43 protein-coding genes and 1 riboswitch are annotated in these 55,468 nt (G+C 45.9%); of the genes, 17 read left to right on the top strand and 26 right to left on the bottom strand.

Features of this window, described 5'->3' with window-relative positions; genetic code table 11:
* The first annotated feature begins 519 nt into the window (after positions 1 to 519).
* Positions 520 to 2,109, top strand: coding sequence for a bifunctional phosphoribosylaminoimidazolecarboxamide formyltransferase/IMP cyclohydrolase (gene purH / locus BM100_RS18430; RefSeq protein ID WP_092513635.1), 1,590 nt, complete (start codon positions 520 to 522; stop codon positions 2,107 to 2,109).
* 34 nt (positions 2,110 to 2,143) lie between these two features.
* Positions 2,144 to 3,427, top strand: a complete 1,284-nt coding sequence (gene purD, locus BM100_RS18425; protein WP_092513633.1) for a phosphoribosylamine--glycine ligase — start codon at positions 2,144 to 2,146, stop codon at positions 3,425 to 3,427.
* 51 nt (positions 3,428 to 3,478) lie between these two features.
* Here purD and BM100_RS18420 read toward each other — a convergent pair whose 3' ends face one another.
* From BM100_RS18420 to hemE, 5 genes are all read right to left on the bottom strand, one after another.
* Positions 3,479 to 4,150, bottom strand: a complete 672-nt coding sequence (locus BM100_RS18420; protein WP_244590682.1) for a DUF1481 domain-containing protein — start codon at positions 4,148 to 4,150, stop codon at positions 3,479 to 3,481.
* A gap of 50 nt (positions 4,151 to 4,200) precedes the next feature.
* Positions 4,201 to 4,473 carry a nucleoid-associated protein HU-alpha gene (hupA, locus tag BM100_RS18415; protein WP_086114022.1) on the bottom strand — a complete coding sequence of 91 codons (273 nt, stop codon included), beginning with the start codon at positions 4,471 to 4,473 and terminating at the stop codon, positions 4,201 to 4,203.
* A 185-nt stretch (positions 4,474 to 4,658) separates the two neighbouring features.
* Entirely contained in the window at positions 4,659 to 5,249 is a 591-nt protein-coding gene (locus tag BM100_RS18410; RefSeq protein WP_092513631.1) for a YjaG family protein, read from the bottom strand.
* A gap of 76 nt (positions 5,250 to 5,325) precedes the next feature.
* The gene (gene nfi, locus BM100_RS18405; protein ID WP_211284513.1) at positions 5,326 to 6,015 is read right to left on the bottom strand and encodes a deoxyribonuclease V; all 690 of its coding nucleotides are present in this window, start codon (positions 6,013 to 6,015) and stop codon (positions 5,326 to 5,328) included.
* Positions 6,016 to 6,019: 4 nt separating this feature from the next.
* A complete protein-coding gene (hemE, locus tag BM100_RS18400) occupies positions 6,020 to 7,084 on the bottom strand; it encodes a uroporphyrinogen decarboxylase (protein WP_092513627.1) in 1,065 nt (354 codons plus the stop codon).
* A 392-nt stretch (positions 7,085 to 7,476) separates the two neighbouring features.
* Here hemE and dcp point away from each other — a divergent pair, with 392 nt between their 5' ends.
* Entirely contained in the window at positions 7,477 to 9,657 is a 2,181-nt protein-coding gene (gene dcp / locus BM100_RS18395) for a peptidyl-dipeptidase Dcp (protein WP_092513625.1), read from the top strand.
* A gap of 171 nt (positions 9,658 to 9,828) precedes the next feature.
* Here the strand turns inward: dcp and nudC are convergent, their stop codons facing one another.
* Positions 9,829 to 10,596 (bottom strand): NAD(+) diphosphatase, encoded by a 768-nt coding sequence (nudC, locus tag BM100_RS18390; RefSeq protein WP_175494979.1) that lies wholly within the window; start codon positions 10,594 to 10,596, stop codon positions 9,829 to 9,831.
* Positions 10,597 to 10,738: 142 nt separating this feature from the next.
* Between nudC and BM100_RS18385 the strand changes: the two genes are divergently transcribed.
* The 9 genes from BM100_RS18385 (at position 10,739) to BM100_RS18345 (ending at position 19,403) form a co-directional block, all read left to right on the top strand.
* A complete protein-coding gene (locus BM100_RS18385) occupies positions 10,739 to 11,410 on the top strand; it encodes an HAD family hydrolase (RefSeq protein ID WP_092513623.1) in 672 nt (223 codons plus the stop codon).
* Positions 11,411 to 11,466: 56 nt separating this feature from the next.
* A riboswitch (TPP riboswitch) is annotated at positions 11,467 to 11,591 on the top strand.
* Between the two features lie 115 nt (positions 11,592 to 11,706).
* Entirely contained in the window at positions 11,707 to 13,743 is a 2,037-nt protein-coding gene (gene thiC / locus BM100_RS18380; RefSeq protein ID WP_420855328.1) for a phosphomethylpyrimidine synthase ThiC, read from the top strand.
* Positions 13,727 to 14,401: a thiamine phosphate synthase gene (gene thiE, locus BM100_RS18375; protein WP_092513639.1), complete on the top strand. Its 675-nt coding sequence runs from the start codon at positions 13,727 to 13,729 to the stop codon at positions 14,399 to 14,401. Before thiC ends, thiE begins: the two co-directional genes overlap by 17 nt.
* Positions 14,395 to 15,219, top strand: a complete 825-nt coding sequence (locus tag BM100_RS18370; protein ID WP_092513621.1) for a HesA/MoeB/ThiF family protein — start codon at positions 14,395 to 14,397, stop codon at positions 15,217 to 15,219. The genes thiE and BM100_RS18370 overlap by 7 nt, the downstream gene beginning before the upstream one ends.
* Positions 15,216 to 15,416 (top strand): sulfur carrier protein ThiS, encoded by a 201-nt coding sequence (gene thiS / locus BM100_RS18365; protein ID WP_092513619.1) that lies wholly within the window; start codon positions 15,216 to 15,218, stop codon positions 15,414 to 15,416. Before BM100_RS18370 ends, thiS begins: the two co-directional genes overlap by 4 nt.
* 18 nt (positions 15,417 to 15,434) lie before the next feature.
* Positions 15,435 to 16,202, top strand: coding sequence for a thiazole synthase (locus BM100_RS18360; RefSeq protein WP_092513617.1), 768 nt, complete (start codon positions 15,435 to 15,437; stop codon positions 16,200 to 16,202).
* Complete coding sequence (thiH, locus tag BM100_RS18355; protein WP_092513615.1) at positions 16,199 to 17,323, top strand: 2-iminoacetate synthase ThiH; 1,125 nt, start codon at positions 16,199 to 16,201, stop codon at positions 17,321 to 17,323. The genes BM100_RS18360 and thiH overlap by 4 nt, the downstream gene beginning before the upstream one ends.
* Positions 17,324 to 17,718: 395 nt before the next feature.
* Complete coding sequence (locus BM100_RS18350; protein ID WP_092513613.1) at positions 17,719 to 18,075, top strand: helix-turn-helix transcriptional regulator; 357 nt, start codon at positions 17,719 to 17,721, stop codon at positions 18,073 to 18,075.
* Positions 18,072 to 19,403 (top strand): type II toxin-antitoxin system HipA family toxin, encoded by a 1,332-nt coding sequence (locus BM100_RS18345; RefSeq protein ID WP_338066841.1) that lies wholly within the window; start codon positions 18,072 to 18,074, stop codon positions 19,401 to 19,403. The genes BM100_RS18350 and BM100_RS18345 overlap by 4 nt, the downstream gene beginning before the upstream one ends.
* A 27-nt stretch (positions 19,404 to 19,430) precedes the next feature.
* On the opposite strand, the gene BM100_RS18340 is transcribed toward BM100_RS18345, so the two are convergent.
* The 6 genes from BM100_RS18340 to malT form a co-directional block, all read right to left on the bottom strand.
* Positions 19,431 to 20,030: a DUF1349 domain-containing protein gene (locus BM100_RS18340; protein WP_092513609.1), complete on the bottom strand. Its 600-nt coding sequence runs from the start codon at positions 20,028 to 20,030 to the stop codon at positions 19,431 to 19,433.
* A gap of 14 nt (positions 20,031 to 20,044) precedes the next feature.
* A complete protein-coding gene (locus BM100_RS18335; RefSeq protein WP_092513607.1) occupies positions 20,045 to 21,196 on the bottom strand; it encodes an MFS transporter in 1,152 nt (383 codons plus the stop codon).
* 213 nt (positions 21,197 to 21,409) lie between these two features.
* A complete protein-coding gene (locus BM100_RS18330) occupies positions 21,410 to 22,072 on the bottom strand; it encodes an HAD family hydrolase (protein ID WP_092513637.1) in 663 nt (220 codons plus the stop codon).
* 80 nt (positions 22,073 to 22,152) lie between these two features.
* Positions 22,153 to 23,214 carry a zinc-dependent alcohol dehydrogenase gene (locus BM100_RS18325; RefSeq protein WP_092513605.1) on the bottom strand — a complete coding sequence of 354 codons (1,062 nt, stop codon included), beginning with the start codon at positions 23,212 to 23,214 and terminating at the stop codon, positions 22,153 to 22,155.
* Positions 23,214 to 24,476, bottom strand: coding sequence for a class-III pyridoxal-phosphate-dependent aminotransferase (locus tag BM100_RS18320; RefSeq protein ID WP_092513603.1), 1,263 nt, complete (start codon positions 24,474 to 24,476; stop codon positions 23,214 to 23,216). The genes BM100_RS18325 and BM100_RS18320 overlap by 1 nt, the downstream gene beginning before the upstream one ends.
* 295 nt (positions 24,477 to 24,771) lie before the next feature.
* On the bottom strand, positions 24,772 to 27,486 hold the full coding sequence (gene malT, locus BM100_RS18315; protein ID WP_092513601.1) for an HTH-type transcriptional regulator MalT: 2,715 nt from the start codon (positions 27,484 to 27,486) through the stop codon (positions 24,772 to 24,774).
* Between the two features lie 357 nt (positions 27,487 to 27,843).
* On the opposite strand from malT, the gene malP reads away from it, so the two are divergent.
* Together malP and malQ are read left to right on the top strand one after the other, a co-directional pair.
* Entirely contained in the window at positions 27,844 to 30,273 is a 2,430-nt protein-coding gene (gene malP / locus BM100_RS18310) for a maltodextrin phosphorylase (RefSeq protein WP_092513599.1), read from the top strand.
* Between the two features lie 25 nt (positions 30,274 to 30,298).
* Positions 30,299 to 32,515 (top strand): 4-alpha-glucanotransferase, encoded by a 2,217-nt coding sequence (gene malQ, locus BM100_RS18305; protein ID WP_092513597.1) that lies wholly within the window; start codon positions 30,299 to 30,301, stop codon positions 32,513 to 32,515.
* A 149-nt stretch (positions 32,516 to 32,664) separates the two neighbouring features.
* On the opposite strand, the gene malG is transcribed toward malQ, so the two are convergent.
* From malG to malE, 3 genes are all read right to left on the bottom strand, one after another.
* The gene (malG, locus tag BM100_RS18300; protein ID WP_092513595.1) at positions 32,665 to 33,555 is read right to left on the bottom strand and encodes a maltose ABC transporter permease MalG; all 891 of its coding nucleotides are present in this window, start codon (positions 33,553 to 33,555) and stop codon (positions 32,665 to 32,667) included.
* A gap of 13 nt (positions 33,556 to 33,568) precedes the next feature.
* A complete protein-coding gene (gene malF, locus BM100_RS18295) occupies positions 33,569 to 35,134 on the bottom strand; it encodes a maltose ABC transporter permease MalF (RefSeq protein WP_092513593.1) in 1,566 nt (521 codons plus the stop codon).
* 144 nt (positions 35,135 to 35,278) lie between these two features.
* Positions 35,279 to 36,478 (bottom strand): maltose/maltodextrin ABC transporter substrate-binding protein MalE, encoded by a 1,200-nt coding sequence (gene malE / locus BM100_RS18290; protein WP_092513591.1) that lies wholly within the window; start codon positions 36,476 to 36,478, stop codon positions 35,279 to 35,281.
* 549 nt (positions 36,479 to 37,027) lie between these two features.
* Between malE and malK the strand changes: the two genes are divergently transcribed.
* From malK to malM, 3 genes are read left to right on the top strand one after another with little or no spacing between them, the layout of a single operon-like run.
* Positions 37,028 to 38,137: a maltose/maltodextrin ABC transporter ATP-binding protein MalK gene (gene malK / locus BM100_RS18285; RefSeq protein ID WP_092513589.1), complete on the top strand. Its 1,110-nt coding sequence runs from the start codon at positions 37,028 to 37,030 to the stop codon at positions 38,135 to 38,137.
* A gap of 37 nt (positions 38,138 to 38,174) precedes the next feature.
* The gene (locus tag BM100_RS18280) at positions 38,175 to 39,431 is read left to right on the top strand and encodes a maltoporin (protein WP_092513587.1); all 1,257 of its coding nucleotides are present in this window, start codon (positions 38,175 to 38,177) and stop codon (positions 39,429 to 39,431) included.
* Positions 39,431 to 40,402, top strand: a complete 972-nt coding sequence (gene malM / locus BM100_RS18275; RefSeq protein ID WP_092513585.1) for a maltose operon protein MalM — start codon at positions 39,431 to 39,433, stop codon at positions 40,400 to 40,402. The genes BM100_RS18280 and malM overlap by 1 nt, the downstream gene beginning before the upstream one ends.
* A 114-nt stretch (positions 40,403 to 40,516) precedes the next feature.
* Here malM and BM100_RS18270 read toward each other — a convergent pair whose 3' ends face one another.
* From BM100_RS18270 to BM100_RS18215, 11 genes are all read right to left on the bottom strand, one after another.
* Positions 40,517 to 40,801: a hypothetical protein gene (locus BM100_RS18270; RefSeq protein ID WP_092513583.1), complete on the bottom strand. Its 285-nt coding sequence runs from the start codon at positions 40,799 to 40,801 to the stop codon at positions 40,517 to 40,519.
* 445 nt (positions 40,802 to 41,246) lie between these two features.
* Positions 41,247 to 42,521, bottom strand: a complete 1,275-nt coding sequence (locus BM100_RS18260) for a polysaccharide deacetylase family protein (RefSeq protein ID WP_092513579.1) — start codon at positions 42,519 to 42,521, stop codon at positions 41,247 to 41,249.
* Between the two features lie 91 nt (positions 42,522 to 42,612).
* Complete coding sequence (rpoC, locus tag BM100_RS18255) at positions 42,613 to 46,839, bottom strand: DNA-directed RNA polymerase subunit beta' (RefSeq protein ID WP_092513577.1); 4,227 nt, start codon at positions 46,837 to 46,839, stop codon at positions 42,613 to 42,615.
* 148 nt (positions 46,840 to 46,987) lie between these two features.
* Positions 46,988 to 51,016, bottom strand: coding sequence for a DNA-directed RNA polymerase subunit beta (rpoB, locus tag BM100_RS18250; RefSeq protein ID WP_092513575.1), 4,029 nt, complete (start codon positions 51,014 to 51,016; stop codon positions 46,988 to 46,990).
* 408 nt (positions 51,017 to 51,424) lie between these two features.
* A complete protein-coding gene (rplL, locus tag BM100_RS18245) occupies positions 51,425 to 51,790 on the bottom strand; it encodes a 50S ribosomal protein L7/L12 (RefSeq protein WP_045972989.1) in 366 nt (121 codons plus the stop codon).
* A gap of 63 nt (positions 51,791 to 51,853) precedes the next feature.
* On the bottom strand, positions 51,854 to 52,351 hold the full coding sequence (gene rplJ, locus BM100_RS18240; RefSeq protein WP_010848555.1) for a 50S ribosomal protein L10: 498 nt from the start codon (positions 52,349 to 52,351) through the stop codon (positions 51,854 to 51,856).
* A 344-nt stretch (positions 52,352 to 52,695) separates the two neighbouring features.
* Positions 52,696 to 53,397: a 50S ribosomal protein L1 gene (rplA, locus tag BM100_RS18235; protein WP_092513573.1), complete on the bottom strand. Its 702-nt coding sequence runs from the start codon at positions 53,395 to 53,397 to the stop codon at positions 52,696 to 52,698.
* Positions 53,398 to 53,400: 3 nt separating this feature from the next.
* Positions 53,401 to 53,829, bottom strand: coding sequence for a 50S ribosomal protein L11 (gene rplK / locus BM100_RS18230; protein WP_010848553.1), 429 nt, complete (start codon positions 53,827 to 53,829; stop codon positions 53,401 to 53,403).
* Between the two features lie 211 nt (positions 53,830 to 54,040).
* A complete protein-coding gene (gene nusG / locus BM100_RS18225; RefSeq protein WP_092513571.1) occupies positions 54,041 to 54,586 on the bottom strand; it encodes a transcription termination/antitermination protein NusG in 546 nt (181 codons plus the stop codon).
* Positions 54,587 to 54,589: 3 nt separating this feature from the next.
* Entirely contained in the window at positions 54,590 to 54,973 is a 384-nt protein-coding gene (gene secE / locus BM100_RS18220) for a preprotein translocase subunit SecE (protein ID WP_092513569.1), read from the bottom strand.
* Between the two features lie 390 nt (positions 54,974 to 55,363).
* The coding region (locus BM100_RS18215) for an EF-Tu C-terminal domain-related protein (protein WP_092514323.1) at positions 55,364 to 55,468 on the bottom strand (105 nt) is incomplete at its 5' end.

The following is a 55,468-nucleotide window of genomic DNA, read 5'->3' as shown; positions in this document are numbered from 1 at the left end:
TTTTAATCTTTTCGCCTTTCGGCGTGGATAGTGTCTTGCGAGTGCCCACACAGATTGTCTGATTCAGTTGTTAAAGAGCGTGGCAACCGGGAAGGCTCTTCCGGGTTGCGAGGCTGCGTATCTTACGCTTTTCGCCTCGAGAGTCAAGCGTTTATTTTCGCTTTTCTCTCACTGCCCTCAGCGGCTTGCTTCAGCTCAGCGTCGGTCAGTGGTGGCGCATTATAGGGAGTTTTACGGATGTGACAATAGTTTTTTTCAAAAAAAATTACCGTTTGCTGCATTACACAGCAAAACCCCTATTTATACCATGTTAAACACAGAGTTATTCACAATTTTATATTTCGGCAAAATTTGTCGAGCATCACGCAAACGTTTGCGCTACAATCGTCGAGGTAAAAATCACCACATGATTTTTTTAGATTGTTTTGAAATGTTATTGCAGAAGCTCTTTTTCCCTCTCAATGAGAGGTTTTTCTCAATAACACATACTTGTTTTATGAAATTCAAGGGATCACACCAATGCAACAGCTTCGTCCAATCCGTCGTGCCCTGCTGAGTGTTTCTGACAAAGCGGGGGTTGTTGAATTTGCCAAGGCCTTATCCAGTCGAGGTGTTGAACTACTTTCAACAGGCGGTACCGCTCGCCTGCTGTCTGAAGCCGGGCTAAACGTCACCGAAGTTTCAGACCATACAGGATTCCCTGAAATGATGGATGGACGGGTGAAAACGCTGCATCCCAAAATTCATGGTGGTATTTTGGGTCGTCGTGGGCTGGACGATGAAGTGATGACGCAACATCAAATTGCGCCGATAGATATGGTTGTCGTTAACCTTTATCCTTTTGCACAGACCGTCGCAAAACCGGGCTGCTCTCTGGAGGATGCCATCGAGAACATTGATATCGGTGGCCCGACAATGGTTCGCTCTGCGGCCAAAAACCACAAGGACGTCGCGATTGTTGTCAACAATCAGGATTACGGCAAAATTCTTGAAGAGATGGATAGCCACCAAAACTCACTGACACACGCTACTCGTTTCGACTTGGCCATCAAGGCATTTGAACATACCGCAGCTTACGACAGCATGATTGCCAATTACTTTGGTAAATTGGTCGCTCCTTATCATGGCGATACTGACCAACCATCCGGACGCTTCCCCCGCACCCTGAATTTGAACCTCATTAAAAAGCAAGATATGCGTTATGGCGAGAACAGCCATCAGGATGCTGCTTTCTATATAGAAGAACAAATTGCTGAAGCATCGATTGCTACAGCAACTCAGTTACAAGGCAAGGCACTCTCATATAATAATATTGCAGATACAGATGCCGCATTGGAATGTGTAAAAGCCTTTTCTGAGCCGGCGTGTGTGATTGTCAAACACGCCAACCCTTGCGGTGTTGCCGCCAGTGCTGATATTCATGCAGCTTATGATCTGGCGTTCAAAACCGATCCGACCTCTGCGTTCGGCGGCATCATTGCATTTAACCGTGCACTGGATGCAAATACTGCCAAGTCCATCATTGAGCGCCAATTTGTTGAAGTCATTATCGCACCTTCTATTGATGAAGCGGCCCTGCCCATTCTGGCAACCAAGCAAAATGTCCGTGTTCTGGCGTGTGGTGAATGGCATTCCCCTGTTGCAGGGCTCGATTTCAAACGTGTCAACGGTGGATTGCTGGTACAAGACCGTGATTTAGGTATGGTCGCCGAAAATGATCTGCGAGTCGTCACCAAACGTCAGCCAACAGCACAGGAAATGCAAGATGCGCTGTTTTGCTGGAAAGTGGCGAAGTTCGTTAAATCCAATGCCATTGTTTACGCCAAGAATAATATGACGATTGGTATCGGCGCTGGGCAAATGAGCCGCGTTTACTCCGCGAAGATAGCAGGCATTAAGGCAGCAGATGAAGGATTGGAAGTTCAAGGCTGCGCCATGGCCTCCGATGCTTTCTTCCCATTCCGGGACGGCATTGATGCCGCGGCCGCAGTGGGTGTGAGTTGCGTTATCCAGCCGGGTGGTTCCATTCGTGATGATGAAGTCATTGCGGCGGCTGATGAGCACGGGATTGCTATGATCTTCACAGGCATGCGCCATTTCCGTCATTAACACCTTCTGCTTTATCTTTATATAGGAGTCTTGGATGAACATATTGATTATTGGCAGTGGCGGGAGAGAGCATGCATTGGCATGGAAAGCGGCACAATCACCTTTGGCAGATAAGGTATATGTCGCACCGGGCAATGCAGGCACAGCGTTGGAAGCGAATTTGGAAAACGTGGAGATTGCTGCAACCGATATTGATGGATTGCTGAAGTTTGCCCAAAGCCACGATATCGGTCTGACCATTGTTGGGCCTGAAGCGCCCTTGGTGATAGGGATTGTTGATGCGTTCCAGCAAGCGGGGTTGACCATCTTTGGTCCGACACAAGCAGCGGCTCAGTTGGAAGGTTCCAAAGCTTTCACCAAGGATTTTCTGGCTCGCCATCATATTCCTACTGCGGCCTATCAAAATTTCACTGAAATCAACCCCGCGCTGGCTTATTTAGAAAAGGCAGGCGTTCCCATTGTCATTAAAGCGGATGGCTTGGCGGCGGGTAAAGGTGTTGTCGTTGCAATGACCATGGAAGAAGCCCAAAGCGCCATCAACGATATGCTGGCTGGTAATGCATTTGGTGATGCCGGGCATCGCATTGTCATCGAAGAATTTCTGGATGGCGAAGAAGCCAGTTTTATCGTCATGGTGGATGGCAAAAACGTGGTTCCTATGGCGACCAGCCAAGATCACAAACGTGTAGGCGATGGTGATACCGGCCCGAATACCGGAGGAATGGGGGCTTACTCACCGGCACCCGTCGTCACGGATGAAATCCACCAGCGCGTCATGGAGAAAATCATTTATCCCACGGTAGAAGGAATGGCGGCCGAAGGGCATACCTATGTTGGCTTCCTTTATGCAGGTTTGATGATTGACAAGCAAGGCGAGCCAAAAATCATCGAATTTAACTGCCGTTTTGGTGATCCCGAAACACAACCTATTATGATGCGTCTGCGCTCTGATTTGGTTGAGCTGTGTCTTGCTGGTGCCAAAGGGCAATTGGACGGAAAAATCTCTTCATGGGATCCCCGTCCTGCACTGGGCGTCGTACTGGCGGCTGGCGGCTATCCGGCCAGTTATGCCAAGGGAGATATTATCAATGGCTTAATTCAGGATGAAAGCGCCGATAAAAAAGTCTTCCACGCAGGAACTCATTTTGAGGAAGGAAATATTGTTACTGCTGGCGGGCGGGTTTTATGTGTCACCGCCTTAGGCAATGACATTAAAGATGCGCAAGGAAAAGCATACCAGAGAGCCGAGCACATCCACTGGGACGGGTGTTTTTACCGCAAAGACATCGGCTATCGGGCCATTGAACGTTTGAAATAGGCACGTTTGAAATAGGCACGTTCGCAATAAATCAGCCTGAACTGGCGAAAGTTAGAGTTTATCTTTCGTCGGTTCCCAACGGCAAAAATCATCATTGGCGACCAATAACAACTGATTTCCTTTGGCTGAATCCAGCCATGCGATGGTCAATGGGCCGGAGCTGTTGCCTTGTCTCTCCGCCAGCCATTTTTGGTCAGAAGGCCCGAATTCAACAGGTTCTTGTTTCCCTGAACAGGCGGTAACTTGACCATGCTGCCAATGCCCTTGCAGCAATTTAACATTGCCTGCAATCAAGGAATCGCTGGTGTCTTTTATTTGTTTGGCATCAAGCCGCAAACGCAAGAGATCATCGTCAGTAAGTATTTCATTGTGATCTTTTAATTGCCGCAACTTGAAAATGACTGAATTATTTTGGTCGATACGCAACGTTTCTGCTATCGGCGCATCTTCCATTGGAGAATTGCCAAGCACATTGCGGCGGATCTGCCATAAATTGCCGTGGCGGTATTCATAGAAAGTAACGGTGGTATCGTTATTAAGGTAGGGGCTGTAAACACTCATAATAACTTGAGGTTTGCCGTTTTGATCATTCAAGCGCCATAAACGAACAACGCCGCCGTCAGTTACAAAACCACTGGCACTGAAAAGTGGGATGTTGTTTGATTGAATCGAACAGGCGCTGAGCAAAGAGATGAACCCTAATGCTAACAGCCCCTGTAGAATCAACAAAAGGGGTTTTGATTTTCCCCCTCTTATTTTTTTTCGCAATGCAATTATTTAACTGCGTCTTTCAGGGCTTTACCAGCTGAGAAAGCAGGTACGTTTGCTGCCGCAATTTTAATTTCTTTACCGGTCTGTGGGTTACGGCCAGTACGCTCTGCACGGTGATTAACTTTGAAAGTACCAAAGCCAACCAACTGCACTGCATCACCACTTTTCAGAGATTCGGTGATTGCATTCAAAGTTGACTCCAGAGCAGCTTTAGCCTGAGTTTTAGTCAGATCTGCGCCTGCTGCAATTGCATCAACTAATTCGGTCTTATTCATAGATTATCCTTACAGTGTGTTTATCGTTTGCAAAGCATCGAGTGCGACGGATATGCCGATTTGACAGCACCCCTGCATACACGCACCGATAGCCACTTCTTTTCACCCCCCAATGTAAAACAGAGTGAGGGCAAATGTGAAGCCTTTAAATACGGCAAATCAAGCACTAAGTCACGTTTTATATGTTACTGCGCCAAATTTATGCCGATGTTGCTAACCCCCGCCTCGCGGAGATCAGCCTTTAATCCTTTAATCAATTCAATGTCCCGCTCTTCGCAATCAGCTAATAAGCGGAAAATCTCCCACTGAATATCCCACTCTTCCTCAATGGCAGGTAATACTTTTAATTCATCCTCGGTCATTTCCCTACCAGCCTGCGTCATTTCCAGCATGGCAACAGTACGGATGGATATTTCACTGACGGCTATTGCATGTTCTAGCGTCGAGCCACTCAGACGAGAATGAATTGCTTCACCCAATGCAATGCACGCATCAATCGCTGGATACACACCATAAATATCATAATTCTCTGATGAGGGGATGATGGTTTCCAATTTTTCCAGCTGATTATCAAAATTCACTTTTGCATCTTTGACGACCAAAATCTCCCACACCAAATCTAGAATTCGGCGATACAAGGCGGGATCTGTAAACTCGCTTTGGTGACAAAACACCTGATAATTTGGATACATCCGCTCACATAGACTAGCCATAAAAGTCAAATGTTGCCAACTTTCGAGTTTCTCCAATCTCAGGTGGATCGGGTTTCTTAACATTGGTCGTTACTCATGATGCCTAATTTGCGTCGAAGTTTACCTGAAAATCAAGAATATCCACACATTTCCGCCACAATTATAGATTTTTCTGTATTGTTTGCTTAAAAAACGGTCTATTTGAGGCGATCCCATCCGCCCAACGAGTCGGTTCTGGCAGCCTATAACCCCTCATGCACTGCTCAACCCAGTACGTGGCACTCTCAATACTTATCCGGTGGCCAATGGAAATATAGAGAGGATTGCATCTTTTTTTGCTACGTAATACGACGCCAATCTGCTCTCCGTGATCCATCAACGGCTGCCAGCTTCCCGGAGCCTCTCCCACAGGTTCATGTTCACCACACAAACGGCTTTTCGCCACTCCGATTGTCGGAGTATCCACCAACAACCCAAAATGGCTGGCGATCCCAAAACGCCGGGGATGGGCAATTCCCTGACCATCGACCATGAGCAAATCAGGCCGCTGCTTTAATGTCTTCCATGCAGCAATCAATGCAGGATATTCACGAAATGAGAGTAAGCCGGGAATATAAGGGAGTACCGTATCGACTTTGGCAATTTGATACTCAACCAGTTCAAGGGAGGGATAATGCAATATCGCGATGGCGGCGCGGGTTACCGCACCGCCATTTTCAAATCCGACATCAGCACCCGCGATAAACTTTGGGGTAAAATTCGGTGTCAATGTTGTAGAAAAGAGATCGTGGCGGATAACCAGCCGTGATTTTTCTATCTGTTCCTGACGTAGTGCCTTTGTATCAATCATAATTTTATTGATGATATTTTGCTGAAAGCCGATGAACGGCCTCAACAAACACACCAGCATGCTCTGGTGGAACATCCTGGTGAATGCCGTGCCCCAAATTGAAAACGTGCCCACTGCCAGCCCCGAAGTCCTGCAAGATAGTCGAAACTTCTTCTTCGATTCGTGCCGGTTGGGCATATAGCATGGAGGGATCCATATTCCCCTGCAACGCTACCTTATCCCCGACACGGCGACGCGCGTCAGCAATATTCGTTGTCCAATCCAACCCTAGCGCATCACACCCTGTTGCCGCCATCGCCTCAAGCCACTGGCCTCCCCCTTTGGTAAACAGGGTAACAGGCACACGGCGACCTTCATGCTCACGGATCAATCCATCCACGATTTTATGCATATATTGCAAAGAAAATTCCAGATAATCGCGATGGGACAACACACCACCCCAAGTATCGAAAATCATGACAGATTGAGCGCCCGCTTTTATCTGCGCGTTCAAATATAGAATAACGCTGTTTGCCAATTTATCCAGTAGCATATGCAATGTGGCAGGCTCTGCATACATCATGGCCTTAATTTTGGTGAAAGCTTTACTGCTTCCCCCTTCAACCATATACGTTGCCAGTGTCCACGGGCTGCCAGAAAAACCGATCAGGGGCACTTCCCCTGCCAGCGCCTTGCGGATGGCACGCACCGCATTCATGACATATCCCAGCTCTTGCTCTGGATCTGGCACAGGCAACTTTGCCACATCGGCATAATTCATAATCGGAGAATGGAAACGTGGCCCTTCTCCCGCTTCAAAATAGAGGCCCAGCCCCATAGCATCGGGAATAGTCAAGATATCGGAAAATAAGATAGCCGCATCCAGCGGGAAACGACGCAAAGGTTGAAGCGTGACTTCACAAGCCAGCTCAGTGTTTTTGCACAATGAGATGAAATCTCCCGCCTCCTGACGCGTAGCTTTATATTCAGGTAAATACCGACCGGCCTGACGCATCATCCATACAGGTGTAATATCAACAGGCTGACGCAATAAGGCACGCAGATAGCGGTCGTTTTTCAACTCATTCATGACAGGCTCCCTTGATTATCAACAAAAAGCGCCCGCATGATAACACGTCGGAAACCGAACTTCCGTCGTGACTACCAATAAATATCCCCCCGTGTTTCAAATCGCCTTTTAGATGAAAAAAATTTATGTACAGAATCACAAAATTCGTAACAAGGACTATGCACGCTGATCAATCGCGACCATGATGTTAACTCAATGTTATACAAGTGTTATACCGAAGCAGCATCGTTGCGCAATGCCATAACCCCTCATTAGTTCGCACCTTAGTTAATCGTTGGATAGATTGTTTACGTTAGTTAATTGACTGTGGTTAATCGACTGTATCAAAACGCTTATGACGTTATTTTCATTGATAAATAACCTATTAGATCCACATGGAGGAATTTCGACTAATGCGCTTATCTATTTTAGTACTGTCTATTGGCTTGGCACTGGGCACTCAGGCGCAGGCCGAAGAGAATAAACCGGGTTCTGGCCACTCAAACGCATCAAGTGCTCAGATAAAGGAACTGAATGTGACCAATGACGCGAACCAACAATACAAAAACCCTTTCCTCTCCCCGAGTGTACTGCCGTTTCAGGCACCTCCATTCGATAAAATAAAAGAGACAGACTATGCGCCAGCCATTGCGGTGGGTATTAAGCAAAAACTGGAGGAAATAGAGAAGATCGCCAACAATCCAGCCCCTCCTGATTTTGAAAATACATTTGCCGCACTGGAAAAATCGGGTGAAACACTGGCACGGGTGATGAACGTATTTTGGGCGATGTCCTCCTCTAACACCACGGATGGATTACAAAAGCTGAACGAAGAAGTTTCACCCAAAATGGCAGCGATGAATGATGAAATGATGTTGAACGACAAGCTGTTCAACCGCATCAAAACCATTTACCAACAGCTCGATACATTGAATCTGGATCCGGAATCACGTCGATTGGTAGAAGTGACATATAAGAATTTCGAGTTAGCAGGAGCCAACCTGTCTGATGCGGATAAAGCCAAATTAAAGGCGTTGAACCAAGAAGCCGCTTCACTCAGTACCCAGTTTAGCAACAAGCTGCTGGCGGCAACCAAAAATGGGGCGCTGACGATCAAAGACAAAAATTTGCTGGCCGGTCTGTCTGATGGAGAAATTGCCGCGGCTGCACACGCGGCCAGTGAACGCAAGCTGGACAAACAGTGGCTGCTGGCATTGCAAAACACCACTCTGCAACCCAGCCTGCAAGACCTGAAAAATCGCGATACGCGCAAGGCATTATTTGAAGCATCGTGGAACCGGGCTGAAAGAAGTGACAATACTGACACACGTCAGACCTTGGCCCGGTTAGCGAAAGTGCGTGCAGAAAAGGCCAAGCTGCTGGGTTTTGCTGACTTTGCATCGTGGAAACTCCAAAACCAGATGGCAAAAACGCCTGAAGCCGCCTTGAAATTTTTGCGAGATATCGTACCGGCGGCAACCGCACGCGCTAAAAATGAAGCCAAAGACATTCAGGCCGTAATTGATCAACAGAAAGGAAACTTCAAACTGGAGGCTTGGGATTGGCCGTTTTACGCCGAGCAGGTACGCAAAGCAAAATATGATTTGGATGAATCTCAGATTAAACCTTATTTCGAGATTAATAACGTTTTGAACAATGGTGTGTTCTATGCCGCCAATCTGCTGTATGGCATTACCTTTAAAGAACGCAAAGACATTCCGGTTTATCAGCCCGATGTTCGCGTGTATGAAATTTTCGATAAAAACGGAGAACCGCTAGCGCTGTTTTATACCGATTACTATACACGTGACAACAAAAATGGCGGTGCTTGGATGAGTACTTTTGTCGACCAATCCCACCTCCTCGGAACCAAGCCAGTCATTTACAACGTGACCAATTTTACCAAACCTGCACCGGGCCAACCCGCCCTCTTGTCGTATGATGACGTAGTTACCATGTTCCATGAGTTTGGGCATGCCCTGCATGGCATGTTTGCCTCCCAGGAATATCCGAGCCTGTCCGGCACTAGTACCGCCCGTGATTTTGTGGAATTCCCCTCACAATTGAATGAGTTTTGGGCACAAGATCCAAAAGTGTTTGCCAATTACGCCAAACATTACCAAACGGGTGAAGCCATGCCGCAAGCGCTGGTGGATAAGATCAATAAAGCTGAAAAATTCAACTCCGGTTATGCCATGACTGAGTTGCTGTCAGCGGCGTTGCTGGATATGCACTGGCATACACTGACCGCAGATCAGCCACAGCAGGATGTGGACAAGTTTGAAGCCAGCTCACTGAAGCAAGACAACATTGCTCTCAGCTACGTGCCGCCTCGCTATCGTTCCAGCTACTTCAAGCACATTTGGGGTGGCGGTTATGCTGCCGGTTATTATGCTTATCTGTGGACGAAAATGCTGTCAGACGATGCTTTTGCCTGGTTTACCGAACATGGTGGCTTGACGCGAGAGAACGGGCAGATTTTCCGCGATAAAATATTGTCGCGTGGCAATAGTGAAGACTTGGAAAAACTGTATATCAACTGGCGCGGCAAACCACCAAGCATTGAACCGATGCTGAAAAATCGGGGGCTATAAAGAATAAAACCAACCCGCTGATATATCCTAAGCCCTCGCCCAATACAGGCGAGGGTTTTTATTTTTAACATCGCGTTGCTACGCGTAATTAGTTGGTGAAAATCAATCGTCAGTGAAAAGAAAATCAGTGGGTCAAGACACTGAACAACTTATCTTATCGCGCGATTAACCTCACTGCTGACGACACAGCGCCACCGTATCTTCAATTAAACGGCGGGCAATCGTATCAGAGGAAGGGATAAAGGGAAGGTTGTCGTAGTGATACCAATCTGCACTGACAAGCTCCACCGGATCAACGGTAATTTCACCGCTGTCATAATCGGCCAGAAATCCCACCATCATTGAGTTAGGAAAAGGCCAGGGTTGCGATGTAACATAACGCAAGTTACGGATCTTAATCCCGCTCTCTTCCATCACTTCACGATGTACGGCTTCTTCCAATGTTTCACCGACTTCAACAAATCCGGCAAGTACACTGTGCATGCCATTTTTACTGCGCTGATGCTGTGCCAGCAAAATATGGTCATCGCGACGGATACCAACAATAATGCTGGGGGCAATTTGCGGGTAGTAACGCTCGTTGCAATGGCTGCACAGACAAGCCCATTCGTGCTGGCTATGCTGCATTTCATGGCCACAATAGCCACAATAGTGGTGTGAACGATAAAATTCAGCTAATTGAACACCACGCCCGACTAATTGAAACAATTTAACATCCCTGTCAGCCATCAGACGGGAAGAAGACATATCTGAAGCCATTTTATGGCGAACTAGCCAAACAGTTTCTCCCTGCCACTCACCAATAGGTTGCGCGATATGACCTTGCAATGACCAGTGTTCAGCAGTACCTGACGGCAACTCTCCCTGTGGCAGCCACACTCGATTTTCAAGACTGACAATCCACCAGCCTTGTTCTATACCGGTTAATTTCTGTTGCATTATCTGTTCCATCATGAGTTATGCCATCGTCGTTATGGCGTTATGGCGTTTGTTCACATCCAGCATACTCTTTTCATTATCTCCCGTCTGCAATCTGTTACATTAGCCAAACTAATAAATGTTTATCAAAGGAATAGCCGACATGCCACAGCAAATTGCCGTATTTGATCTGGATGAAACACTGATTTGTGGAGATTCCAGTCAGTTATGGACTCAATATCTATGGGAGAAAAAAATCATCACTGATCCCCGTTTTCTTGAAGCCGATCAGGAGATGATCATTGACTACAATGCAGGCAAGCTGGATATGCACAAATATCTGGCATTTTGCTTGCAGGCTCTGCATCAGGTTCCCCATGAACAGGTAGACATTTGGCTGACAGATTTTGTCGATACTAAAATCAGGCCGTTGTTTTATCCCGCTGCCCTGCAACAACTGGAAATTTACCGACAACAACACATCCCCATCATTATTATTTCCGCCACCGTTTCATTTGTAGTGAAGAAAATTGCGGAGGCATTTGGCGTACAAGCCGCACTGGGGATTGATATGGTGATGGAAGAGGGTTGCTATACTGGCACTATTCAGGGGATCCCCGCTTTCCGTGAAGGAAAAGTGACTCGTTTAAAGCATTGGCTCGCAGAACATGCTTTATCACCACAACATATTTCATTCTACACCGATTCCATCAATGACCTGCCCATGTGCTTATTCGCTGATGAAGTATTTACTGTCAATGCTGACCCCAGATTACAATCAGAAGCCGATGCACGTGGATGGAGGGCATTGAATTGGTCGTTGCAACTAGACTAGCCCCACAACCACACTAAAGGTTGTAGTTTTTATAATCCTCTTTATACTCTGGGGTGTTTTTCTTGTCGGAGTGCCTAGCGTTCAGCGTATATCACGGTGGACACGGGCTGAGACCGTTTATTCGGGATCCGCAGAACCTGATCGGGCTAATACCCGCGAAGGGAACAAGAGTAATCATCCCGCTGCCAGTATCACGTACCTCTACACCCAGTACAAATACTCATCAGCATTAAGCATTACTCCCTGCGAGCTCCAGACAAGCAATTTTCTCAACTCATCACAGTCAGGAATTTGCTATGTCTAATGCTATTAATAAAAACCGTACTATTTCTACCACCCAAAACAGCGCCATCTCCACCCCTGATATCATCCCTGCAACGGATCTTTCCCCTAAAGCTCCTCCGGCCCGGACTCGTAAAGCCCAACGGGACGCCGCACAGGAATTTATCAATTCGATCCAAGGCGTGGCATTTCCCAATTCACGTCGTATTTATCTGGAAGGATCACGCAAGGACATTCAGGTTCCGATGCGGGAAATCCAGCTTTCACCAACATTAATCGGCGGCACAAAAGAGCATCCTCAATTTGAGGAAAATGAATCTGTACCCGTTTATGACACCTCCGGCCCTTATGGCGATCTTGAATCCACACTGGATGTCCAAGTAGGTTTGCAAAAACTCCGCCAGACATGGATTGATGAGCGCAATGATACTGAGTCTGTTTCCGCTCTCAGTTCCGATTTCACCCAACAGCGCCTTGCGGATGCCGGGCTGGATCACCTGCGCTTTCACCATCGCCCGCATCCACGGAAAGCCAAGCAAGGCCAGTGCGTTACCCAATTGCATTATGCGCGCCAAGGGATCATCACGCCGGAAATGGAATTTATCGCCCTGCGCGAAAATATGGGTCGCGAACGTATCCGTGGTGAAGTTCTGCTCCAGCAACATCCGGGGCAAAATTTTGGCGCTAATTTACCGGAAAACATCACACCCGAGTTTGTCCGCCAAGAAGTTGCCGCCGGTCGTGCGATTATTCCCGCCAACATTAACCACCCCGAATCCGAGCCAATGATTATCGGCCGCAATTTTCTGGTGAAAGTGAATGCCAATATTGGTAATTCTTCCGTCACATCCTCAATTGAGGAAGAAGTTGAAAAACTGATTTGGTCTACCCGCTGGGGCGCAGATACCGTCATGGATCTCTCTACCGGGCGCTACATCCACGAAACCCGTGAATGGATACTGCGCAACAGCCCGGTGCCCATCGGAACCGTCCCGATTTACCAAGCGCTGGAAAAAGTCAACGGCGTAGCAGAAAACCTGACATGGGAAATGTTCCGCGATACATTACTGGAGCAGGCAGAACAAGGAGTGGATTATTTCACCATTCATGCCGGTGTACTGCTGCGTTATGTCCCGATGACAGCCAAGCGTCTGACAGGGATTGTTTCCCGTGGTGGTTCCATCATGGCGAAATGGTGCCTCTCCCATCATCAGGAAAATTTCCTCTACACCCACTTCCGCGAAATCTGTGAAATCTGTGCCGCTTATGACGTTTCCCTTTCCTTAGGAGATGGCCTGCGTCCGGGTTCCATTCAAGATGCCAATGATGAAGCGCAGTTTTCTGAACTGCATACTCTCGGTGAACTGACCAAAATCGCTTGGGAATACGATGTTCAGGTTATGATTGAAGGGCCGGGGCATATCCCGATGCAATTAATCCGCCGCAATATGACGGAAGAGCTGGAACATTGCCACGAAGCGCCATTCTATACCTTGGGGCCATTGACGACAGATATCGCTCCCGGTTATGACCATTTCACCTCCGGCATCGGCGCTGCCATGATTGGCTGGTTTGGATGTGCCATGCTGTGTTATGTCACCCCCAAAGAGCATCTTGGCTTACCTAACAAGGAAGATGTCAAACAGGGACTGATTACTTATAAAATCGCGGCTCATGCGGCAGATCTTGCCAAAGGCCATCCCGGCGCCCAAATCCGCGACAATGCCATGTCAAAAGCCCGTTTTGAGTTCCGTTGGGAAGATCAATTCAATCTGGCGCTCGATCCTGAAACAGCCCGTTCTTACCACGATGAAAGCCTGCCGCAAGAATCCGGCAAAGTGGCCCATTTCTGCTCTATGTGTGGGCCAAAATTCTGCTCCATGAAGATCACGCAAGATGTGCGGGATTACGCAGCAAAACTGGAGAAAGAAGCAGGAATGGAACATATGTCAGAAGAATTCCGCGCCCGTGGCAGTGAACTCTATCACCGTGTAGAAAAAAGTACGGCGGAGGTGAGCCATGCAAGGCCAAACCATGAAAAATCAGCCTGACGCATCAGCGCCCCAACTTGCTCCTTTTGCCCCAACAGCACATCGTTTAGGGCTGTATCCTGTCGTGGATTCCCTGACATGGATTGAGCGATTATTGGAAGCAGGTGTCAGAACCCTGCAACTGCGCATCAAAGATAAATCGGAAGAACAGGTAGAGAAAGACATTCAATCCGCCATCGCACTCGGCCAGCACTACCATGCCCGCTTATTCATTAACGATTATTGGCAACTGGCTATCAAACACCGTGCCTACGGTGTGCATTTAGGGCAGGAAGATCTGGATACCGCCGATCTCAGTGCCATCCAGCAAGCGGGGCTGCGTCTGGGGATTTCCACCCATGACCAACATGAACTGGCGCGGGCGAAATCCCTGCGCCCCTCATATATTGCTCTGGGGCATATTTTTCCCACTACGACGAAAGAAATGCCTTCATCGCCACAGGGGCTTGAAGCGCTCAGGCATCAAGTGGATATCACGCCGGAATTCCCCACAGTCGCCATCGGCGGCATCTCACTGGAACACGTACCGGATGTGGTTGCAACGGGCGTTGGCGGCGTGGCATTGGTCAGTGCCATCACAAAAGCAAAAGACTGGCGGCAGGTAACAGCCAGATTACTTCATTTGGTTGAAGGTCAAGATCGGGGGCTTTTATGTTAAATGATCAAGAATTTATGCGTTACAGTCGCCAGTTGCTATTGGAAGACATTGGCCCAGAAGGACAGGAAAAATTAAAAGCCAGCAAGGTGCTGATCGTCGGACTCGGTGGATTGGGCGCGCCTGCGGCACTCTATCTTGCGGCTGCGGGTGTAGGAAATCTTTATCTTGCCGATGATGACGAATTACACATCTCAAATCTGCAACGTCAAATTCTCTATCGAACAACGGATATTCCTGCCAATAAAGCGCAATTGGCCGCCCAAAAACTGGCTGATTTAAATCCGCTGGTTACGATAACAAAATTGACCGAGCGGCAAGATCACGCATCTTTGATTCACGCCGCCAATCAGGTCGATTTAGTGCTGGATTGCAGCGACAACATGTCAACCCGCCATGCAATAAATGCAGCCTGCATCGAGACAAACAAACCGCTTATCAGCGGCAGTGCCGTTGGTTTCAGCGGGCAACTCATGGTATTCGAGCCGCCTTACCAGCATGGCTGCTATGCCTGCCTGTATCCAGACCAAGAAGAGCCTCAGCGCAATTGCCGGACGGCCGGAGTATTAGGTCCCATTGTGGGTGTGATTGGCACATTGCAATCATTGGAAGCAATCAAAATGCTGGCAGGGCTTCCTTCTCCTTTGAGTGGAAAGCTCCGGTTATTTGATGGCAAACAGCAGAGCTGGAGCACATTGCAGCTCACCCGTTCATCACAGTGCCCGATTTGCCAGTCGCTTGCCGAAAACGCCGTCATCGCAAAAGACGGTATCGACATGGCTGCAAGCGGAATAAACAAGGCAGGAAAAGAAGTCGCATGAACATCATTGTCAACGATCAACCGATCACACTCAGTGCGCCCCTCACAATCCAGCAATTGCTTGAACACTTACAGCGCACGCAATCTGGCACCGCTCTGGCCGTTAATCAGACGATTATTCCGCGCTCAGAGTGGCATATCCATCAGATTAATGACGGGGACAATATCTTGCTGTTTCAGGCCATCGCTGGTGGCTGATATCGTTGGAGGCTCATTATGTTAAAGATTGCTGATACCCACTTTCACTCTCGCCTGTTCACCGGAACAGGCAAATTCGCCAATGCAGAATTAATGATCGAAGCGATCCGCGCCTCTGGCAGCCAATTAGTGACTATGGCGATGAAACGCATCGACCTGCATGGTAATGACGATGGCATTCTCGCGCCACTGCAACAGTTAGGCGTCAAACTACTGCCCAATACTTCTGGTGCCAAAACTGCGGAAGAGGCTATATTCGCCGCCCGCCTTGCTCGGGAAGCTCTAGGCACTGACTGGGTTAAACTCGAGATCCATCCCGACGTCAAATACCTGCTGCCCGATCCGGTTGAAACGCTGAAAGCTGCGGAGCAATTAGTAAAGGAAGGATTTATCGTCCTGCCTTACTGCGGCGCAGATCCCGTTCTGTGCCGACGGCTGGAAGAAGTTGGCTGTGCAGCTGTCATGCCATTGGGAGCGCCCATTGGCTCCAACAAGGGGTTGCTGACCCGTGACTTTCTGCAAATTATCATTGAGCAGGCCAGTGTTCCCGTTGTTGTTGATGCCGGAATCGGAGCACCGAGCCACGCATTGGCAGCTATCGAAATGGGGGCGGATGCCGTATTGGTCAACACGGCCATCGCGGTTGCCCGCCATCCGGTCAAAATGGCTCAGGCGTTCAAAACCGCCATTGAAGCCGGAGAACTTTCACATCAGGCCGGCGTAGCGAGCCAAAAATCCTACGCAGAAGCCTCCAGCCCGCTGACCGATTTTCTGGAGGCATTATGACAAGCAACACATTTCGTCAGCACTGGGAACAACTGGATTGGGATGACATCACCCTGAGCATCAACAGTAAAACATCCCGGGACGTTGAACATGCCCTGACCCGAGAACGTCTGACACCCGACGATTTCATGGCTTTGCTCTCCCCCGCAGCGCTGCCTTATCTTGAACCACTAGCCCAACGCGCCCAACAGCTAACCCGCCAACGCTTTGGCAATACTGTGGGATTTTTTATCCCACTTTACCTTTCCAATCTATGTGCCAACGACTGTACTTATTGTGGCTTCTCCATGAGTAACCACATTAAACGCAAGACACTAAATGAACAGGAAATAGAAGCGGAGTGCCTCGCTCTGAAAAAACAGGGGTTTGAGCATATTCTGCTGGTAACCGGAGAGCACCAGAATAAAGTTGGCATGGATTACTTTCGCCGCTATTTACCCCTGATACATCGCCATTTCAGCTCTGTGACAATGGAAGTCCAACCGCTGGCGCAAGACGAGTATGCAGAGCTGAAAACATTGGGACTGGATGGCGTAATGGTCTACCAAGAAACCTATCATCAACCCAGCTACCAATTGCATCACTTGAAAGGTAAAAAACAGGATTTTCACTGGCGGCTGGAAACGCCAGAACGTCTTGGGCGAGCCGGAGTCGATAAAATTGGGCTGGGGGCATTGATAGGGCTTTCCCACAATTGGCGAACTGATTGTTATATGGTGGCAGAGCATCTGCTGTTCCTGCAAAAGCATTTCTGGAAAAGCCGTTATTCCATTTCTTTCCCGCGGTTGCGCCCCTGTGCTGGCGGTATTGAACCGGCTTCAACGATGAATGAAGCGGAGTTGGTGCAACTGATTTGCGCTTTCCGCCTACTGGCACCGGATGTGGAACTTTCCCTCTCTACCCGTGAATCCCCCTTCTTTCGGGATAATGTCGTACCGCTGGCTATCAATAACATCAGCGCCGGTTCCAAAACCCAACCGGGTGGTTATGCCGATGACCATCACGAATTGGAGCAATTTGCGCCTCACGATAATCGCTCTGTATCTCAGGTTGCCAACGCTTTGGTTAAATCCGGTTTACAACCGGTCTGGAAAGATTGGGACAGTTATTTAGGTCGGTAACTATCTTGAGAAATCGTTATTTGAAGCGCTGCGACGGCAGCATTTCACTTTTAATGTTAATGCGCAAAAATAAGGCCACAATGAGATAAAAAGCCATTAATAGGTCATAAAATACACATTATACGCGTCGTACTTCAAGGTGCATGTATTATCATCCCGCGACGCGGGATGATAATACGTTGCTTCCTGAAACTTGGAGTTAATAGGGTATACACCAATGGATAACAAAGTTAGATTATGCGTATATAAATGCACATAAAAATAAAAAAAGCAGATAATGGGTAAATATATGCACATACTATAATCAAAGCATCATGAGAGGTATGATACTGTTGTAAGCAAATTTCATTTATCAGCCTGACTCAGTAAAAATCGTCATAGAGGGGAACATTCAGATGATCAGACATGTTACTTTCAGTGAAATCAAAAAACAGCAGGAAGAACTTGGGCATCGCCTTCGTCAAGCTCGCCTTAATAAGAATATCAAACAGCAAACATTATCCGACGCCATAGGTGTTAACCGCCGTATCATCAGTAATGCAGAAAAAGGCCATGCATCCCTTGAGACTGTACTGCTCATCCTTAATGCCCTCAACTTGACGGAACAACTCGATCTCTTCATTCCCCCACAGCCACTATCCCCTGTCCAGTTGGCAAAAATGCAAGGCCATATCCGGCAAAGGGCAACTGGTGAGCAACAGGAAACAGATACAAAAAACTCGGTTGGAGCTAATGAAGGGGCAGACTGGTGAATGAATTCATCAAAATTAAATATCAAGGTATAGATGTCGGTGCTGTCGCCTTTGATGTAGAAAAAGGCCTCGGATCATTTGAATATGAACGTTCTTTTATAGAGAGAGGATTAAATCTGGCTCCACTGAAAATGCCTCTTAAACAGGCAGATTCAGGCAAGATATTCATGTTTCCCAATTTGAATTATGACACTTTCCGTGGCCTGCCCGGAATGCTCGCCGATTCACTACCTGATGATTTTGGTAATGCCGTCCTCAATTCTTGGCTCGCCAGACAAGGCAAAAACCCAGCAAATATTACCCCTCTGCAACGCCTGCAATATACAGGAAAACGTGGCATGGGCGCTTTAGAATACTATCCTTCCAATACCAAAATAAAAGGCTTAAATTCTTCACAAAATGTTGCCTTAGCAGAACTCGTCAAGGTTGCACAATCTGTATTGGATACACGCCACCACTTTCATGCTGAACTGCCACATAATGGAACTGAAGATGCAGAAGCAATGAAACACCTGTTACAAGTAGGTATGAGTGCCGGCGGAGCAAGGCCCAAGGCTGTTCTTGCATTCAATGAAACCTTCACAGCAGTCAGATCTGGACAGGTAGAAGTACCAGAGGGGTTTACACACTATCTTATGAAATTTGATGGTGTATCAGAGCATCATCAGGGGAAAGAGACTTTCGGCGATCCCATGGGATATGGTGCCATGGAATACGTCTATTATCTGATGGCAACCAACGCAGGCATTAATATGGCACCTTCCCGGTTACTCAATGAAGGGGAGAGACGCCATTTTTTAACCCAGCGTTTTGATAGGGTAGGCAACAAAAAAATTCATATGCAGACCCTTAATGCTATTGCACATGTGGACTACAAAAAACCCGGACTCTATTCCTATTATGAATTGTTTCATGTCGTACGCGAACTCCAATTAAGCTTCAAAGAGGCTGACCAACTCTTCCGCAGAATGGTATTCAATGTGATCGCCAGAAATCACGATGATCACTCAAAGAACTTTGCTTTTCTAATGGATAACGAAGGAAAATGGCGTCTCTCACCAGCATATGACCTTGCCTACAGCTACAAACCCGGGAGCAAATGGGTTAACAGCCACTGGATGACAATTAACAACAAGAGAGACAATTTCGTCCGGGAAGATTTCTATTCCTTTGAGGATACATCCCGACGCTTTACTAAGAAGTACGTTAATGAATTGCTGGAAGAAATCAAAGAGAGTGTTTCTCTTTGGCCCAAGTTAGCCAAAGAGAATGAAGTTCCAATATCACTGATTGAAGAAATTAATTCCAACCTTCGCCTAAATTTTTAGTGGAGCCATTATTTTTTAATGAAACCACTAAGTTAAATCATGCAGGTGTTTATTCATTGATGACGTCAGCCTGAAATCGGAGAATTTCACCTGCAATCCTTCACGCTCAGGGGAACAGCACATAGCCCCGACAAAAATACGCTGCTGCTCGCCAACCACAAAAGGAGACAATCGCAGTAGCGGCCATGTCACTCCATCAGTGGAATACTGCAAGCGGATAACATTGTCACCATAAGTGAGACGTAACCAGAATTTCTCCGGATTGCCCGGAAAAAGCCCCATCGCCCAGTCAGATCCCTCATTCGTCAGCACACTACCAATCGTAGCCTGCCCGTCAGAGTACTCAATTCCTGCCTTCAGCCAATGTTGTTCATCCACCAGCAGCATGATGCCTGCCTGATCATACAATTGCTCGAATTGGGCTTCGATGCACAATTGGAGGGTAAAACCTTCATCAAATTCAAAATCATCAATATTGCCACCAAATACGTGACCACTATGACGCTGAAAGCCATACCATGTATTACGCCAGAAATCGGTTTTATTATCTGTCGTGACATGAAGCGCACCATCCTGAGACTGCCATGCGGCAGGCTCATTCAACCAATGACATTGCTGCAAATTCATCAATCTTTATCCCGTTATTTCTTGGTAGGGTTAATCAAGCCATATCCCGCTAACAATGAAAGAGAAAGCACAGCAATACAAGCAAACGCACCATGCAGTGTGACTTGATGAGCCAAACCACCGATAATTGCTGGCCCAAGCAGAATGCCTGAATACCCCATTGTCGAGATGGCCGAAACCGCCAACGCATCAGGCATCACTTTTTGTTGGCCTGAAGCAGTGAAAAACATCGGGGCCAAATTAGATAGCCCAGCACCTATCATCAGAAAAGAAATGCCTAGCTGAACCATACCCGTTGCCAGATAAATCAGGAAAAACCCCGATGTTGCCAATATCGCACTTCCCAAAAACACACGCCGATAACCGAATGCAGCAATGATCCTGTCACCCAGAAAGCGCCCGCATGTCATGGTAATGGCAAACAAAGTATAGCCAAAGCCAGCCTGATGACTGTCCATATTATGCACACTACTTAGCAAGATCCCACTCCAATCCAACATGGAACCTTCCATTAAATAAACAATAAAGCAGAGAGTGCCAATCAGGATAACAATGCCATGCGGCAAGACGAAAAATGGCGTTTCTTCTGTTTCAGTGTTATCCAGCAACCCATTCCACGCCGGCAACAGCAACAAAATGACAAGTAGCGCTACCACGATAGTGACATGAAGAGGTGGAACTTCCATAAACAACATGAGGCTGACAGACCCCGCACCTGCGATGCCCCCCAAGCTGAACAATGCATGGAAACCCGACATGATTGGCTGGTGTGCTTTTTTCTCAATGTTTACTGCATGGATATTGATAACGACATCTGACGCCCCGATACCCGCACCGAACACAAACAAAGCGCAGGCCAGTGCCACTGGCGTTGAGAGAACACTCAGCAGCGGTAAGATCAAAATTGCCAGCAACGCAAAGAAAGTAAAAATTTTTCGGCAACCATAACGGGTCGCCAACATGCCAGCAATGGGCATCATAATGAAAGAGCCGATACCAAATACTAATATCAACACGCCCATTGAACCATCACTCATGCCCAGACGATCTTTTACCAACGGGATCAGCGGAGCCCAACTTGCAATACTGAATCCCGCAATAAAAAATGCGATCCGCGTTGCCGTCATAGGCTGTTTTATCGATGAAACGGTATATTCCTCAGTCAATTTATACCTCCAAACTCTGACTGCCAAACTTCATCCACCCAAGCGATATTCGCTATTCGCTAAGTTAATTACACTTGAAATCATATCCACTAAAGATGCCCTCCACCTACTTTGGCGAAGGGCATTAAATGGACATCCACTATTGTTTAAAAAACACTAAAAATATTTAAAAACACTAGAAAAAAATGCTTGCAAGAAATGCTCACAAAAGTATCACATTAACCTGTCCTTGATTTCAGCAAACTGAGGAATATCGGCTAACGTCACAATAATGCTAGAGGCCTGCTCATATTGTTCTCCCACTGATAGAGCATGGGGCCAGGCATATATCCACGGAATGCCTGCTTGTTTTGCCGCAGCAATTCCCAAATCTGTATCTTCAATCACTAATGTCTGCCGAATATCCATCGCTTTTAGTTTCAGCATTGCCAGATAGGGATCCGGAAACGGCTTGGTTTTTTCCACATCATCGCCAGAAATCAAGGCTGGTGGCTCATGTAGCGCCAACAAGCTCAGGTTAGCCAGACATACATCCCGTGGAGCAGTAGAAACGAAACCAAAATTAACGCCGTTCTCTTGCAAGGCAGCAATTAAATTAGCTATCCCGGGACGAAGATAATGTGCAGACAACTTTTCTTGATAGTGCGAAATAATCCTTGAGGTAACCTCTGGCTGCATTGATGATGGGCAGCCAATTTCATCTAACGTTTCTGTCAGGCTTAATCCAATTAATTCCTCCGGCTGGATACTCCCCAATTGACTTGGTGCCTGCTCACCCAATACATCAGAAACCACATCAATCAACACATCAAAGTGTAGCTGTTCACTATCGACAATGACGCCATCAATATCAAAAATGACGTTCATTCCATTCATCACATTCAAGCCATTCATTACATTCAAACTATTCATCGCATTCACACTATTCATCGAAAACAACCTTACAAAACAGCTCATCATTTGAGATGGGACATACGTATCAGCACCTTGCAATTTGGCGTACTGAGAGGCACTTGTTTTTTGGCCGCAAGATCACAACCAACGGTAAGGAAAGCCTGCTCGTAATCTTCAAAATCAAAGACATGACTAACCAAACGGCTGACAGGAATGACGCCATCACGGATCATGGCATAGGCGCGATCAAAGCTGTTGTTCAATGAATCAATGGAACCAATGACAGAAAGGCTTTTATCCGCAATTTTCATGATGTCTAAAGTGGCATGTTTGTCTTTCAGCGCCACATTCAGCAATTTCCCACCGGGAGCCAGATGGTCAAAAATATATTCAGTCAATTGCCCGGTAGTATCCACGCACAAATCGATCAACGTAGATTTATCGCCATATTCCTGTATCAATGCTTCATCAAAATCTGAATACAGGCGGCACTCCGGCGGTAAATTATTTTTGGCGAACTGAATGCGACTTTCATTTTTCTCAACCATGAATGCCTTGACACCACGCTCATACAGCGCCCAAATATATAGCATGCCCATTGGGCCGGCCCCAGCGACTACCGCACGGATATTGGTATGGGTAATTCCCAGTTTATCTACACCTGTCAATGTGCAGCTCAGTGGTTCCGTTAACGAAGCCTCTTCCATGCTGACATGTGCATCTAGCTTGATCAGTAAATTCTCTTTTGCCAAATATTGGCCTGCAAACGCGCCATCATAGGAAACTCCCGCTTCCGTGCCGAATTTATCTTCACAATGGTTAGGATTTCCGGTTTCACACATCCGACAATGCCCGCAAGAATAAGTCGGATTGATGACAACACGATCCCCAACTTGAAACTGAGTCACACTACTACCAATTTGAGCAACTATTCCTGCGGTTTCATGACCTAGTGTCGTTCCCGGCACAGCCACCGGATAAGAACCTGTGATGATCCCAACATCTGTACCGCAAATACCGCATACCGCAATATCAACAACAACATCATCAGGTTCGATGCAAGACAATGCCTCAACTTGTTGAGTCCGGACGTCCCATGCTTGGTGGTATTTAAGTACTAACATTATGCAGTCTCCCCAATTGTTCGAGAGGTGGTTGATAATTCAGAGAAAGTCAGATCCAGCTTATGCAGGATTTCATTGAGGTGTTCCTGCGTGCAAATCAGTGGCGGGCGCACTTTGATTGCTCTCCCTTTACCATAACGGGAACCACGTACAATCAGATGGTGGCGATTGGCGGTTGCAATTACCTGTGCAGCAAATTCCGGGCTTGGCGTATCAAAGCCATACATGTAGCCCACACCCCTGACCCCGGTGATCTCTGGATATTTGCTCTGTAGCTTCAACAACCCATCGCGTAAGCAGGCCTCATTTTTCTGAACATTTTCTAAAATATGTTCATCTTCAATAATGTCGATGGATTCATTGAGAGCGATTAAAGAAAGGGGGTTCGCCCCGGAAGTGCTGGAATGTTCAAATGACTCCAGTACATCCAGTGACTGGCGCATCAGCACTCCTCCCGTCGGAATACCTATTCCGCCGGCACCTTTGGCGAATACGATGATATCTGGCTCTAATTCCTTGGCATAACCCGTTGATGCAAAAAAAGTTCCGGTACGGCCAAAGCCGGTCTGTACTTCATCGGCAATAACGATAATGCCATATTTACTGCAAATCTCCCTGACCTTCCGGTAAAACTCCACAGGGAAAACAATATTTCCGCCATTCCCTTGAATAGGTTCAATAATCAAACATGCAATATTATCGCTAGAGCCTAATTGAATGAATTGTTCTAAATCAACAAATTGTTCTGAATTAACATAGTTATCTTCACCTAAAGAAGATTCTGAAAATACACTTTCTGGTGCAGGGATCTTTATTGATCCATCAATATTGATATGGAAGTTTTTAATTCTAAATGCATTACCCGAAATCTGTGCTGTCGCAAGAGATTGACCGTGGTGAGCAAGAAAGAATGAAATAACACCTGAGCGCCCTGTTGCCTTTTGCGATATTCTGATAGCGCATTCTACCGCGCCAGAGCCGGAGACATCTCTCAACCAAATTCTATTTATTCCTTCCGGGGTATGTCGCTGTAATTTGGTTAAAATAAATTGTGACATTTCATATGTGTAAGCCGAGCTTAAATGCGTACATCTATCAATTTGCTGTTTAAGCTTTTCTGATATTCTATGATTCGTATAACCAAACGGCAAATTAAACGTCCCTGATGCCGCATCAATATATTCTTCTCCATCAATAATTAAATAAGGGCCATTCCCGGTAAAACGAGAAAGCATTGTTTCTAGATGATTCTTATTATCCATAGTTACTCACCACTATTAGTCATATAAATGATTACAAATGCACTTGTTGCGATGAGATAGATTAATCCCATTTAAATTTTATTTCGAATATAAAAAGGCCACAAAAAAAATTAAGTGCTTTTTAAAAGTTAATTTATATTTTTAATATTACACACTAGCTAATCAATCTATTTTTAGAATAATAAAAAAACAAACACCAAGAATTAATAAATATTCAACACCATTAGATAATAGTAGGTAAAACTTAATTAAATAGTGTTAATTAACTATAAAAAAACAGCATTAGAAACAATAATTAAATTCCCAGCCCCATCATTTTCATTAAAGTTTGAGCTTGATGAATAGCTTCTTGTCGATGAGTAATACCCATTTTTTGATATAGATTTCGTATATGCGTTTTGATAGTCGTCGCAGCCACATCTAATTCAGCCGCAATTTGATCATTGCTGTAACCTGAATAGATCAATCCTAAAACTTGCCATTCTCGCTGGGTAAGTGGACTATTGCGAATAAGCTCCGGCACATCAGGATGATTAAGTAGTTGCTCAACAAAAGCCTCATCAAAATGCGCAAATTTATGCCGGTGCTGGCGGTTTATTTCCCGCAGAATACGCTGCGCACGGTGTTGTTCCATTTCAGGCAAGATATTGAGTTGAATAAGCTGGCGTAACTGCAACGCCATAAGTTCCCCTTCCATAACAAAATGACTGATGAACCCTGTACGATTCGCTAAACTCAAGGCTTCCATCAAAATACTCTGTGCTTCGGCCTTGTTTCCCTGCTGCCAGTAAAGCAAGTTGCACAGTAGGAGATTACGGTTCAAGTCACTGATAAGTGACAGTTCTCTGGCGTAGGCATTCAGCTTATTCAAGATGGATTCGGCTCCGTCATATTGGCCCAGCAATATTTGTGCACGGGCAATATTACGCCATTGGTTCTGGTTAAAATGATTACAGAAACTTTCAGGTCGTTCAGCCTGCAATAACCATTGCGTTGCAGAATGGCTATCCTCCAGCCCCTGCCAAATGATGACACGCAATTTATCCGTGTTTGTTCGCCAGTCACGATGGTAATGGCCATTATTCAACAAATTTTCGCAGCGGGACAAATGACGACGGGCATTATCAATATCCCCCCGTACCAAAGAGCATTTCGCGAGCTGGGCCAAACATTGCAATTGCTGTTGAGGCTGGAAATTGGACAGCACTTCCAGCCCCCGACGTGCGGACTCTTCTGATTCGTCAATTCGCGCCCAACACCACAAAAGCTGCGAGCGAATCCTCAGCAAAAATTCATGCATCGGTAATTGTTCCAGATGCTGCTCACGGATCAGATCAAACGCATGGGTTTGCATATCATAGGCTGCCTGCAAATAGCCCTGAGCCAGTAAAATCTCACTTTGTTGCAACAATGCCCATAAAGCATAGTGATAAACATGACAAAGCCGAGCCAGCTGTTCCGTCTGCTTCATCAAAGCCAATGCACTGGTCAGTTGCCCATTGCAATGCAATACCTCCCCTTTCACCGACATCGCCACAATGCGGCCATATTGATTATCGGGCAGTAACGTTGCCAGCGCCTTTTCAGCCAAGGCATTGGCATCATCCGGCCGACCATCGTTAATAGCCACTTGGGCGCGCAAGGCATCAAACTCCGCCAGCAGTTCAGGTTCAATATCTATCTGCTTTTGCTTCAATGATTGCTCGGCCTGATTCAACAATGCATTCACTTCGTAATGCCGATGCTGGCTTTGTGCCAGCCACGCCTGTAACAATACGAGGCGGGGGCTTTCCAATAGCTGTTCATACGGCAGCGCATTCATGCACTCTTCCAGAAGGGACAGTTTGCTGTGATTAAATAATTCCCAGGCATGCTGCAACAAAATGTCACGCAGCAATACCGTATCGCCCGCGGCAAGAGCATGGTGAATGGCCTCTCCCGGATACCCCTGCATCAACCATCCTTTTACGGCTGCTCTGTGCAATTCCGGCAATTTCGCGGCAATTTCCCATTGGCAACGCTGCCGTAAAAATGAAGCGAACAAGGGATGAAAGCAGAACCATTCGCCGAAATCATCCATACGTTGGATAAATAACCCCTGGCGCTCAATATCTTCAAGGCGTTGCTGACCGTTTTCCTCTCCCGTCAGACAAACAATCAAGCCATCATTCATGGAGCGCAAGATTGAACTGTGCAGCAAAAAATCTCGTGTTGCCTGATCAACACGATTTAACACCTCATCCACAAGATAATCGGCCAGATGACTGGCATTGATTCCCGAAAGGCGTTTGGCTGACATTTCAGCTGTATTTCCTGATTGGCGGGCAGAAAGGGCGATCAGTTGCAATGCGGTTGCCCATCCTGCAACGTCATTACACAATTGCTTGCAATTATCGGCATCCAGCGGATTAGCCAAACGCTTGGCAAAAAATTGCTGAGTTTCCTGATAATCAAAGGCCAGTTGCTGGCTATCAATTTCCAATAACTGTTCACGCACTCGCAAGTTAGCAATCCCCAACGATGGCAAATGGCGGGACAAAATCATTAGAGTCAGATTTTCTGGTTGATGGCGGAGGAAGAAACGCATCGCTTCATGGATAACTTCATTGGCTATCAAATGGTAATCATCAATCACCAAAAAAATCGGTTGTTGCCATTCGCTTAGCTCAATAAACAATTGAGCAAACAAGGCCGATAAATTGGCATATTGATGCTTCTGGGCCAGAATTTCACTTTTTACGCAGTGACCTTGCGTGGCTTGCTGAATAGCCGCAATCAAATAACTGGCAAAACGCTCCGGTTGATTATCACTGTCATCAAGGGAATACCATCCCAGATTCTCCTGTCCTGCAGCCCACTGTGCCATCAGGGTTGTTTTGCCATACCCCGCAGGGCTGGTTACCAACACCAAGCGATGGCCCTGTGCTTCATTGAATTTTTCCAACAAACGTTCTCGCATGACCATATTGTTCAAGCGAACTGGGCGACTGAGTTTCGATGGGATAAGCATTAATTTTCTCCCCTCTTAAGCAATGAATGAAACGGATACCAGAATTTTTCCCTATGCGATAAAGCCACTTGCTTCATTGGCTTCCTTAACGCCCAACCAAATTTAGAGAAATGCCAATCTTTTGCAAACAAGTTGATTGATTTCATTGTGTTAAATTGCACCTTGTCACATTCTTTGATTGCAACCTTTCCATTTCTCAATGAAATTGCGAAAAGATTCGAAAGAAATGGCTACGCCCTTAAACTCCTCCCCGCGAATATTTTCATGGGATGATGTTTCCCCTCTCTCAAGCCTTCAGCATATGCCGCTAACGACTTCCTCTATATCACCTTTACTCAGTGACAGGACAACGATCCCATGCAACGATTCGAATTAGATAAAAATGCCAAATTAGATAAAGCGACGTTTCAGGCAGCCCTCACACGCCAATGGCAGCGTTTCGGTCTTGAATCTGCTCAGGAAATGACTCCGCATCAGTGGTGGCAAGCCGTTAGCTCCGCGGTTTCTGAATTACTTCCCCTTTCCGTCCAGCAAAACCAAGCTATCCCACCCACTGATGAACAGCGCCATGTAAACTATGTTTCAATGGAATTTTTGATTGGGCGCCTGACGGCCAGTAATTTGCTTAACCTTGGCTGGTATGGTGATGTAGAGGAATACTTGGCAGAAGATGGCATCATATTGAGCGATTTGCTGGAAGAGGAAACCGACCCTGCTTTAGGCAATGGCGGGCTGGGGCGGTTGGCGGCCTGTTTTCTCGATTCCATGGCAACGCTCAATCAACCCGCCACAGGGTATGGGCTGAATTATCAATACGGCCTGTTCCGCCAATCATTTGAACACGGGCAACAAATAGAGGCGCCTGATAACTGGGAAAGGGATTCCTATCCGTGGTTTCGCCATAACGCCCAACTAAAAGTCGAGGTTAATTTTGGCGGTGAAATCATAACAACTGCCGATGGCCATGAAGTTTGGGAACCTGCATTTACCCTGATCGGTGAAGCGTGGGATTTACCTGTTATCGGTTATGGCAATGGTGTTACCCAGCCGTTGCGCTTATGGCAAGCAACCTATGATAACCCTTTTGATTTATCCCTTTTCAATGATGGGGAATTCCTTCTTGCTGAACAGCAAGGTCTTGATGCCGCCAGCCTGACCAAGGTGCTCTACCCAAACGATAACCATCAAACCGGCAAGCGGCTGCGTCTGATGCAACAATATTTCCAATGCGCCTGTGCTGTGGCTGATATTCTGCGCCGCCATCAACGCGCTGGGCGTAAGATAGAAGAATTGCCGCAATACGAAGTGATCCAACTTAACGATACTCACCCAACTATCGCCATTCCGGAAATGATGCGCCTGTTACTTGATGAGTATCAGTTAGATTGGGAAGCTGCATGGGAAATTACAGGCAAAACGTTTGCCTATACCAACCATACTTTACTGCCAGAAGGCTTGGAACGTTGGGATGAACACTTGATGCATGAACTGCTGCCACGCCATCACCGCATCATCCAAGAAATCAATCAACGCTTCAAAAAAACCGTGGAACAGACTTGGCCCAATAGCCAACAAGTCTGGGAAAAACTGGCCGTTATCCATGATAGCCAAGTCAGAATGGCTAACCTCTGCGTTGTCGCCTGCTTTGCGGTCAATGGCGTGGCAGCACTCCATTCATCCCTGATTGTGACGGATTTGTTCCCTGAATATCATCAATTGTGGCCGACTAAATTCCACAATGTCACCAATGGCGTCACTCCCCGTCGCTGGTTGAAACAATGCAATCCCGCACTTTCTACATTGATTAGCCAAACACTAAATTGCGAATGGATTAATGATCTCAGTACCCTCAGACAGCTTGAACCGTATGCTGATGACAACGCCTTCCGTACAGACTATCGAGCCATAAAACAGGAGAATAAAATTCACCTGTCCAACTATGTCAATAAGGTCATGGGGCTTAAACTGGATCCTCATGCTATTTTCGATGTGCAGATAAAACGATTACATGAATACAAACGCCAGCATCTGAATCTGCTCCATATTTTGTCACTTTACCGACAAATTCAGGATAATCCTGAACTGGATATGCACCCCCGAGTTTTCCTGTTTGGCGCAAAGGCTGCTCCTGGTTACTATCTCGCAAAAAATATTATTGCAGCAATCAATCATGCCGCCGAAAAAATTAACCATGACCCTATTGTCCGTGATCGCATCAAAATCGCATTTATTCCCGATTACAATGTGTCTGTTGCTGAACTTATGATCCCAGCTGCGGATGTATCCGAACAGATCTCCACAGCAGGCAAAGAAGCATCTGGTACTGGTAATATGAAGCTGGCGCTGAACGGCGCGCTGACTATTGGCACCTTGGATGGGGCGAATGTCGAGATAGCGGAACAAGTCGGCAATGACAATATCTTTATTTTCGGCAAGACCGTCGAAGAAGCCAAAATATTGCTAAACAGCGGCTATAACCCACAGGATATTCTTCAACAGAACCACCATCTAAAAAGCATCTTGGACGACCTCGCCAACGGTGTATTCAGCCGTGGGGACAAACATGCTTTTGATCTCATGCTACATAGTCTAACTGAAGCGGGAGACCCATATTTAGTGCTGGAGGATTTTGCCTCCTATTGCCATGCCCACAAGAAAATTGACACCTTGTACCGTGACACTCAAGGCTGGGTACGCAGTGCTGTGCTCAATACTGCCCGCATGGGTAAATTTAGCTCTGACCGTACTATTCAGGATTATCAACAACGTATTTGGCAAATCCAGTAAAAACTGGAAGGTAGAAGGATTGGGTATGGAAAACAAATGTCTTGATGAATTGGCAACTGAAGCCGGTATCGCCAGTGAATTTATTAATGCCTATGGAAAGCCACAAGCTATCCCAGCTGAAATCAGGCATCGGATTTTACACGCCATGAATGCAGATATACCGGTCGAGAGGCCGGTATTTCACTCAAATACCTCCACACAGACTGCTTCTTTGCCTGATGTTATTGTTCTCCTTCAAGGGCAGGAAATAAACTTGCCTTTGGATGATACAAACAGTTATCAATGGCAGATACAGACTGAGCAAGGGGAAGTATTTCATAGTCGATGCCAGTATCACTTCACGTTATCAACCATCTTGCCCTTGGGGTACCACACTCTGACGTTAATACCGGAAGTGGAACCAGAAAGCAGTTCTCAGCGACAATCCAACCCAGCTCGATCCATGCAGCCTCAGTCCGTGCAACTTATTGTTGCACCAGAGCGTTGCTACGAACCACAAGCTATTACACATGGGGAAAAACTCTGGGGCGCATGCATTCAGCTTTATACTCTGCGCTCAGAAAAAAATTGGGGGATCGGTGATTTTGCTGATCTGAAATTCATGTTGCAAAAGCTGGCGCAATACGGTGGTGCCTTTGTGGGGTTGAATCCCCTGCATGCCATCTATCCTGCCATGCCGGAAAATGCCAGCCCGTACAGCCCATCATCTCGTCATTGGCTCAATATTATTTATATCGCCGTAAATCAAGTGGAAGATTTTAAATGCAGCCCCGAAGCACAAGCATGGTGGCAGTTACCCGAAACACAGCTCAAACTCCAGCAAACTCGCGAAACAGAATGGGTTGATTATTCCACGGTAATGGCACTAAAAATGTCCGCATTACGCTTGGCCTATCCACACTTTAAAAGCCGTTTGGCTGCTGATCCACAACAAACCCGCTTTCAACAATTTGTACGCAAAGGCGGTAAAAACCTTTACTTTCAAGCTGCCTATGATGCCCTTCACCATAAACTGTATGAAGAAAATAATACCTATTGGGGCTGGCCGGTATGGCCCGAAAAATACCGTGAGCCGGAAAGTGAAGCTGTCAAAGCATTCTGCGATACTCATTCAGAAGAAGTAGCGTTTTTCCTTTGGTTACAATGGCTGGCCGATATCCAACTTGCCGAATGCTTTTCCACCAGCCAAGCCAACCATATGCCAATCGGAATTTATCGCGATCTCGCTGTAGGCGTGGCACAAGGCGGCTCGGAAACATGGTGTAACAGGGATATTTATTGCACCAAAGCATCCGTAGGTGCTCCACCTGATATTCTGGGGCCTAAGGGGCAAAACTGGGGGCTTCCACCAATGAATCCTCATGTATTAAAAGCTCAAGCCTATCAACCTTTCATTGAATTACTACGCAGTAATATGCGCCATTGCGGTGCTCTGCGCATAGATCATGTAATGTCACTCTTGCGGTTGTGGTGGATCCCACAAGGGGAAACCGCAGATAAAGGTGTTTATGTTTCCTATCCGGTTGAGGATTTGCTGGCAATTCTGGCACTGGAAAGCCAACGTAATCAATGTTTAGTAATCGGCGAAGATTTAGGAATTGTTCCGGAAGAAATTGTTGATAAGTTACGGGTACGAGGGGTTTATTCCTATAAGGTGTTTTATTTCGAACGCAATGATAAGGGGGAATATCGTGCTCCCAATGAATATCCCGTGCAAGCTATGGCAACGATTACGACTCATGATTTACCCACTTTACGTGGATTCTGGCAGAAAGGAGATCTGACATTAGGTGAAAGCATCGGTTTATACCCTAATAAGGCACTTCTTGCTGAGTTATATGCTGAACGTAAACGTTGTAAACAAGCATTATTGGCAAGTTTAAAGCGACACGGTTATCTATCAGAATTAGAAATAATGCCTACAGAAGCTAATTTGCTCTCATCACAGCAAGCGACCACACAAAAATCGACATTACAAGAATCGATATTACAAAAAGAAAGCGAGCTTCCAATGTCAGCCCCTATCAACCAAGGCATACACCGATACATCGCTCATAGTCATTGTGCCTTATTAGGATTGCAACCCGAAGACTGGCTTGATATGGCAAACCCTGTCAACATTCCGGGCACCACAACGGAATATCCTAACTGGCGGCACAAGCTCACCGTTACATTAGAAGCTCTGTTTGCGGATGAACATATCAATCAACTACTGCAAACAGTAAACGAATATCGGAAATAATTCATATCCTCTTAAGAGCCACCTGAGAAAAAACAATATCGTTGGTGGTTCATTCTGGATTTGACACCCTCTCTATCCTAAAGAGGGTGTCGAAAAAGGATGAGATTTTACGGCACATCGGATAAAACCGGCGCAAAGTTTATCTAATCTCAACCTTTCACACTACCCGAGGTCAATCCACCAACCAGCCAACGCTGGGCAAGTAAGAAGACCACGGTAATGGGGATTGCGGAAAGCACGGCAGCAGCGGCAAAGTCACCCCAGAGATAATTTTGAGGATGAAGGTATTGCTGCATCCCTACTGCCAACGTGTAATTATCCACATCCCTCAATAATAGGGATGCCACAGGTACTTCTGTAATAACGCCAATAAAGGACAAGATAAACACAACAGCCAATATTGGTACAGAAAGCGGTAGTAATATCAAACGGAAAACTTGCCACGATGTAGCGCCATCCAGCATTGCAGCCTCTTCTAACGAACGGTCTATCGTTTCAAAATAACCTTTTATCGTCCACACATGCAGGGCGATCCCTCCCATGTAGGCAAAAATTACTCCTCCGTGGGTATTAAGTCCCAAAAAGGGAATATATTCTCCTAACCGATCAAACAAGGCATACAGTGCCACCAGCGAAAGTACCGCAGGAAACATCTGAAAAATCAGCATACTTTTCAGTAACGTGCTTTTGCCACGAAAGCGCATTCGGGCAAATGCATAAGCACACGTCGTTGAAAGTGCCACAATTCCGGTTGCCGTCATCAGCGCGATTTTTACCGAATTCCAAAGCCATTGCATTACCGGAAATGGTGGAGGTATGACCTGCCCATCAGGCGTTTCAACACTATAACCAAATGCCAATTTCCAATGTTCCCATGAAATAGTGTCTGGAATGAGGCTACCAGTTGCAAAATTTCCCGGCCGCAAAGAAATCGCAATCACCATCAACAGAGGAAACAAGATTAAGGCAATAAAAGATAACATCAGGATATGTGTGAGCCACACCCGCCACCGTTGCGATTTAGGTTGCACCATCGCCATATTCTTTTTCTCCTCAATCAAATTTAATGCGAGTGGTTTTTAAATTGATGATCGCCAAAGCACCCACCAGCAGAAAAATGAGGGTCGCAATAGCGGCTGCCAGACCAAAGTCTTGCCCACCACCACCTTCAAACGCAATGCGGTAGGTATAGCTCACTAGCAGATCGGTATAACCTGCCGGCGTTGTTGTACCAATATGATCTGGCCTGCCGTTGGTTAATAACTGTATCAGGACAAAGTTATTAAAATTAAACGCAAAACTGGCTATCAGCAGCGGCGTCAACGGCTTTATCAGTAATGGAAAGGTAATTTTGCTAAAGTTCTGCCAGGTTCCAGCCCCATCAAGTGCAGATGCTTCATAAAGATCATTAGGGATTGCCTTTAATAATCCCATGCAGAGGATCATCATATAGGGATAGCCCAGCCACGTATTCACGACTATCAACATCGTTCTGGCTAATGTGGGATCAGTGAACCAATCCGGCTTCAGACCAAACAGACCATTTAGCACCAAATTAATTTCACCAAAACTTTGATTAAACAATCCCTTAAAAATCAAAATAGAGATAAAGGAAGGAACAGCGTAAGGCAAAATAAGCAACACGCGGTAAATTGCCCGTCCCTTAAGGGCTTCCCATTGCATGATACAGGCAAGGATCATACCCAATGCAGCGGTTAATATTACCGTGAGCAAAGAGAAAATCACTGTCCAGACAAATATGGATAAAAAAGGTTTCTGGATACCTTCATCCTGTATAACCCGCAAAAAGTTTTTCCAACCAATAGAAACAGTGAACCCCGGACTTAACGTCTCTTTATCCCATTCCCCATTCGCGTTAATGGATTGATAGAACCCTGTATCCATATTCGGGCGGTACTGTATGCCAGTCTGTTTATTCGTCAATGTCGTCCCATCTTCCCCAAGAGAATAAAGGGGATGTATGGCCGAGAACTGGCGCAGAGAGCTCATTCGCAATTGACTACTATCGGGAAGGACGGCTACCAGCAAACCTAGTTTCTGCCGATTTTGAGTAATGGTACGTAATGTCGCAGCATGACTGGCAAAATCATCTTCTTGCTCATGTAAATTAAGATCCACCTCTTCTTTATCAAGATCAGAAAATGAAAAAGGGACCGATACAAGTAATTGCGTACTGTCAGGCGTGTTGAATGCCAAAACCCAACGCTCATCAGATACAGGATACAATTTGAAATTAAATGGTTGCCCTGCTTGATACTGGCGGCTCATTAACACAGTTTGAGCTCGCTCAAATGTTAATTGATTGGAACTACTGTAATTTGTAAAAGCAATGGCTATCGTACAAATAAGCGGAAACAGAATAAACAACCCTATTCCCGCAATCCCCGGATAGGTATAGCGCCAGACATAAGCCCTGCGATTAGAAAAAACATAGATGCCACTTCCCAGTAATATTAATGTCAACATCGCAAACAGGTATTCGCCCCGTGCATACATTAATACAACCAAATAACCAGTAAAAAGCAGGCATAAACCGATAGCCAACCATTTCAGGGCAGAATGCTGCCACCATACTTTTTTTTCTAATGTCGCTGACATGTTGCACTTCCTGTTACTATTTCCCAGTCATTAAATTTTCCCGGGAATTACATTCCGGTAATCAAATCCCGAAATTAATCCACCACTGAAATAAGTACTACTGGAATAGGTGCTAAGGCTCCTTAAAAAGCAGGAGCCTTACATTTATTTTGTTATTCTCACTTCTGCATCATTGAGCGCCGCATCTACTGTTTGGCGACCACTCACGACATTGAGAACGGCACTGCGCATTGCATACCAGAAGCTACTCATTTGTGAAATATTCGGCATGATTTCACCTTTCTGGGCATTTTCCATTGTGGCAGCTATACGGGGATCTTTCTCAAGGATCGCCTGATAAGATTTCAAGGCCACCGCTCCCAATGGCTTATCCTTATCCATCATTGCCAACCCTTCATTGGTCAGCAGATAGTTTTCCAAAAACTCCTTCGCCAGTTCCTTATTGGGACTGGCCGCATTAATGCCCGCAGTCAAGATGCCAACAAAAGGCTTGGATGGTTTCCCCTTAAAGGTTGGTAATAAAGCAACACCATAATTGAGCTTACTTTTATCTATATTTGACCAAGCCCACGGGCCATTGATTGTCATCGCCGCATTGCCTTTATTGAAGGCAGCCTCAGCAATGGAATAATCAATATCCGCACTAATATGTTTATTTTTTATTAAATCAACCAAAAACTGCATACCCGCTTTAGAGCCTGCGTTATTTACGCCACTGTTTTTAACATCATAGGTTCCGTTTACTGCTTTGAATGCATATCCACCATCCGCGGCAATCAACGGCCAAGTAAAATAAGGCTCCTGCAAGTTAAACATAATTGCGCTTTTATTTTGTTTCTTAAGCTCGTTATCCAAAGCGGGGATTTCTTCCCAAGTTTTGGGAGGAGATTTGATTAAGTCTTTGTTGTAGATAAGAGAAAGTGCTTCAACGGCAACCGGATAACCCATTAATTTGCCATCATAACGAACTGCATCCCATGTAAAGGGGAATAATTTATCAATGAAGGATTGTTCAGGTGTAATTTCAGTCACTAACCCTGATTGTGCATAACCCCCAAAACGATCATGTGCCCAGAAAATGATATCTGGCCCATCTCCAGTAGCCGCTATCTGGGTATATTTTTCTTCCAGCTTGTCAGGGTGTTCAACAACAACAGGAATTCCGCTCTCTTTTGCGAATTTTTCACCAACCTGTGCCAGCCCGTTGTAACCCTTATCGCCATTAATCCAAATAACCAGCTTACCTTCTTCTGGTTTTGCAAATACAGGAGTAGACAATCCCCATGTTGCTAAAACAGAAAGCATTAGAGTGTGGACACTCACTTTCAAGATTTTTTTAGCCATCATTCCGCCCTTGTTTTTATTTATCAGTTCAGGATGAGTTTCTTTATTGCTAATTCATTAATTAATAAATAATTTATTCACGACTAATTTCTTTCTTCAGCACATAACCAAAAAATGGCTCTCAGTGTGCTATTAATAAAAAAAAGACTCATCATCCTTACCTCTACGCCTCAACTAATATGAATGTGAGCCAGTTTGCAAAAATAATTAAAATCAGAATGTTACCCCTTATAAAACATCATTTTTTGAGATATTAATCACACCTTTTCCGACAATTTGCTCCTCAATCATTCAATCTTATTAATCTCATCATCCTTATTCCTCCCCCACAAAAAACTTTGGGATGGAGGATCCTGATGCCTGTTATTTTTTACACAATCCTGCCATCAGTTTTTCACTAAGTTTCTTATTGCGATGAAATTGAAACAGCTGAAACGTAGACGTACAAAGTTAACGAACTTGGTTAGCAAGCTAAATTAGCAAACTAAACAGACGTACGAACAAGAAACGAGTAAAAAACTGAAGAGGCAAATCCGAGGGAGGGAACACATGTCCAGCGTCACATTCCGCAATGTATCTAAATCATATGGTGAAACTGTCATCTCCAAAGATATCAATCTCGATATTCAGGAGGGGGAGTTTGTCGTATTTGTCGGCCCATCTGGATGCGGTAAGTCAACGTTACTAAGGATGATCGCAGGATTAGAAGACATCACATCCGGTGATTTATTAATTGCAGGAAAGCGTGTGAATGAAGTTCCCCCAGCCAAACGCAGTGTCGGCATGGTTTTTCAGTCTTATGCGCTATATCCCCATTTATCCGTTGCAGATAACATGTCGTTCGGTATGAAACTGGCCGGAATCAAAAAAAGCGAGATTCAGAAACGTGTCCAGCAGGTTGCTGAAACCCTCCAGCTCGCCCATTTACTGAATCGCCGCCCCAAAGCGCTGTCTGGCGGGCAACGTCAGCGAGTGGCGATTGGCCGAACCTTGGTTGCTGAACCCAATATCTTTCTACTTGATGAACCACTTTCCAATCTTGATGCTGCGTTGCGTGTCCAGATGCGCATTGAAATTTCACGCCTGCATAAACGCCTGCAACGAACGATGATCTATGTTACCCATGATCAAACTGAGGCGATGACGCTGGCAGATAAGATTGTTGTACTGGATAGTGGGGATATCGCTCAAGTTGGTAAGCCTCTTGAAATTTATCATTATCCTGCCAACCGTTTTGTCGCAGGTTTTATTGGTTCGCCAAAAATGAATTTCCTGCCCGTTAAAGTTTCCGCGATTGCTGTCGAGCAAGTCCAAATTATTCTCCCGAATGGCCAATCTATTTGGTTGCCAGTGGACAGCAAGGGGCTTACAGTTGGTTGTAACGTGTCTTTAGGGATCCGCCCTGAACACCTTTTACCTAATGACGTAGCCGATGTTACGTTGGAAGGTACAGTACAGATAGTGGAACAATTGGGCAATGAAACCCAAATCCATATCCGCATCCCATCCATTCATCAAAATTTAGTTTACCGCCAGCCTGATATTGTTCTCGTGGAAGAAGGGGTGAACTTCACTATCGGGTTAGCTCCCCATCGGTGCCACCTTTTCCGAGAAGATGGCACCGCATGTCAACGTTTACACAAAGAGCCCGGAGTCTAGTCGATCCGCGGACATAAAAAATAACAGGAGAATTATCATGCGCATATTGCCTTTCTCATTGGTCATGCTAACTGGCCTATTCTCTATGCAGGCTGTTGCAGTTGACTTTCATGGCTATGCCCGTTCAGGTATCGGCTGGACAGGAAGTGGCGGCGAACAGAAATGCGCCCAAGCGACAGGAGCCCAGAGTAAATATCGTCTCGGCAACGAATGTGAAACCTATGCAGAACTTAAGCTGGGGCAAGAACTATGGAAAGAGGGTAACAAACGTTTCTATTTTGATACAAACTTAGCCTACTCCGTATCCCAGCAGAAAGACTGGGAAGATACCAAACCGGGAGTCCGTGAAGTCAATGTAACAGCAGACAATATCATTGATTGGTTGCCCGGCTCAAAAATATGGGCAGGTAAACGCTTCTACCAGCGACACGATGTACACATGATCGATTTCTATTACTGGGACATTTCAGGCCCCGGTGCAGGCTTGGAGAATATCGATTTGGGGTTTGGTAAATTGTCCTTCGCAGTAACCCGCAATACCGAATCGGGTGGTTCACATGGCTGGATTGCTGGTGAGCAGAAAGAAATCCCAACCTCAAATGATGTTTTCGATATACGGCTAGCCAACTTACCTGTTAATGCCGGGGGAACCCTGGAATTTGGTATCGATTATGGGCGCGCTAATGCTCGCAAAGGGTACCAGCTTGACAAAGATGCCTCCAAAGATGGCGTAATGCTGACAACTGAACATACTCAAAGCCTGTCAGGGGGATTCAACAAGTTTGTCTTACAGTATGCCACTGACGCAATGGCTTCGAATAATAATGGCCGTGCAGAGGGTGCCAATGTCAATAACGACGGGCATATGCTACGTATTTTGAATCACGGTGCAATCAATCTCTCGAATAAATGGGATCTCATGTATGTCGCCATGTATCAGGACATTAACCGCGACAATAACAATGGCAACACATGGTACACCGTAGGGGTTCGTCCAATGTATAAATGGACTCCAATCATGAGTACCCTGATGGAAGTTGGCTACGATAATGTGAAATCCCAACGCACCAAAGCAAACAACAATCAATACAAGATAACACTAGCCCAGCAGTGGCAAGCCGGCGATAGTATCTGGTCTCGCCCCGCCATTCGTGTATTTGCCACTTATGCTAAGTGGAATGAAAAATGGGGCTATACTGACGGCGTGGCTTATCGCGATACAGCAGCACACAGATTCAGCCGTGGTAAAAGTGATGAATTTACGTTTGGCGCACAGTTTGAGGCTTGGTGGTAATGAAAAAAAAATTGCTTTCACTCTGCCTCAGTGCCCTGCTTTGCAATACACTGCCTGCTGTGAGCTTTGCCACATCAGAGGGTTTGCAGCCTGATACAGCTTCCTCTGTAGCACCAGCCCTATCTCAGTCCACCTTGCAAGCATTACAGTGGCAGCCCATTAATACTTCTGCCACTCAGACAATTGCCCTTAATAGCATGTCACAGCAACTGAATAGCGGGGACATCCACGGCCCCATAGCGGCTTTTTCCTTGCCAGCCAACCAAGGTTCATTAGACATCACTCTAACTAGTTTGATAAAGGATAAGCAGGTATATTCACCTAATGTCATCGTGCTTGATGAGCAACTCCGCCCTGCTGCCTTTTATCCAAGCAGCTATTTTGGCTATCAGAAGCCGAGCATTATGTCTGTTGATAGGCTTGAAGGGGCATTAAAATTGACTCCCGCTTTGGGGCAACAAAAAATTTATTTGTTGGTTTACACCACTCGTGCTGATTTGAAAGCCTCTACACAAATGGTTGATCCAGCGAAGGCTTATGCTCAAGGTGTAGGTAATGCTGTTCCCAATATTCCAGATCCCGTCGCTCGCCATACCGAAACAGGAACACTGACGTTGAAGGTAAAATCAGAGCATGATGCGGGTAATATTTTGATTGGACAGATATTTGCCACGCCAGCACAAACTTCTGCCCCAGTACAGCAACCAGTCACTGTTGGTTCTACGATCGATTCTAAATCAGCTGCATCGATATTACCGCCAAAAGCAACCTCAGAAACTCTCTCGCAACCAATTACAGTAGCTAAAAAATCGGTATTAAACGATACCGAACAGTACTTCAATGACGCAATCAAAAAAGCCATTCGCAATGGTGACATTGATAAGGCGTTGAAATTATTGGATGAAGCTGAGCGTCTAGGTTCACCGACGGCAAGGGAAACTTTTATCAAAATGATAAAAGATAAAGGGTAATATTCATTCATATAAAATGATAAGTAAGGTTTCAGATTTCATTTAAGAGCCTAAAGGAATAGGCTCTTAATGTGAACTGGCAATACTTTATTGCATGAAATTTCAGAACAATACTCACTTGAAATAGTCCATAATCCCTTTTTTATTAAGGAAATTTTTTATTTTTTTGCGATTTTTATAAAACAAGAAACCTAACATTGCTAAAAAGAGCGTATTTAATATAAATCTAGAAATGGTTAGTGAGAACAAAAGAAAGAATAAAATAGCTATTGAAAGCAAAGAAACAGCAATATTACTTATTGCTACCCTAAACATCCAGGCCAAAATTTTAATAGTATATTTAATGATATTATAAAATATCTCAAATATCTTCATAACTATTTCGTCTAATATATCCATAAGTATCATCCTATAAAATAATTCATCATTATCAAATCCGCTGAATCACTTCCAAAACCTCCATTTAAAAAAACCAAGGTATCTTTTATTATTCAAGTGAATTTTAATTCTAGTTCGATATTTATAATAGAAGTAAAAACATATCACAACCAATAATAAACTGAATATAAAGAAAACCCTTAACTCAGAGTTAATAACAAAAGATAAGAAAACAAAAAAAGCTATAATCGTTAAGCAGGCAAAAATTTCGCCTAAAATCGCTTTAAGAATTTTTTTTAATACCCACCATAATGACCGGATCATGAATATGATACAGTCATAAAGCATGTCTCTGATTTCTCTTAAAAATTCCATCATTGATTCATCCTATAAAAAATTCCTTGGGCTATCCCCCTATTACGATAAAACCAAATAATTTCACATCCTATATATGATTATCAATCAGTTATAAAAGCATTGGATCAGGCTTATTAGCTATTATTTTCGCCATTTTTTCAATCGGATCTGTCCGTAATATATATAACCGCTTCAACGAAAAAGGGTTATCCCCCAGTTTAACTTTGCCTTGTACCGTAGTCACAGCCAGGTGAAATCCTGCCTGTTTAGCGGCTTTCATTGCTTTTGGATTGTATCCGCCAAAAGGATAAGAAAGGTAAAGCACATTCCGATTAAATTGTGATAGGCCACGCCTTGAGCGCTCGAAATCATATAAAATAGTATTAAATACCCGGCTGAATAGTATAGGTTGTTTATTTTTTCCTAAACGATGTAAAAAATGGGTATGGGATTGAAAATCAAAAACTTTTCGCATCGCAGATAATTCAGCGAGACTGGTAAATTGCAAATTATCCGGATTCCATTTCTGCGGATAGCGTTTAATTCGGGATGAAATAATAAAAAAGGTCGCCTTTTGTCCGTTCTCTTTCAATATAGGGTAGGCGTAACGGTAAACTGATTTCAGCCCATCATCAAACGTCAGGCTAACCACTTTTGCAGGCAAGTTGATTGTGCTATTTAGATAACCTTCCAATTCATAAAGTGAAATTGTGGTATAACCTGCCTGTTTCAAATAACCCATTTGCCTACGAAAGGCTGACAGAGATGTAGTTGTTGATGTATGGCGAAAACGTTTATTGTCTTTATCATTAAGAATATGGTGGTAAGTTAATACGGGTATACCATTATCCAGCTCAGCGTCCTGATCGCGGATATAACCCAATCTATCCCCTAAATTAACTTCATACCAAGTATGACGTGCTGTGTCTTGTAATTTGTCCAAGATCGGATAACGAATATTCCCTGCCAGAATCGCAACTGTTCTACTATTAACTTCGGGTATGCTGTAAATTTTGGTTGGTTTCAAAATCACCAAATTTTGAGTCGGCTTCTTATGGAGGTTCTGAAAGGGATCTTCGGGAAATAAGTCTCGTCTGATTTCCTTTACTTGTTCTTTGGCGATGTAGCCTGTTCCGTTGCCAAAATGAAACTCGTAATAATCACTCTCCTCTCCAACTGCTTCAATGACCTTCAGACGTTGCCCTTTTTGAAATCCCCCTACTTCAATAATGTGCCCACCAACCCAAGCATACATTTCACTATTTCTGAGTAGCTCCATGTAACGATAATTTGGCGAGTGTTGATACATCGCCAAAGCGGGATTAGAGAAACACGATAAAAATGCTAAGGAAGCCAGTGCAATAATATGAATAATTCGGCTCATTTTAATGTTCCACCCAAAAAAAATGCCCTCTCCGAAGAGAGGGCATTCCACGATTAGCTACACGTAATACGGTATGCTACTCATCTCAATCTTAATCATTATCGCTGCTGCTACCGAAACCAGCATTCAACAATTCAGCAAGGTTTGCAGTCGCTTCATCAACGCTAACTTGTGGTGCTTCAACCACTTCATTTTCGTGACGGCGGCGGATGCGATCCTGATGGTAAGCATAACCTGTACCCGCAGGGATCAGACGACCAACAATAACGTTCTCTTTCAGGCCACGCAATTCATCACGTTTACCTGCAACAGCTGCTTCAGTCAGTACGCGGGTTGTTTCCTGGAACGACGCCGCAGAGATGAAGGATTCTGTTGCCAGTGATGCCTTGGTGATACCCAACAGGTCACGGTGGAAAGTCGCTGGTACTTTACCATCCAACTCCAGCTTACGGTTCGCGACTTTAACACGCGCGTATTCAACCTGCTCGCCTTCGAGGAATTCGGAGCTACCGGCGTTCGCGATAGTCGCTTTACGCAGCATCTGACGAACGATAACTTCGATGTGTTTATCGTTAATCTTAACGCCTTGCAGACGGTAAACTTCCTGTACTTCGTTGGTAATGTAACGGGCTACCGCGTGAACACCACGAAGACGCAGAATATCATGTGGAGATTCTGGGCCATCGGAGATCACGTCACCACGTTCAACAACCTCACCTTCGAACACGTTGAGCTGACGCCATTTAGGGATCATCTCTTCGTAAGCATCACCACCATCCAGTGGGCTGATTACCAGACGGCGTTTACCTTTAGTTTCTTTACCGAAGGAAACGATACCGCTGATTTCTGCCAGGATAGCAGGCTCTTTCGGACGACGAGCTTCGAACAGGTCTGCAACGCGTGGCAGACCACCGGTGATATCTTTCGTACCGCCAGATTCCTGAGGAATACGCGCCAACGTATCACCCGCGGAGATAGAAACACCATCTTCCAGCTGAACAATTGCTTTACCCGGCAGGAAGTACTGTGCAGGCATATCCGTTCCTGGGATCAGAACGTCATTGCCTTGAGCATCGACAATACGCAGTGCTGGACGCAGGTCTTTACCGCTACCAGTACGCTCTGCACTGTCCAGAACTACCAGTGAAGACAAACCAGTCAATTCGTCCGTCTGACGAGTAATGGTCTGGCCATCAACCATGTCATAGAACTGAATGATACCGGATACTTCACTCACGACTGGCATGGTATGCGGATCCCAGTTTGCAACGGTTTCACCGCCGGTTACTGCTTCACCATCACCTTTCGCCAATACCGAGCCGTAAGGCACTTTATAGCTTTCTTTGGTACGACCGAAGTCATCGATCAGACGCAATTCAGTATTACGGGAGGTAATAACCAATTTGCCCGCAGAGTTTGTAACAAACTTAGCGTTGCTGAGTTTCAATTGACCTTTGTTACGAACCTGAATGCTGGATTCTGCTGCCGCACGAGATGCCGCACCACCGATGTGGAACGTACGCATCGTCAGCTGTGTACCCGGCTCACCGATTGACTGTGCCGCGATAACACCAACAGCTTCACCTTTGTTGATGATATGACCACGAGCAAGGTCACGACCATAACACTTAGCACAAACACCGAAGTCAGTTTCACAACTTACTACGGAGCGTACTTTCACGCTGTCAACGGAGTTTTCTTCTAACAGATCACACCATTTTTCGTTCAGCAGAGTGTTACGTGAAACCAGAATGTCCGCTGTACCTGGCTTCAAAACATCTTCAGCCGTTACACGACCCAGTACGCGCTCACGCAGTGGCTCTTTAACGTCACCACCTTCGATAACCGGAGTCATCAGGATACCGTCGTGAGTGCCACAGTCATCTTCAGTCACAACCAAGTCTTGGGCAACGTCAACCAGACGACGAGTCAGGTAACCGGAGTTCGCCGTTTTCAATGCGGTATCCGCAAGACCTTTACGAGCACCGTGGGTTGAGATGAAGTACTGGAGTACGTTCAGACCTTCACGGAAGTTCGCGGTGATTGGGGTTTCGATAATCGAACCATCTGGAGTCGCCATCAGACCACGCATACCCGCCAACTGACGGATCTGAGCAGCAGAACCACGAGCACCGGAGTCCGCCATCATAAAGATGTTGTTGAAAGAAACCTGCTGTTCTTCTTCACCGTTACGGTTGATAACAGTTTCAGTAGACAGGTTTTCCATCATCGCTTTAGCAACACGTTCGTTCGCCGCAGCCCAGATATCGATAACTTTGTTATAGCGTTCGCCAGCAGTTACCAGACCTGACTGGAACTGTTCCTGAATTTCGGCCACTTCCGCTTCCGCTTCCGCGATGATGCCTTCTTTCTTCTCAGGAATGACCATGTCGTCGATACCTACGGATACCCCAGAACGGGCAGCGTAAGCAAAACCGGTATACATGGTCTGGTCAGCCAAGATAACAGTTGGTTTCAGACCCAGTACGCGATAACAGGTATTCAGCATTCTGGAGATTGCTTTTTTACCCAGCGCCTGGTTAATCAGTGAGTATGGCAGACCTTTCGGTACGATCATCCACAGGATGGCACGGCCTACAGTGGTATCAACCAAACCTGTATTAACAGTGACATTGCCTTCGCCATCTCTCACTTCTTCAGTGATACGAACTTTAACGCGAGCGTGCAGAGAAGCCAGACCTGCGCGGTAAACACGCTCTGCTTCTTTAGGACCGCTCAGAACCATGCCTTCGCCTTTCGCGTTAACACAGTCACGGGTCATGTAGTACAGACCCAATACAACGTCCTGAGATGGAACGATGATTGGTTCACCGCTCGCTGGAGACAGGATGTTGTTGGTAGACATCATCAGCGCACGTGCTTCCAACTGGGCTTCCAGTGTCAGCGGTACGTGAACAGCCATCTGGTCACCATCGAAGTCGGCGTTATAAGCCGCACACACCAATGGGTGCAACTGAATAGCTTTACCTTCGATCAGAACAGGTTCGAATGCCTGAATACCCAAACGGTGAAGGGTCGGTGCACGGTTCAGCAGAACTGGGTGCTCACGGATCACTTCATCCAGGATATCCCATACGACTGCTTCTTCACGCTCAACCATTTTCTTGGCTGCTTTGATGGTAGTCGCCAGACCACGCAATTCCAGCTTGCCGTAAATAAATGGCTTGAACAGCTCCAGTGCCATCTTCTTAGGAAGACCACACTGATGCAGACGCAGGTATGGACCTACGGTAATTACAGAACGGCCTGAGTAGTCAACACGTTTACCCAGCAGGTTCTGACGGAAACGACCCTGTTTACCCTTGATCATGTCTGCCAAGGATTTCAGAGGACGCTTGTTGGAACCGGTAATTGCACGACCGCGACGGCCGTTATCCAACAGTGCATCAACCGCTTCTTGCAACATACGTTTTTCGTTACGTACGATGATATCTGGCGCAGCCAGATCCAGCAGACGTTTCAGACGGTTGTTACGGTTAATAACGCGACGATACAGATCGTTCAAGTCTGAAGTTGCAAAACGACCGCCATCCAATGGAACCAATGGACGCAGGTCTGGTGGCAGAACTGGCAGAACGGTCAGAACCATCCACTCTGGTTTGTTGCCAGACTGAATGAAAGCTTCCAGCAATTTAATACGCTTGGTCAGCTTCTTGCGCTTGGTTTCAGAGTTAGTTTCATTCAACTCTTCACGCAAAGTTTCACACTCGTTTTCCAGATCCATATTTTTCAGCAAAGACTGGATCGCTTCTGCACCCATTTTTGCATCAAATTCATCACCGAATTCTTCCAGCGCATCCAGATACTGTTCTTCAGTCAGGATTTGACTGCGCTCAAGGCTGGTCATGCCGCCTTCAACAACCACATAGGATTCAAAGTACAGTACACGCTCAATGTCACGCAGAGGCATGTCCAGCAGCAAACCGATGCGGGATGGCAGAGATTTCAGGAACCAGATGTGAGCGGTAGGAGATGCCAGCTCAATGTGCCCCATACGTTCACGACGAACTTTGGTCTGGGTTACTTCAACGCCACACTTCTCACAAATCACACCACGGTGTTTTAAGCGCTTGTATTTACCACACAAGCATTCGTAATCTTTTACTGGCCCGAAAATACGCGCACAGAAAAGACCGTCACGCTCAGGCTTGAACGTACGGTAGTTAATGGTTTCCGGCTTTTTTACTTCCCCGAATGACCACGAACGGATCATATCTGGAGAGGCCAGAGCAATTTTGATCGCATCAAACTCTTCGGTCTTAGTTTGGGCTTTCAGAAACTTCAATAAGTCTTTCACGAAATGGCTCCTGTCGGAGTTAGACCTGTTAGGTGAGCGGCCCATGCCGCTCCCCTCTATAACCAGTATAACCACTGGGACCAGTGCAACCACTGGCTGGTAAACCGCCCGGCATTTTCATGCCGGACAGTACCAGCGGGAAAACGATTTACTCGTCTTCCAGCTCGATGTTGATACCCAGCGAGCGGATTTCTTTCAGCAATACGTTGAAAGATTCCGGCATGCCTGGCTCCATCTGGTGGTTACCATCCACGATGTTTTTATACATCTTGGTACGACCGTTAACATCGTCGGATTTAACGGTGAGCATTTCTTGCAGGGTGTACGCGGCACCGTATGCTTCCAATGCCCACACTTCCATCTCACCGAAGCGCTGACCACCGAACTGTGCCTTACCACCCAGCGGCTGCTGAGTAACCAGGCTGTAAGAACCGGTAGAACGGGCGTGCATCTTGTCATCAACCAAGTGGTTCAATTTCAGCATGTACATGTAACCAACGGTTACTTGACGCTCGAATTGTTCACCAGTACGGCCGTCAAACAGTGTGATCTGACCAGAAGTCGGCAAGCCACCCAGTTTCAGCAGCTCTTTGATTTCGGTTTCTTTCGCACCGTCAAAGACTGGTGTCGCGATTGGCATACCTTTTTTCAGGTTTTCTGCCAGACGCATCACTTCTTCGTCGGTGAAAGTGTTCAGGTCCACTTGCTGGCGAGTATCATCACCCAGATCGTAAGCTTTCTGGATAAATTCACGCAGTTTGGCAACTTCTTGCTGCTGTTTCAGCATAGCATTGATTTTGTCACCAATACCTTTTGCCGCCATACCCAAGTGAGTTTCCAAGATCTGACCGATGTTCATACGTGATGGTACGCCCAGCGGGTTCAGTACGATGTCGACAGGAGTCCCGTTTTCATCGTAAGGCATGTCTTCGATCGGGTTGATTTTGGAGATAACACCCTTGTTACCGTGACGACCTGCCATCTTGTCACCAGGCTGGATCTGACGTTTCACGGCCAGATACACTTTGACAATTTTCAGCACGCCAGGTGCCAGATCATCGCCCTGAGTGATCTTACGACGTTTGGCATCCAGTTTTTTCTCGAACTCAGTTTTCAGTTCGTCATACTGTTCTGCCAACTGCTCCAGCTGATTTTGTTTTTCTTCGTCAGCCAAGCCCAGCTCCAACCAACGTTCACGAGGCAGTTTGCTGAGTTTTTCAGCTTCAATGCCACCGGAAACCAGTACGGAGTGAATACGGGCAAACAGGCCGGCTTCGAAAATTTGCAGTTCTTCTGTCAGGTCTTTTTTCGCCTGACGCAGTTGCATCTCTTCGATTTCCAGAGCACGTTTGTCTTTTTCTACGCCATCACGGGTAAAGACCTGTACGTCGATAACCGTACCAGAAACGCCGTTTGGTACGCGCAGAGAAGAGTCTTTAACGTCAGACGCTTTCTCACCGAAGATCGCACGCAGCAGTTTTTCTTCTGGTGTTAATTGAGTTTCACCTTTTGGTGTCACTTTACCAACCAGAATGTCGCCACCTTTCACTTCCGCACCGATATAAACGATACCGGATTCGTCCAGTTTAGACAGCGCTGCTTCACCTACGTTAGGGATGTCAGCGGTGATCTCTTCAGGCCCCAGTTTGGTGTCACGGGACACACAAGCCAATTCCTGAATGTGAATTGTTGTGAAACGGTCTTCTTGAACAACACGCTCAGATACGAGGATGGAGTCTTCGAAGTTATAACCATTCCATGGCATGAACGCCACGCGCATGTTCTGACCCAGAGCCAGTTCACCCAAGTCAGTGGATGGACCATCAGCCAGCACATCACCACGCTCTACCATTTCGCCCAGAGAAACACATGGCATCTGGTTGATACAGGTGTTTTGGTTAGAACGGGTATATTTGGTCAGGTTATAGATATCAATGCCCGCTTCACCCGCGTACATTTCATCTTCGTTAACCTTGATGACGATACGGGATGCGTCAACGTACTGAACAACACCACCACGTTTAGCAACAGAGGTTACACCGGAGTCAACCGCTACTGCACGTTCCATACCTGTTCCGACCAGCGGCTTGTCTGCGCGCAAAGTTGGAACCGCCTGACGTTGCATGTTTGCACCCATCAATGCACGGTTGGCGTCATCGTGTTCAAGGAATGGGATCAAGGAAGCACCGACGGACACGATCTGCTGTGTCGAAACGTCCATGTACTGAACCTGATCACGGTTGAACAAGCTGGATTCATCGTAATGACGGCAAGTGACCAATTCTTCAACGAAGTGGCCTTCTTCATCCAATACGGTGTTAGCCTGCGCTATAACGTAGTTACCTTCTTCGATAGCAGACAGGTAGTGAATTTCATCAGTCACTACACCATCACGAACTAAACGGTAAGGTGTTTCAAGGAAACCATACTCATTGGTACGCGCATAAACGGACAATGAGTTAATCAGACCGATGTTTGGACCTTCAGGCGTTTCGATTGGACATACGCGACCGTAGTGAGTCGGGTGTACGTCTCGCACTTCGAAGCCTGCACGTTCACGGGTCAAACCACCTGGGCCCAACGCGGAAATACGGCGTTTGTGGGTAATTTCAGACAGTGGGTTGTTCTGATCCATGAACTGAGACAGCTGGCTTGAGCCAAAGAACTCTTTCACTGCCGCAGAAATTGGTTTAGCGTTGATCATGTCCTGTGGCATCAGGGTATCCAGATCACCAAGAGACAAACGCTCTTTTACTGCACGCTCTACACGCACCAGACCAACACGGAACTGGTTTTCAGCCATTTCACCAACGGAACGGATACGACGGTTACCCAAGTGGTCGATATCATCGACTTCACCTTTACCGTTACGGATATCAATGAGCTTTTTCATCACATCGATGATGTCTTCTTTGCTCAGGATACCGGAACCTTCAACTTCGTCACGATCCAGTGAACGGTTGAATTTCATACGACCAACCGCAGACAGATCATAGCGATCTTCAGAGAAGAATAGGTTCTCAAACAGGTTTTCTGCGGCTTCACGCGTTGGTGGTTCACCAGGACGCATCATGCGATAGATTTCAACCAATGCGCTCAGGCGATCATTCGTTGGGTCTACACGCAGCGTTTCGGAGATGTATGCACCGTGGTCCAGATCATTGGTAAACAGGGTCTCGATAGATTTGTGACCAGACTGACTCAGACGTGCCAGCAGATCCAAAGAGAGTTCCATGTTAGCAGCACAGATGATTTCACCTGTGTTCTGGTCAATGTAATCTTTCGCTACAACTTTACCAGCGATATATTCAACAGGTACTTCAATGAGATTTACCTGATCTTTTTCTAGCTGGCGAATATGACGAGCGGTGATACGGCGGCCTTTTTCAACATAAACCTTTCCGTTCGCTTCGATATCAAATGAAGCTGTCTCGCCACGCAGACGTTCTGGAACCAGAGTCATCTGCAATTTGTTGTCGCGAATTTCGAAAATGGTTTTGTTGAAGAACAGGTTCAGGATGTCTTCAGTTGAGTAATCCATTGCGCGCAAAATAATCGAAGCCGGCAGTTTACGGCGGCGGTCGATACGCACAAACAAGTTATCTTTTGGATCGAACTCGAAATCCAACCATGAACCACGGTAAGGGATGATACGTGCATTATACAGTACCTTACCGGATGAATGGGTTTTACCCTTATCGCTGTCAAAGAAAACGCCTGGGCTACGATGTAACTGAGATACGATAACGCGCTCAGTACCGTTGATAACGAAAGTCCCGTTATCAGTCATGAGTGGAATTTCACCCATGTAGACTTCTTGCTCTTTGATGTCTTTGACTGTGCCTTCTGGCGCTTCGCGCTCATAGACCACCAGGCGCAATTTAACGCGCAGTGGCGCGGAATAAGTTACACCACGGATCTGACACTCTTGAACATCAAAAACTGGCTCGCCAAGACGGTAGCTTACATATTGCAGCTCGGAACTGCCGCTATAGCTCTGAATTGGGAACACAGAACGGAAGGCCGCTTCAAGTCCATTTTGACCTTCAGGATCTTGCTCGATAAACTTCTGGAACGAGTCAAGTTGGATAGAAAGAAGATATGGAACATCCAAAACTTGTGGACGTTTACCAAAATCCTTACGAATACGTTTTTTCTCGGTATAGGAGTAAACCATAGGGTTCCTCAGCTCGCTGATAAGTGACCCACTCTGTCCGCCCTTAAGGACAGCACTCGGCAACACTATTTTTTTCGAACAGAAAATAGATTATTTTCCGTAATACTCATTGCTATTACTCTTAAATCATTTCATTGCGTTACCTGACTACCGAGCTATCCGAGTGGATCGTAGCTGAGAACGCAGTATATTAAGTCGTCAATAGGAAGGAGTATTCTGGGCTAATTAGCAGCTAAACAGTGTGAAATGCGGCTAATCCCCGATTTAATGCCTGTGGAACAATGTTGTTAAAACAAGGTGTTTGATACCACCTTAACAAGCAAAGCCCTTACAGCGCAAAAAGGCTGGCGATTAAAAAATCGCCAGCCGCCAGCCTTAAAATATCAGGCTGCGAACTTCAGACTGATCTTACTTGATCTCAACAGAAGCACCAGCTTCTTCCAGAGATTTTTTCAGAGCTTCAGCGTCATCTTTGCTGATGCCTTCTTTCAGTGCTGCTGGTGCGCTTTCAACCAGGTCTTTAGCTTCTTTCAGACCCAGGCCAGTTGCGCCACGTACTGCTTTGATTACAGCAACTTTGTTAGCGCCAGCGCCAGTCAGGATAACGTCGAATTCAGTTTTTTCTTCAACTGCTTCAGCAGCACCACCAACTACAGCAACAGCTGCAGCAGCAGAAACGCCGAATTTTTCTTCCATCATGCTGATCAGTTCAACAACGTCCATTACAGACATTTCTGCAACTGCGTCCAGAATTTGTTCTTTAGTGATAGACATAACAAGTGTTCCTAAAATTCAGAAAAAGTTTATACGTTAAAAAGCAACGAAGGAAATAGGCAATTAAGCTGCTTCTTTCTGATCGCGTAGCGCAGCCAGAGTGCGAACCAGTTTGCCAGCAGAGGCTTCTTTCATGGTTGCCATCAGGCGTGCGATTGCTTCATCGTAAGTTGGGAGTGTTGCCAGACGATCGATGTTTGATCCTGGGATGAACTCACCTTCAAAGGCTGCCGCTTTAATCTCGAATGCTGGGTTCGCTTTAGCGAAATCTTTGAACAGACGAGCAGCTGCGCCCGGATGTTCAGAAGAGAAAGCAATCAAGGTTGGACCAACAAACGCTTCTTTCAGGCACTCGTACTCGGTACCTTCAACAGCACGACGCAGCAGGGTATTACGTACAACACGTACGTTAACGCCAGCTTCACGACATGCTTTGCGCAGTTCAGTCATTTTATCTACGGTAACGCCACGAGAATCCGCAACAACCGCAGACAGCGCGCCTTTGGCTACTTCGCTGACTTCAGCAACAATCGCTTGTTTGTCTTGAAGATTTAGTGCCATTAGCTTCTTGCTCCTGGATTAACCGGGAAAACCCGGAACTCACTTCACTCAAAGCACAGGATGTGCCTGAGCGCTAAAACACGGTGAGCAGAATCCAGAAATTAAATTTCATTTGGCTCTGTCACCGTCTACGCAGGATATTAAGTAAGTAATTTATTACGCACTTACGCCTGCGGTCTTGGACGGGGCTTGGATTAAGGCCAAGCTCCAACCGAAAACTTGTTTATTTGCCGATGACCTTATTTTTCAAAGGGTGTGTATCATTGAACACACTATCTGGCAAATTTGAAGCGTCAGATTTTAGACAAATCTGGCGCTCAGGTAAAGCTTTATTCAGCTTAAAATTAAGCTACTGCGTTCAGACCAGATTGGTCGATCGCTACACCTGCACCCATGGTAGTAGACAGGCTAACTTTCTTGATGTAAACGCCTTTAGCAGAAGATGGTTTAGCTTTTTTCAGCGCAACCAGCAGAGCTTCCAGGTTTTCTTTCAGTTTGTCAGCGTCGAAGTCAACTTTACCGATAGTGGTGTGGATGATACCGTTCTTGTCGTTACGGTAACGAACCTGACCTGCTTTAGCGTTTTGTACAGCTTCAGCAACGTTAGGAGTTACAGTACCAACTTTCGGGTTTGGCATCAGACCACGTGGGCCCAGGATTTGGCCCAGTTGGCCAACAACGCGCATTGCATCTGGAGATGCGATAACTACGTCGAAATTCATCTCGCCTTTCTTAATCTGCTCAGCCAGATCTTCCATACCTACCAGTTCAGCGCCAGCAGCTTTAGCCGCTTCAGCGTTTGCACCCTGGGTAAATACAGCAACACGTACTGAACGACCAGTACCGTGTGGCAGAACAGTTGCGCCACGAACGTTTTGGTCAGATTTACGAGCATCGATGCCAAGATTAACAGCTACGTCAACGCTTTCTACGAACTTAGCAGTAGCCAGTTCTTTCAGCAGGGTAACGGCTTCGTTGATGTCATACTGTTTAGTTGCATCAACTTTTTCACGGATAGTGCGCATGCGCTTGGTCAGTTTAGCCATTGATTAACCCTCCACTACCAGGCCCATGGAACGAGCAGTACCTTCGATTGAACGCATCATCGCGTCAACGTCAGCACCAGTCATGTCCGCAGCTTTAGTTTCAGCAATCTCACGGATCTGAGCGCTGGTCACTTTACCAACTTTCTCTTTGTTTGGCTTACCAGAACCAGACTTAACGCCAGCTGCTTTCTTCAGCAGAACTGCTGCAGGTGGAGTTTTGGTAACAAAAGTGAAAGAACGGTCTGCGTAAACAGTAATAACAACTGGAATTGGCAGGCCTTTTTCAATGCTTTCAGTTTTAGCATTGAACGCTTTACAGAATTCCATGATGTTAACACCCTGCTGACCCAGAGCTGGACCAACTGGTGGGCTTGGGTTAGCCATGCCAGCTGCAACTTGCAGCTTAACGTAGGCTTGTACTTTCTTAGCCATCTAAATTTCCTCTATATGGGTATTATCGCCTCAAGAATGAGGCTCCCCTGACGATTTAGGCCCCGTCTTAAAGACCAGACCACTTAAAACATTTGCCTGAATTTTATCGAAAAGACATTATCTAAATAATGCCTAGATAAAAAACAAAAGGCGCGAAATTGTATTCTAATTTCACACCTTCTGCAAGCATTTCGCCTACTTAAACATCAAATCAGGATTTTTCTACCTGACTGAAATCCAGTTCAACTGGTGTAGCACGGCCAAAGATAGAAACCGAAACTTTTAAGCGGCTCTTTTCATAGTCAACTTCTTCGACTATGCCATTAAAGTCTGCAAACGGACCATCGCTGACTCGAACCATTTCGCCTGGTTCGAACAGAGTTTTTGGTCGTGGCTTATCACCAACTTGCTGAAGACGATTCATAATCGCATCAACTTCTTTATCGCTAATTGGTGCTGGGCGGTCAGACGTGCCGCCAATAAAACCCATTACGCGAGGTATATTACGAACCAGATGCCAGGTATCATCGTTCATTACCATCTGTACTAAGACATAACCTGGGAAGAATTTGCGTTCGCTTTTGCGGCGCTGACCACTGCGGATCTCAACCACTTCTTCTGTCGGCACCATCACTTCGCCGAAAGACTCTTCCATGTTTTGTAGTTTGATATGTTCACGCAGAGATTGAGCGACACGACCTTCAAACCCAGAAAATGCTTGTATGACATACCAACGCTTTTTTGGGGATTCAGACATTTTTTAAAACCTCAGGCCTGTAATAAATGAAACTAAACGCACCAGAATACCATCCAGCCCCCACAAAATCAGAGACATGACAGCTGTTACAGCCGCCACAATCAATGTTGTGTGCAGCGCTTCCTGGCGAGTTGGCCAAATGACTTTACGCATTTCAATGCGGGCTTCACGGGCAAATGCTAATGCAGATTTACCCTTTGCAGTCCACAATGCAACTGCTCCTGCAAAGGCAACAATAGCAACGACAGCTATCGCGCGCAGAGGCAGGTTATACTCTCGGTAATAATAATTACCCACAATAGCAACCACCAGCAGCACTGCTACCACTAGCCATTTTGCTATATCAAGACCACGCCCGCTTTCTTGAGCATCGCTATTCGCACTCATAAACCAACCTGTAACTATATGTAAGTAACTATGATGTAAATAGATAGCCAGCTTGCCTCGCAAGAGCAAAACAAATCAGACCGAACCCAAAGATAATTGTAATTGTATCTGACTCGGCGCCATAATTCAGTAGGACTTTTTATCTTAATGATATTTAAGCCCATCCGTTGTATCAGAGCCTATCTCACCAATAATTAAGAATAGTCACTAAACAGCAAATTATCTTGCTATCAAGTTGCTATTAATGAACAACCATTGATGAGATAGGTTCTTCCTAAGACAACTGTTCTTAAGGAGATTTCTTAAGGGAAGATCTTAAAAACAATATCTTAAAACAACGTATAAAAAGGGCATCTGTCGATGCCCTTCCAAAATGAACACATTAAAAAATTATGCGATCACTTTAGCAACAACACCAGCACCAACAGTACGGCCGCCTTCACGGATTGCGAAACGCAGACCTTCGTCCATTGCGATTGGCGCAATCAGAGTTAC

The sequence above is a fragment of the Xenorhabdus mauleonii genome (assembly GCF_900113945.1).
Classification (GTDB): Bacteria; Pseudomonadota; Gammaproteobacteria; order Enterobacterales; family Enterobacteriaceae; genus Xenorhabdus; species Xenorhabdus mauleonii.
This window is presented reverse-complemented; position numbering and strand designations above follow the sequence as displayed.

What these genes read in the sequence shown, in the direction of transcription:
- purH (WP_092513635.1), top strand. Translation starts at nt 520, where the DNA reads ATGCAACAGCTTCGTCCAATCCGTCGTGCCCTGCTGAGTGTTTCTGAC.
- purD (WP_092513633.1), top strand. Translation starts at nt 2,144, where the DNA reads ATGAACATATTGATTATTGGCAGTGGCGGGAGAGAGCATGCATTGGCA.
- hupA (WP_086114022.1), bottom strand. Translation starts at nt 4,473, where the DNA reads ATGAATAAGACCGAATTAGTTGATGCAATTGCAGCAGGCGCAGATCTG.
- BM100_RS18410 (WP_092513631.1), bottom strand. Translation starts at nt 5,249, where the DNA reads ATGTTAAGAAACCCGATCCACCTGAGATTGGAGAAACTCGAAAGTTGG.
- nfi (WP_211284513.1), bottom strand. Translation starts at nt 6,015, where the DNA reads ATGATTGATACAAAGGCACTACGTCAGGAACAGATAGAAAAATCACGG.
- hemE (WP_092513627.1), bottom strand. Translation starts at nt 7,084, where the DNA reads ATGAATGAGTTGAAAAACGACCGCTATCTGCGTGCCTTATTGCGTCAG.
- dcp (WP_092513625.1), top strand. Translation starts at nt 7,477, where the DNA reads ATGCGCTTATCTATTTTAGTACTGTCTATTGGCTTGGCACTGGGCACT.
- nudC (WP_175494979.1), bottom strand. Translation starts at nt 10,596, where the DNA reads ATGCAACAGAAATTAACCGGTATAGAACAAGGCTGGTGGATTGTCAGT.
- BM100_RS18385 (WP_092513623.1), top strand. Translation starts at nt 10,739, where the DNA reads ATGCCACAGCAAATTGCCGTATTTGATCTGGATGAAACACTGATTTGT.
- thiC (WP_420855328.1), top strand. Translation starts at nt 11,707, where the DNA reads ATGTCTAATGCTATTAATAAAAACCGTACTATTTCTACCACCCAAAAC.
- thiE (WP_092513639.1), top strand. Translation starts at nt 13,727, where the DNA reads ATGAAAAATCAGCCTGACGCATCAGCGCCCCAACTTGCTCCTTTTGCC.
- BM100_RS18370 (WP_092513621.1), top strand. Translation starts at nt 14,395, where the DNA reads ATGTTAAATGATCAAGAATTTATGCGTTACAGTCGCCAGTTGCTATTG.
- thiS (WP_092513619.1), top strand. Translation starts at nt 15,216, where the DNA reads ATGAACATCATTGTCAACGATCAACCGATCACACTCAGTGCGCCCCTC.
- BM100_RS18360 (WP_092513617.1), top strand. Translation starts at nt 15,435, where the DNA reads ATGTTAAAGATTGCTGATACCCACTTTCACTCTCGCCTGTTCACCGGA.
- thiH (WP_092513615.1), top strand. Translation starts at nt 16,199, where the DNA reads ATGACAAGCAACACATTTCGTCAGCACTGGGAACAACTGGATTGGGAT.
- BM100_RS18350 (WP_092513613.1), top strand. Translation starts at nt 17,719, where the DNA reads ATGATCAGACATGTTACTTTCAGTGAAATCAAAAAACAGCAGGAAGAA.
- BM100_RS18340 (WP_092513609.1), bottom strand. Translation starts at nt 20,030, where the DNA reads ATGAATTTGCAGCAATGTCATTGGTTGAATGAGCCTGCCGCATGGCAG.
- BM100_RS18330 (WP_092513637.1), bottom strand. Translation starts at nt 22,072, where the DNA reads ATGAATGGAATGAACGTCATTTTTGATATTGATGGCGTCATTGTCGAT.
- BM100_RS18325 (WP_092513605.1), bottom strand. Translation starts at nt 23,214, where the DNA reads ATGTTAGTACTTAAATACCACCAAGCATGGGACGTCCGGACTCAACAA.
- BM100_RS18320 (WP_092513603.1), bottom strand. Translation starts at nt 24,476, where the DNA reads ATGGATAATAAGAATCATCTAGAAACAATGCTTTCTCGTTTTACCGGG.
- malT (WP_092513601.1), bottom strand. Translation starts at nt 27,486, where the DNA reads ATGCTTATCCCATCGAAACTCAGTCGCCCAGTTCGCTTGAACAATATG.
- malP (WP_092513599.1), top strand. Translation starts at nt 27,844, where the DNA reads ATGCAACGATTCGAATTAGATAAAAATGCCAAATTAGATAAAGCGACG.
- malQ (WP_092513597.1), top strand. Translation starts at nt 30,299, where the DNA reads ATGGAAAACAAATGTCTTGATGAATTGGCAACTGAAGCCGGTATCGCC.
- malG (WP_092513595.1), bottom strand. Translation starts at nt 33,555, where the DNA reads ATGGCGATGGTGCAACCTAAATCGCAACGGTGGCGGGTGTGGCTCACA.
- malF (WP_092513593.1), bottom strand. Translation starts at nt 35,134, where the DNA reads ATGTCAGCGACATTAGAAAAAAAAGTATGGTGGCAGCATTCTGCCCTG.
- malE (WP_092513591.1), bottom strand. Translation starts at nt 36,478, where the DNA reads ATGGCTAAAAAAATCTTGAAAGTGAGTGTCCACACTCTAATGCTTTCT.
- malK (WP_092513589.1), top strand. Translation starts at nt 37,028, where the DNA reads ATGTCCAGCGTCACATTCCGCAATGTATCTAAATCATATGGTGAAACT.
- BM100_RS18280 (WP_092513587.1), top strand. Translation starts at nt 38,175, where the DNA reads ATGCGCATATTGCCTTTCTCATTGGTCATGCTAACTGGCCTATTCTCT.
- malM (WP_092513585.1), top strand. Translation starts at nt 39,431, where the DNA reads ATGAAAAAAAAATTGCTTTCACTCTGCCTCAGTGCCCTGCTTTGCAAT.
- BM100_RS18270 (WP_092513583.1), bottom strand. Translation starts at nt 40,801, where the DNA reads ATGGATATATTAGACGAAATAGTTATGAAGATATTTGAGATATTTTAT.
- BM100_RS18260 (WP_092513579.1), bottom strand. Translation starts at nt 42,521, where the DNA reads ATGAGCCGAATTATTCATATTATTGCACTGGCTTCCTTAGCATTTTTA.
- rpoB (WP_092513575.1), bottom strand. Translation starts at nt 51,016, where the DNA reads ATGGTTTACTCCTATACCGAGAAAAAACGTATTCGTAAGGATTTTGGT.
- rplL (WP_045972989.1), bottom strand. Translation starts at nt 51,790, where the DNA reads ATGTCTATCACTAAAGAACAAATTCTGGACGCAGTTGCAGAAATGTCT.
- rplJ (WP_010848555.1), bottom strand. Translation starts at nt 52,351, where the DNA reads ATGGCACTAAATCTTCAAGACAAACAAGCGATTGTTGCTGAAGTCAGC.
- rplA (WP_092513573.1), bottom strand. Translation starts at nt 53,397, where the DNA reads ATGGCTAAACTGACCAAGCGCATGCGCACTATCCGTGAAAAAGTTGAT.
- rplK (WP_010848553.1), bottom strand. Translation starts at nt 53,829, where the DNA reads ATGGCTAAGAAAGTACAAGCCTACGTTAAGCTGCAAGTTGCAGCTGGC.
- nusG (WP_092513571.1), bottom strand. Translation starts at nt 54,586, where the DNA reads ATGTCTGAATCCCCAAAAAAGCGTTGGTATGTCATACAAGCATTTTCT.
- secE (WP_092513569.1), bottom strand. Translation starts at nt 54,973, where the DNA reads ATGAGTGCGAATAGCGATGCTCAAGAAAGCGGGCGTGGTCTTGATATA.